At 37.5% G+C, this 56,423-nt stretch carries 65 protein-coding genes and 1 pseudogene; 25 read left to right on the top strand and 41 right to left on the bottom strand.

Annotated elements, in window-relative coordinates; genetic code table 11:
• Positions 1-55 precede the first annotated feature (55 nt).
• The 11 genes from BHECKSOX2_RS01505 to folB form a co-directional block, all read right to left on the bottom strand.
• Complete coding sequence (locus tag BHECKSOX2_RS01505; RefSeq protein ID WP_139682174.1) at positions 56-1,081, bottom strand: aspartate-semialdehyde dehydrogenase; 1,026 nt, start codon at positions 1,079-1,081, stop codon at positions 56-58.
• Positions 1,082-1,086: 5 nt separating this feature from the next.
• Entirely contained in the window at positions 1,087-1,620 is a 534-nt protein-coding gene (locus tag BHECKSOX2_RS01500; protein WP_139682173.1) for a hypothetical protein, read from the bottom strand.
• Positions 1,621-1,633: 13 nt separating this feature from the next.
• On the bottom strand, positions 1,634-2,146 hold the full coding sequence (locus BHECKSOX2_RS01495; RefSeq protein WP_139682172.1) for a hypothetical protein: 513 nt from the start codon (positions 2,144-2,146) through the stop codon (positions 1,634-1,636).
• A 48-nt stretch (positions 2,147-2,194) separates the two neighbouring features.
• Positions 2,195-2,935, bottom strand: a complete 741-nt coding sequence (locus BHECKSOX2_RS01490; protein WP_139682171.1) for a Nif3-like dinuclear metal center hexameric protein — start codon at positions 2,933-2,935, stop codon at positions 2,195-2,197.
• Positions 2,928-3,992, bottom strand: a complete 1,065-nt coding sequence (hisC, locus tag BHECKSOX2_RS01485; protein ID WP_139682170.1) for a histidinol-phosphate transaminase — start codon at positions 3,990-3,992, stop codon at positions 2,928-2,930. Before hisC ends, BHECKSOX2_RS01490 begins: the two co-directional genes overlap by 8 nt.
• Before the next feature lie 19 nt (positions 3,993-4,011).
• Positions 4,012-4,602, bottom strand: a complete 591-nt coding sequence (locus tag BHECKSOX2_RS01480; protein WP_180323610.1) for a hypothetical protein — start codon at positions 4,600-4,602, stop codon at positions 4,012-4,014.
• Entirely contained in the window at positions 4,592-4,759 is a 168-nt protein-coding gene (locus BHECKSOX2_RS01475; protein ID WP_180323609.1) for a hypothetical protein, read from the bottom strand. The genes BHECKSOX2_RS01480 and BHECKSOX2_RS01475 overlap by 11 nt, the downstream gene beginning before the upstream one ends.
• A gap of 105 nt (positions 4,760-4,864) precedes the next feature.
• Positions 4,865-5,638 carry a bifunctional hydroxymethylpyrimidine kinase/phosphomethylpyrimidine kinase gene (gene thiD / locus BHECKSOX2_RS01470; protein ID WP_139682168.1) on the bottom strand — a complete coding sequence of 258 codons (774 nt, stop codon included), beginning with the start codon at positions 5,636-5,638 and terminating at the stop codon, positions 4,865-4,867.
• Positions 5,631-6,266 (bottom strand): thiol:disulfide interchange protein DsbA/DsbL, encoded by a 636-nt coding sequence (locus BHECKSOX2_RS01465; protein WP_139682167.1) that lies wholly within the window; start codon positions 6,264-6,266, stop codon positions 5,631-5,633. The genes thiD and BHECKSOX2_RS01465 overlap by 8 nt, the downstream gene beginning before the upstream one ends.
• The gene (gene folK / locus BHECKSOX2_RS01460; protein ID WP_090715748.1) at positions 6,263-6,757 is read right to left on the bottom strand and encodes a 2-amino-4-hydroxy-6-hydroxymethyldihydropteridine diphosphokinase; all 495 of its coding nucleotides are present in this window, start codon (positions 6,755-6,757) and stop codon (positions 6,263-6,265) included. The genes BHECKSOX2_RS01465 and folK overlap by 4 nt, the downstream gene beginning before the upstream one ends.
• A gap of 8 nt (positions 6,758-6,765) precedes the next feature.
• Positions 6,766-7,128: a dihydroneopterin aldolase gene (gene folB, locus BHECKSOX2_RS01455; protein ID WP_090715743.1), complete on the bottom strand. Its 363-nt coding sequence runs from the start codon at positions 7,126-7,128 to the stop codon at positions 6,766-6,768.
• 41 nt (positions 7,129-7,169) lie between these two features.
• On the opposite strand from folB, the gene plsY reads away from it, so the two are divergent.
• Positions 7,170-7,754, top strand: a complete 585-nt coding sequence (plsY, locus tag BHECKSOX2_RS01450) for a glycerol-3-phosphate 1-O-acyltransferase PlsY (RefSeq protein WP_139682166.1) — start codon at positions 7,170-7,172, stop codon at positions 7,752-7,754.
• Here plsY and BHECKSOX2_RS01445 read toward each other — a convergent pair.
• Both BHECKSOX2_RS01445 and BHECKSOX2_RS01440 read right to left on the bottom strand, forming a co-directional pair.
• Positions 7,744-8,502 carry an ABC transporter permease gene (locus BHECKSOX2_RS01445; protein ID WP_090715737.1) on the bottom strand — a complete coding sequence of 253 codons (759 nt, stop codon included), beginning with the start codon at positions 8,500-8,502 and terminating at the stop codon, positions 7,744-7,746. The genes plsY and BHECKSOX2_RS01445 overlap by 11 nt on opposite strands.
• A 3-nt stretch (positions 8,503-8,505) precedes the next feature.
• Positions 8,506-9,423 carry an ABC transporter ATP-binding protein gene (locus BHECKSOX2_RS01440; RefSeq protein WP_139682165.1) on the bottom strand — a complete coding sequence of 306 codons (918 nt, stop codon included), beginning with the start codon at positions 9,421-9,423 and terminating at the stop codon, positions 8,506-8,508.
• 72 nt (positions 9,424-9,495) lie between these two features.
• Between BHECKSOX2_RS01440 and BHECKSOX2_RS01435 the strand changes: the two genes are divergently transcribed.
• From BHECKSOX2_RS01435 to lepB, 19 genes and pseudogenes are all read left to right on the top strand, one after another.
• Positions 9,496-11,031: a dihydrolipoyllysine-residue acetyltransferase gene (locus BHECKSOX2_RS01435; RefSeq protein WP_139682164.1), complete on the top strand. Its 1,536-nt coding sequence runs from the start codon at positions 9,496-9,498 to the stop codon at positions 11,029-11,031.
• Positions 11,024-12,427, top strand: a complete 1,404-nt coding sequence (gene lpdA / locus BHECKSOX2_RS01430) for a dihydrolipoyl dehydrogenase (protein ID WP_139682163.1) — start codon at positions 11,024-11,026, stop codon at positions 12,425-12,427. Before BHECKSOX2_RS01435 ends, lpdA begins: the two co-directional genes overlap by 8 nt.
• 13 nt (positions 12,428-12,440) lie before the next feature.
• A pseudogene (gene radC / locus BHECKSOX2_RS10540) lies at positions 12,441-13,085 on the top strand (RadC family protein); the annotation flags it as partial.
• Between the two features lie 57 nt (positions 13,086-13,142).
• Complete coding sequence (gene dcm, locus BHECKSOX2_RS10535; protein ID WP_425356602.1) at positions 13,143-14,159, top strand: DNA (cytosine-5-)-methyltransferase; 1,017 nt, start codon at positions 13,143-13,145, stop codon at positions 14,157-14,159.
• Positions 14,160-14,163: 4 nt separating this feature from the next.
• Positions 14,164-15,303 carry a phospholipase D-like domain-containing protein gene (locus tag BHECKSOX2_RS01420; protein WP_139682161.1) on the top strand — a complete coding sequence of 380 codons (1,140 nt, stop codon included), beginning with the start codon at positions 14,164-14,166 and terminating at the stop codon, positions 15,301-15,303.
• 31 nt (positions 15,304-15,334) lie between these two features.
• On the top strand, positions 15,335-15,556 hold the full coding sequence (locus BHECKSOX2_RS01415) for a Fic family protein (protein ID WP_139682160.1): 222 nt from the start codon (positions 15,335-15,337) through the stop codon (positions 15,554-15,556).
• A gap of 5 nt (positions 15,557-15,561) precedes the next feature.
• Positions 15,562-16,389 carry a DNA ligase gene (locus tag BHECKSOX2_RS01410; protein WP_139682159.1) on the top strand — a complete coding sequence of 276 codons (828 nt, stop codon included), beginning with the start codon at positions 15,562-15,564 and terminating at the stop codon, positions 16,387-16,389.
• Positions 16,390-16,599: 210 nt separating this feature from the next.
• Positions 16,600-17,256 (top strand): protein-L-isoaspartate O-methyltransferase family protein, encoded by a 657-nt coding sequence (locus BHECKSOX2_RS01405; RefSeq protein ID WP_139682236.1) that lies wholly within the window; start codon positions 16,600-16,602, stop codon positions 17,254-17,256.
• 12 nt (positions 17,257-17,268) lie between these two features.
• The gene (locus BHECKSOX2_RS01400; RefSeq protein WP_139682158.1) at positions 17,269-19,644 is read left to right on the top strand and encodes an efflux RND transporter permease subunit; all 2,376 of its coding nucleotides are present in this window, start codon (positions 17,269-17,271) and stop codon (positions 19,642-19,644) included.
• Between the two features lie 23 nt (positions 19,645-19,667).
• Positions 19,668-21,224 carry an L-aspartate oxidase gene (gene nadB, locus BHECKSOX2_RS01395; protein ID WP_139682157.1) on the top strand — a complete coding sequence of 519 codons (1,557 nt, stop codon included), beginning with the start codon at positions 19,668-19,670 and terminating at the stop codon, positions 21,222-21,224.
• Entirely contained in the window at positions 21,221-21,772 is a 552-nt protein-coding gene (def, locus tag BHECKSOX2_RS01390) for a peptide deformylase (RefSeq protein WP_139682156.1), read from the top strand. The genes nadB and def overlap by 4 nt, the downstream gene beginning before the upstream one ends.
• Before the next feature lie 91 nt (positions 21,773-21,863).
• A complete protein-coding gene (locus BHECKSOX2_RS01385) occupies positions 21,864-22,436 on the top strand; it encodes a Tll0287-like domain-containing protein (RefSeq protein WP_139682155.1) in 573 nt (190 codons plus the stop codon).
• A 179-nt stretch (positions 22,437-22,615) separates the two neighbouring features.
• Positions 22,616-23,584 (top strand): tRNA dihydrouridine synthase DusB, encoded by a 969-nt coding sequence (gene dusB, locus BHECKSOX2_RS01380; RefSeq protein WP_139682154.1) that lies wholly within the window; start codon positions 22,616-22,618, stop codon positions 23,582-23,584.
• On the top strand, positions 23,571-23,804 hold the full coding sequence (locus BHECKSOX2_RS01375; RefSeq protein WP_139682153.1) for a helix-turn-helix domain-containing protein: 234 nt from the start codon (positions 23,571-23,573) through the stop codon (positions 23,802-23,804). The genes dusB and BHECKSOX2_RS01375 overlap by 14 nt, the downstream gene beginning before the upstream one ends.
• Before the next feature lie 134 nt (positions 23,805-23,938).
• A complete protein-coding gene (locus tag BHECKSOX2_RS01370) occupies positions 23,939-24,103 on the top strand; it encodes a hypothetical protein (protein WP_180323608.1) in 165 nt (54 codons plus the stop codon).
• A 90-nt stretch (positions 24,104-24,193) separates the two neighbouring features.
• The gene (locus BHECKSOX2_RS01365; protein WP_139682152.1) at positions 24,194-24,631 is read left to right on the top strand and encodes a hypothetical protein; all 438 of its coding nucleotides are present in this window, start codon (positions 24,194-24,196) and stop codon (positions 24,629-24,631) included.
• Positions 24,628-26,166 carry a bifunctional phosphoribosylaminoimidazolecarboxamide formyltransferase/IMP cyclohydrolase gene (purH, locus tag BHECKSOX2_RS01360; protein WP_139682151.1) on the top strand — a complete coding sequence of 513 codons (1,539 nt, stop codon included), beginning with the start codon at positions 24,628-24,630 and terminating at the stop codon, positions 26,164-26,166. Before BHECKSOX2_RS01365 ends, purH begins: the two co-directional genes overlap by 4 nt.
• An 81-nt stretch (positions 26,167-26,247) precedes the next feature.
• Positions 26,248-26,655: a hypothetical protein gene (locus BHECKSOX2_RS01355; protein WP_139682150.1), complete on the top strand. Its 408-nt coding sequence runs from the start codon at positions 26,248-26,250 to the stop codon at positions 26,653-26,655.
• 57 nt (positions 26,656-26,712) lie between these two features.
• Positions 26,713-27,591, top strand: a complete 879-nt coding sequence (gene lepB / locus BHECKSOX2_RS01350) for a signal peptidase I (protein ID WP_139682149.1) — start codon at positions 26,713-26,715, stop codon at positions 27,589-27,591.
• Between the two features lie 60 nt (positions 27,592-27,651).
• Here lepB and BHECKSOX2_RS01345 read toward each other — a convergent pair whose 3' ends face one another.
• The 19 genes from BHECKSOX2_RS01345 to BHECKSOX2_RS01260 all read right to left on the bottom strand — a co-directional run bounded on the left by BHECKSOX2_RS01345 (position 27,652) and on the right by BHECKSOX2_RS01260 (position 44,641).
• Entirely contained in the window at positions 27,652-28,839 is a 1,188-nt protein-coding gene (locus BHECKSOX2_RS01345; protein WP_139682148.1) for an IS3 family transposase, read from the bottom strand.
• A gap of 67 nt (positions 28,840-28,906) precedes the next feature.
• A complete protein-coding gene (locus BHECKSOX2_RS01340; RefSeq protein WP_139682147.1) occupies positions 28,907-29,356 on the bottom strand; it encodes an FAD synthase family protein in 450 nt (149 codons plus the stop codon).
• Between the two features lie 42 nt (positions 29,357-29,398).
• Complete coding sequence (locus tag BHECKSOX2_RS01335) at positions 29,399-30,052, bottom strand: CDP-alcohol phosphatidyltransferase family protein (RefSeq protein ID WP_139682146.1); 654 nt, start codon at positions 30,050-30,052, stop codon at positions 29,399-29,401.
• Positions 30,053-30,319: 267 nt separating this feature from the next.
• Positions 30,320-30,661: a HesB/IscA family protein gene (locus tag BHECKSOX2_RS01330; protein ID WP_090714881.1), complete on the bottom strand. Its 342-nt coding sequence runs from the start codon at positions 30,659-30,661 to the stop codon at positions 30,320-30,322.
• A complete protein-coding gene (locus tag BHECKSOX2_RS01325) occupies positions 30,658-32,007 on the bottom strand; it encodes a cobyrinic acid a,c-diamide synthase CobB (RefSeq protein WP_139682145.1) in 1,350 nt (449 codons plus the stop codon). The genes BHECKSOX2_RS01330 and BHECKSOX2_RS01325 overlap by 4 nt, the downstream gene beginning before the upstream one ends.
• A 20-nt stretch (positions 32,008-32,027) precedes the next feature.
• Complete coding sequence (gene nrfD / locus BHECKSOX2_RS01320) at positions 32,028-33,230, bottom strand: NrfD/PsrC family molybdoenzyme membrane anchor subunit (RefSeq protein ID WP_180323607.1); 1,203 nt, start codon at positions 33,228-33,230, stop codon at positions 32,028-32,030.
• An 18-nt stretch (positions 33,231-33,248) separates the two neighbouring features.
• Complete coding sequence (gene dsrO, locus BHECKSOX2_RS01315; RefSeq protein ID WP_139682143.1) at positions 33,249-33,977, bottom strand: sulfate reduction electron transfer complex DsrMKJOP subunit DsrO; 729 nt, start codon at positions 33,975-33,977, stop codon at positions 33,249-33,251.
• A complete protein-coding gene (locus BHECKSOX2_RS01310; protein WP_139682142.1) occupies positions 33,977-34,360 on the bottom strand; it encodes a sulfur reduction protein DsrJ in 384 nt (127 codons plus the stop codon). Before BHECKSOX2_RS01310 ends, dsrO begins: the two co-directional genes overlap by 1 nt.
• A gap of 21 nt (positions 34,361-34,381) precedes the next feature.
• Positions 34,382-36,343, bottom strand: a complete 1,962-nt coding sequence (locus tag BHECKSOX2_RS01305) for an NAD(P)-binding protein (RefSeq protein WP_139682141.1) — start codon at positions 36,341-36,343, stop codon at positions 34,382-34,384.
• A 15-nt stretch (positions 36,344-36,358) separates the two neighbouring features.
• The gene (gene dsrK, locus BHECKSOX2_RS01300) at positions 36,359-37,954 is read right to left on the bottom strand and encodes a sulfate reduction electron transfer complex DsrMKJOP subunit DsrK (protein ID WP_139682140.1); all 1,596 of its coding nucleotides are present in this window, start codon (positions 37,952-37,954) and stop codon (positions 36,359-36,361) included.
• 1 nt (position 37,955) lies between these two features.
• On the bottom strand, positions 37,956-38,729 hold the full coding sequence (locus BHECKSOX2_RS01295; protein ID WP_139682139.1) for a respiratory nitrate reductase subunit gamma: 774 nt from the start codon (positions 38,727-38,729) through the stop codon (positions 37,956-37,958).
• A gap of 167 nt (positions 38,730-38,896) precedes the next feature.
• Positions 38,897-39,220: a TusE/DsrC/DsvC family sulfur relay protein gene (locus BHECKSOX2_RS01290; protein WP_090714860.1), complete on the bottom strand. Its 324-nt coding sequence runs from the start codon at positions 39,218-39,220 to the stop codon at positions 38,897-38,899.
• Positions 39,221-39,374: 154 nt separating this feature from the next.
• Complete coding sequence (gene tusB / locus BHECKSOX2_RS01285) at positions 39,375-39,671, bottom strand: sulfurtransferase complex subunit TusB (RefSeq protein ID WP_139682138.1); 297 nt, start codon at positions 39,669-39,671, stop codon at positions 39,375-39,377.
• Between the two features lie 11 nt (positions 39,672-39,682).
• On the bottom strand, positions 39,683-40,087 hold the full coding sequence (tusC, locus tag BHECKSOX2_RS01280) for a sulfurtransferase complex subunit TusC (RefSeq protein WP_139682137.1): 405 nt from the start codon (positions 40,085-40,087) through the stop codon (positions 39,683-39,685).
• 1 nt (position 40,088) lies between these two features.
• The gene (gene tusD, locus BHECKSOX2_RS01275; RefSeq protein WP_139682136.1) at positions 40,089-40,490 is read right to left on the bottom strand and encodes a sulfurtransferase complex subunit TusD; all 402 of its coding nucleotides are present in this window, start codon (positions 40,488-40,490) and stop codon (positions 40,089-40,091) included.
• 11 nt (positions 40,491-40,501) lie between these two features.
• Positions 40,502-41,575 carry a dissimilatory-type sulfite reductase subunit beta gene (gene dsrB, locus BHECKSOX2_RS01270; protein WP_090714849.1) on the bottom strand — a complete coding sequence of 358 codons (1,074 nt, stop codon included), beginning with the start codon at positions 41,573-41,575 and terminating at the stop codon, positions 40,502-40,504.
• Positions 41,576-41,610: 35 nt separating this feature from the next.
• Positions 41,611-42,915 carry a dissimilatory-type sulfite reductase subunit alpha gene (gene dsrA / locus BHECKSOX2_RS01265; RefSeq protein ID WP_090714847.1) on the bottom strand — a complete coding sequence of 435 codons (1,305 nt, stop codon included), beginning with the start codon at positions 42,913-42,915 and terminating at the stop codon, positions 41,611-41,613.
• Between the two features lie 164 nt (positions 42,916-43,079).
• Positions 43,080-43,211 (bottom strand): hypothetical protein, encoded by a 132-nt coding sequence (locus BHECKSOX2_RS10405; RefSeq protein WP_280953222.1) that lies wholly within the window; start codon positions 43,209-43,211, stop codon positions 43,080-43,082.
• Entirely contained in the window at positions 43,208-44,641 is a 1,434-nt protein-coding gene (locus BHECKSOX2_RS01260; protein WP_139682135.1) for a glutamate synthase subunit beta, read from the bottom strand. The genes BHECKSOX2_RS10405 and BHECKSOX2_RS01260 overlap by 4 nt, the downstream gene beginning before the upstream one ends.
• Before the next feature lie 117 nt (positions 44,642-44,758).
• Here BHECKSOX2_RS01260 and rplS point away from each other — a divergent pair, with 117 nt between their 5' ends.
• A complete protein-coding gene (gene rplS / locus BHECKSOX2_RS01255; protein WP_139682134.1) occupies positions 44,759-45,112 on the top strand; it encodes a 50S ribosomal protein L19 in 354 nt (117 codons plus the stop codon).
• A gap of 136 nt (positions 45,113-45,248) precedes the next feature.
• A complete protein-coding gene (gene xerD / locus BHECKSOX2_RS01250; protein WP_139682133.1) occupies positions 45,249-46,124 on the top strand; it encodes a site-specific tyrosine recombinase XerD in 876 nt (291 codons plus the stop codon).
• Between the two features lie 61 nt (positions 46,125-46,185).
• On the opposite strand, the gene greA is transcribed toward xerD, so the two are convergent.
• The 4 genes from greA to carA are packed head-to-tail and all read right to left on the bottom strand — an operon-like array spanning position 46,186 to position 51,697.
• Positions 46,186-46,662 carry a transcription elongation factor GreA gene (greA, locus tag BHECKSOX2_RS01245; RefSeq protein ID WP_139682132.1) on the bottom strand — a complete coding sequence of 159 codons (477 nt, stop codon included), beginning with the start codon at positions 46,660-46,662 and terminating at the stop codon, positions 46,186-46,188.
• Positions 46,663-46,672: 10 nt separating this feature from the next.
• Positions 46,673-49,882: a carbamoyl-phosphate synthase large subunit gene (gene carB / locus BHECKSOX2_RS01240; protein ID WP_139682131.1), complete on the bottom strand. Its 3,210-nt coding sequence runs from the start codon at positions 49,880-49,882 to the stop codon at positions 46,673-46,675.
• A 10-nt stretch (positions 49,883-49,892) separates the two neighbouring features.
• On the bottom strand, positions 49,893-50,579 hold the full coding sequence (locus BHECKSOX2_RS01235) for an MlaA family lipoprotein (RefSeq protein WP_139682130.1): 687 nt from the start codon (positions 50,577-50,579) through the stop codon (positions 49,893-49,895).
• Positions 50,576-51,697 carry a glutamine-hydrolyzing carbamoyl-phosphate synthase small subunit gene (gene carA, locus BHECKSOX2_RS01230; RefSeq protein ID WP_139682129.1) on the bottom strand — a complete coding sequence of 374 codons (1,122 nt, stop codon included), beginning with the start codon at positions 51,695-51,697 and terminating at the stop codon, positions 50,576-50,578. The genes BHECKSOX2_RS01235 and carA overlap by 4 nt, the downstream gene beginning before the upstream one ends.
• A gap of 103 nt (positions 51,698-51,800) precedes the next feature.
• Here carA and BHECKSOX2_RS01225 point away from each other — a divergent pair, with 103 nt between their 5' ends.
• A complete protein-coding gene (locus BHECKSOX2_RS01225) occupies positions 51,801-52,070 on the top strand; it encodes a heavy-metal-associated domain-containing protein (protein WP_090714829.1) in 270 nt (89 codons plus the stop codon).
• Positions 52,067-52,267 carry a sulfur carrier protein ThiS gene (gene thiS, locus BHECKSOX2_RS01220; RefSeq protein ID WP_090714826.1) on the top strand — a complete coding sequence of 67 codons (201 nt, stop codon included), beginning with the start codon at positions 52,067-52,069 and terminating at the stop codon, positions 52,265-52,267. Before BHECKSOX2_RS01225 ends, thiS begins: the two co-directional genes overlap by 4 nt.
• On the opposite strand, the gene BHECKSOX2_RS01215 is transcribed toward thiS, so the two are convergent.
• A complete protein-coding gene (locus BHECKSOX2_RS01215; protein ID WP_139682235.1) occupies positions 52,264-53,307 on the bottom strand; it encodes a tRNA (5-methylaminomethyl-2-thiouridylate)-methyltransferase in 1,044 nt (347 codons plus the stop codon). The genes thiS and BHECKSOX2_RS01215 overlap by 4 nt on opposite strands.
• Positions 53,308-53,311: 4 nt before the next feature.
• Positions 53,312-54,190, bottom strand: a complete 879-nt coding sequence (gene prmA / locus BHECKSOX2_RS01210; RefSeq protein WP_139682128.1) for a 50S ribosomal protein L11 methyltransferase — start codon at positions 54,188-54,190, stop codon at positions 53,312-53,314.
• Positions 54,191-54,297: 107 nt separating this feature from the next.
• Between prmA and BHECKSOX2_RS01205 the strand changes: the two genes are divergently transcribed.
• Complete coding sequence (locus BHECKSOX2_RS01205; RefSeq protein ID WP_090714819.1) at positions 54,298-54,588, top strand: TusE/DsrC/DsvC family sulfur relay protein; 291 nt, start codon at positions 54,298-54,300, stop codon at positions 54,586-54,588.
• 322 nt (positions 54,589-54,910) lie between these two features.
• Here the strand turns inward: BHECKSOX2_RS01205 and BHECKSOX2_RS01200 are convergent, their stop codons facing one another.
• From BHECKSOX2_RS01200 to BHECKSOX2_RS01190, 3 genes are all read right to left on the bottom strand, one after another.
• Entirely contained in the window at positions 54,911-55,495 is a 585-nt protein-coding gene (locus tag BHECKSOX2_RS01200) for a hypothetical protein (RefSeq protein WP_090714816.1), read from the bottom strand.
• Positions 55,492-55,914 carry a hypothetical protein gene (locus tag BHECKSOX2_RS01195; protein WP_139682127.1) on the bottom strand — a complete coding sequence of 141 codons (423 nt, stop codon included), beginning with the start codon at positions 55,912-55,914 and terminating at the stop codon, positions 55,492-55,494. Before BHECKSOX2_RS01195 ends, BHECKSOX2_RS01200 begins: the two co-directional genes overlap by 4 nt.
• Before the next feature lie 178 nt (positions 55,915-56,092).
• On the bottom strand, positions 56,093-56,423 hold a 331-nt coding region (locus BHECKSOX2_RS01190), incomplete at its 5' end, for a transposase (protein ID WP_139682126.1).

Genomic DNA, 56,423 nt, shown 5'->3' with positions numbered 1-56,423 from the left:
TATTATAACTATTAATGGCAATAAAGCCCTTAGTCGGCAGTCCTTATGACATGGTTTACAAATATTCCTGAATCAAAATCTCAGCGATCTGAATACTGTTCAATGCTGCTCCCTTGCGAATATTATCAGAAACTACCCATAAGTTTAAACCTTTCTCATGAGAAATATCTTCACGAATGCGGCTCACAAATGTGTCATTGTGGTTAGTTGCTTCTACAAATGGTGTGGCATAACCACCATCTTCACGCTTATCCATCACCGTCACACCACTCGCTTTGGATAAAATCTTAGTTGCTTCAACAGCAGTAATCTTTTTCTTAGTTTCAATGTTAATCGCTTCAGAATGTCCATAAATTACTGGCACACGAACTGCAGTAGGATTAACCAAAATATCATCATCTTCAAAAATCTTTTGCGTCTCCCACACCATTTTCATCTCTTCTTTAGTGTAGCCATTCTCTTGAAACACATCAATATGCGGAACCACATTAAACGCAATCTGTTTTGGGTAAACCTTAACATCAACCTCAGTATTGCCACTTAATAATTTAGTGGTTTGGTCAATTAATTCACTAATCGCCTCCTTACCAGAGCCTGATACCGCCTGATAAGTCGCTACATTGATTCGTTCAATACCCACCGCATCATAAATCGGCTTGAGTGCCACCAACATTTGAATGGTGGAACAATTTGGATTGGCAATAATATTTCGTTGTGTATAACCTGCAATCGCATGTGGGTTAACCTCAGGTACTACCAGAGGGACATCTTTATCACGACGAAAATGTGCCGTATTATCAATCACTATACAGCCCGCCTCAGCTGCAATCGGTGCATATTTTTCAGAAATGCTACCACCTGCTGAAAATAAACCCACTTGCGCCTGAGAGAAATCAAAGGTGTCTAAGTCCTGCACTGTCCAGCTTTTTCCCTGACAAAATACCCTCTTACCCGCTGAATTTTTACTGGCTAATGGATATAAATTATTAATCGGGAAATCTCGCTCATCTAAAATAGAAAGAATGGTCTCGCCCACCGCACCAGTTGCGCCCACAACACAAACATCATATTTCTCACTCATTTTCATTATCTTTTCCTTTTTTCTTTTTCACTTAGTATTTGATATAAAACATTAGTATCATCAATACTTTTTATACGCATTTCACTTTCTGAGGTAATGATTTTTAAACATTTCTTTTTATTTCGCACGACCCATAATAAACTTAAAAATGCAACGATATAAATACTAATCGAAACTAAATTTATAAATAGAATACATTTTACAGGGATAGAAAGATCAAATACTCCACTAAGCAGTGTTAAAAATATAGAAACAGCAGAGAAGAATATAACTAAATATAGTGCTAGATATGCCTTACCAGTGTTTGTTGAAATGCCTTGATATTTAGATAATAATACCTCAGTATTATGTCCCAAAGTAATTAAAATTTCCTTATCACACGCCTCTTCTTTACTATTTAATTCATTAATTGAATCTTTACATAACTTGGCACTAGATTGAATAGAACTTACTAACTGTTGGGAAACAACCAAAGTTACAGAAGTTAGTACAACTAGTGTCGTTGTGGTAATCCCATAAAAAATATCAACATTAGGCACAGTATTGACTTACTTATGCAAGGTTTCCTATATTTTTTTTAATCGCATCAAAAAAAACCGACAAAAAACTGCCTCTCATATACCCATTAAATGAGGCGGAAGCCGTTTTCAAAGCATCGCTTTTCTCATCACGATAGGCAGATTCGCCTGCCAAAATAAAATGAGAAACGCCAAGGCTTTCCTGTGCGTTGATATCTGAAATATTGCCATTTTCACTTCTCTTAATCAGCTTTTGAAAATCACTTGCTTCACATTTTTTTTCACAGATAATTGAGATTTTTTGTGTACTTAATAAAGTCTTGGCTTGTTGCAGAAATTTGTTATAAAAACTTGCCTTAAGTGTGCCTGCAAAAATTTTCATATCTTCTTTATTTTCAATAGCATACCTAAACAAATACTCAACAACAACTTCAGCATGTGCAGTTGAAGAATTACCAAATTCAATAATTTCTTTTTTTTTATAGTGTTTTTCTATCTTTTCTCTGTATGCTTTTATTTCAGTTAATTGCTTGTCTTTATTTGTCATGATGAAATTGTAACATAAATTAAAGGCTGGGGATTATACCCTGTAGTTTTATACCTGATTATTAATATCAATAAATTGGCACTTAAGGTTAAATTTCTGACTCAAATGTTGGCAAAGGGCTTGCACACCATAACGCTCAGTAGCATGGTGTCCAGCGGAAACAAAGGCAATATTATTTTCAAGGGCAATGGCGGGTATCTGCTCAGAGACTTCACCAGTAATAAAACAATCGGCGTTAATATTAATAGCGTGTTCAATATAGCTTTGTGCACCACCTGTACACCAAGCAATGCGCTTTAATGATTTATCATCATCACCAAAGACTAAAGGTACTCGGTTAAGCGCTTGTTCAATGGTATTGGAGAGTTTAGATAATGTCGTTTCAACTTCTCCTTGCCAAACTAAGGTATCGCCAATTGGCTCGGGATTTTTTATATTGAGGCGTTGTGCAAGTTGGATATTGTTGCCCACTGTTGTATGTGCATCAAGTGGCAAATGGTAGGCATATAAATTAATGTCATTGTCTAAAAGTGCTTTAATACGATTTTTTTTGATACCGATAATCTCAGATGCTTCATTCTTCCAAAAAAACCCATGATGCACAAATAATGCATCGGCTTTTTCATCAATCGCTGCATCAATCAAGTCTTGGTTGGCACTTACACCTGAGATGATTTTCTTAATATCGGGTTTGCCTTGTATTTGTAAGCCATTTGGGCAATAATCATCAAATTTATCAACCCTTAAATACTGCTGGCAATAGCCTGCCAATATTTCTTGATTAACCATAAAATGCCTCCACAATATTGATAAATTGTTGATTTTGCTCACCACTACCTACTGTTACACGCAAGCAATCAGTAAGTTTGGGTGCGCTACTAAGGTTTTTAATCAACACGCCTTTTTGCTTGAGTACTTTAAACAGTTCGTTGGCATTGGGGGCTTTAAATAAAATAAAATTGGCTTGTGATGGATAGACTTTCAGCACATTAATGGCACTCAGTGTGGCGGATAATTGAGTGCGCTCACTAAGGATGATTTGGGCATTTTTGTTAATTTCATCTTTTTCTCGTAATAGAAAATTAGCACTCACTTGCGTTAGCGTATTGATATTGTAAGGCAGTCTTAATTTATCTAACTGCGCTACTGTATCCTGTGCGCCAATTAACAAGCCTAGACGCAGACCAGCAAAGCCAATTTTTGAGACTGTTCTGAGTAATACTAAATTGGGATATTTTTTAATATCATCTAAGAAACTGTCATTAGCATAAGCGTAATAAGCCTCATCTAACACAACTAAAGCTTGGGTTGAGGTAATGATTTTTTCGATGACAATTCTATCAAATGTATTGCCCGTTGGGTTGTTTGGATAGGCGATAAAAATTAATTTTGGTTGATGCGTTTCAATTGAGCGCAACATTACATTCAAGTCAATTTCAAAATCATCATTCAAATCAACCCCTTGATAATTCAAGCGGGTGAATTTTGCAATCATCCCATACATCACAAAACTTGGTTCAACACTTAAAATAGTATCATTCGTGTCGCACGCTAAGGCCAATAATTGAATAAGTTCATCAGAACCGTTGCCTAGCAGCACACCAAGATCGTCAGGTATATCCATCAACTTGCGCAAAGTTTGCTGCAATTCTATGGCACTAGGGTTGGGATAACGATTTAGCTCGCTATCTGCCAAATAGGCTAAATATTGCCCGATTAACTCATCAGGCAAAGGAAATGGGGATTCCATCGCATCCAGTTTGATCATATCATCAGACGCAGGCACATGATAAGCATTGATTGCTTGAATATCAGGGCGAAGCCAACTGTTGATAAAATTATTCATAATTTATGAAAGGTCTCACTTAAGTACAACAATAATACTGATAATAATCGTACCAATTAAAACGATTTTTGTTTTTTAGATCTTGATCGTCCTTGTCTTGTTGTTTTTTGGCAATAAGTGGCGCTGATTGTTCAAAAATAACAACAATCTGAGATAATTTAATCAAACAAGGGCTTAATTTTTGATAAAACTGCTCTCTATCTTGATAATTATTATTGTTTTCGCGCAATTGTTGTATGCTTTTATTAGCCTCATCTAGCGTTGCCAATTTTTCAGGATAATCTGTTACTACTTCAGTAACAAAGCCACTGTCATTATATTTTTCTTTAAAATCTACTGCGCTCTCTATATAGTAAATCAATAGCGATTCATCTATATCGTAAATGGCTCTTTTAACATGATTAATTGCCTTAACTCTTTCTGCTTGAGGCTCTTTCGCATCATCGCTCAGTAAAGAGCGAACAATATGATGACCTGCATACCTAAGTTGGTTGATAGAGGGAATAAGCACCCCTTCCGAGGTAATTTGTTCAACATTTTTTATCTTGGTTTCTGCTTGTTCAAATAAATTCAATAGTATATCGAATTCATTTATGCCCTTAGTCGGCATATTTTTTGCCGAAATTATAGTGCTTCAAGCGTTTGACTTTTTCGGTGATGTCTTGAGCGGTTTGATAGCGACCGCGTTGTAGGCTTATACTGCCTTTTGACAATTTGTCAACCAATTTTCTTTCAGATTTTTTGTTAAAAAGTGAGGTTATTTTCATTACTGATAAATAAGTGATTATTGTATTTTAAATATACACAATAGCTAAATTTAAAACTGTATTTTAACATAAATTTTAATAGGGCCTCTAAATGATGTGTTACACCTAACTCACCCTATCGTTAATATTTTTCACAGGCATGCGATTAGGATGAAACTGCATTTTACCGATATTCTTAGCATTTAACAAAGTTTGATAAGTGTAATCTAATGCCTTTTTACAAGCAATTTCAATATCGACACCTGAGGCGATTAAAGCACTGATTGCACTTGAAAGAGTGCAGCCGGAGCCATGATAATTACCCGATAATTTATCGTAAGTATAGCTTTTCACTAACTTAGCTTGTTGATACAAGCGATGCTCAATACTAGCATCCGACACATCAGTGGTGGTGAGCAGCACCCACTCACACGCTAGTTTTTCTATGGCTTTTTGCTCGTCTTTTTCGCCAGATAAGGCGTGTAATTCTGCCATATTTGGGGTGATGATTTTTACCCAAGGCAATAAGTCTTGTCTTAGTGTGTCTATTGCCTGCGTTTGCAATAAAATTTCTTCACTGCTCGCTTTGATAATCGGGTCAAGCACAATGATTTTATCTCGTACTAAATCGGCAATTACCCTAATTTGTTCGCTAGAGCAAAGCAGCCCAATCTTAACAACCTTAAAATCAATATCTGCTTGCAGATGATGGAATTGTTTGGTAATTAACCCAATATCCACTACTTGAACTTCAGCAATTGATTGGGTGTTTTGCACTGTCATCGTCGTTACAATCGGCAATGGCGTTAGTCCAAGTTGATTAATGGTTTCAATATCAGCACTGATACCAGCGCCACCACAAGGGTCAAGCCCAGATAAAACTAAAACTGACTCATTCAACCTTGCTTTCTTTTTTGATTAAGAAATCTACTACTTTTAACATTTCATGATGTGAGCCAGCACGAGTAGCATCTGTCCAATATTTACCATTTACTACAATAACAGGCACACCTTTCATTTTATATTTAAACGTATTTAACTTGGATTTATTAACTTTAATCTTGACACCAAATGAATTAAACGCTTTAGCAACCTTATCTTTGTCAATGCCAAAATTCGCAACCCAATTGACAAATTCATCTTCGGAATTAAAATTTTTATTTTTATTGTGAATGGCATTAAACAGTGGCCCGTGAAGCTTATCCAATAAATCAAGACTCTCTAATACATAATAGAAAATCGCACCTTCTACCCATCTATCTGGAAGCACAGCTGGCTGGCGTAGAAACACAGCTGGCTGGCGTATAAATTCAGCATTATTTGGTAATTTTTTTAACCAAGCGTTAAGTGTTGGCTCTAAATTATAACAATGCGGGCAGTAATACCAAAATAACTCACGCACTTCAACTTTATCACCCGTAACAGTCTGAACGGGTTTTTCTAATACTATGTAATCCATTCCCGCCTCATAATCAGCATATGCAGCAGCATTAAATACAAACAATAAGATAATTAATATTTTTTTCATGATTTATCCCTTCCATATTCTAAGATTTGAATATTATACGATTTTAATGGTGTTGTAGTTGCAAATAATTGCTGATAAGTTCTCTTTTCAAGCGGATGCACACTCTCTGGATTAAGTTGCGCCAATGGTGCTAGTACAAAATTGTATTGCAAGATATCATCTCTAGGTAAATTATTTGTCTTATCAATCACTTCATCATATAACACCAAATCCAGGTCAATTTCCCTAGAAGAAAATTTTGGTTGAGACCTGTCCCTGCCTTGGTTATTCTCAATTGTATGCAGTACGCTAAGCACATCAACAACACTTAAATCTGTTGTCGCATTTACCCCCATATTGTAAAAATCAGCGCCTTCAAACCCTATCGCATTACTTTCAAAAATATCGGAACATACTACATCAAAAAAATTAAGCCGTAAGGCATCTAGCGCTTGAAAAATATTTTTCCTGCGGTTTTGGTTTGAGCCAATATTAATGTGGATATGGGCCATTTGTATGATTATGAATAATTAGCGTGACTACGCTCAATAATCACACCCACGCCATTAGCACCAGTCACTGCTTCGCCTTTGTTGAGTGTGAGTTTTACTTTTTCCACGCCAAATTCTTTGATGATAATTTGCGTGATTTTCTCTGCCAAAGTTTCTACTAATTGAAATTCACTACCCTGAACAAATTCAATGAGTCGTTTAGACACTGCCTTGTAATCAAGTGTCTGATCAATATGATCAGTCTCACTAGCAACTTTAATATCGGTAGACATCTCAATATCCAAGGTGATATCTTGACGGATTTTTCGCTCCCAATCGTAAATTCCAATTACGCAATCAATTTTTAATCCTTGAATAAAAACAATATCCATAGTATCATCAGAGTCCTAATATTTTTTACAATAAGTTTGCTATGTTACCTATTTTGATTATCGCTGGCTATCTAATCGGCTCACTCTCTAGTGCTATTTTAGTTTGTAAGTCCTTTGGTTTACCCGACCCACGCACCGAAGGCTCTAACAATCCAGGTGCAACTAATGTTCTGCGTATTGGCGGTAAAAAAGCTGCTGCTATCACACTTATTGGTGATGGGCTTAAGGGTGTTATTCCAATATTGATTGCACGATATTTAGGGGCTGATTTATTAACAATGACGCTAATTGCATTGGCGACTTTCTTGGGTCATGTTTACCCAGTTTTCTTTGGTTTTAAAGGTGGCAAAGGTGTGGCAACCTTCTTAGGTGGCTTATTTGCCTTAAACTATTTAATTGGTTTAAGTTTTGCGCTGATTTGGCTTTTTGTTGCCAAAGTGCTAAAAATTTCTTCATTATCTGCATTAATCGCTACTCTACTAACGCCTGTAATTTTTTACTTTTCAAGCGCCAAAGACCTAGAGTCCACTTATGTTGTTACTTTAATATGTGTTTGGATATTTTATACTCACAGAAGTAACATTACCCGTATGCTATCAGGTGATGAAGGTAAGATTAAGCCCTGATATTAACGCCCTTCTTAAGCAAGTAAAGCGACATCGTAACCAATATAACGATCATTGCCAGTAACATTGAAAGTGATATTGTAAAATCAACAGTGCTCACACCTAAAAGCCCCAATCTAAAGCTATCAACCATATAATAAATGGGATTAAACTGACTGACAATTTGCCAAGATTCTGGCAGAATTTCAACGCTATAAAACATCCCACCAAGATAAATCATCGGCATCAAAATAAAGGTTGGAACAATGGATATATCATCAAATGATTGCGCAAATACCGCATTAATAAAACCCGCCAAAGAAAACAAAATAGCCGTTAATAAAAAAATCATTAAAGTAATTGAAATTGAGTAAATCTCAAAATCAACAAAGAGCAAAACTGTAAAAAACACCCCCATACCAACCACAGAACCACGCGCAACACCGCCAGAAACATAGCCCAGCAAAATTACCCAATAGGGCACTGGCGAGACCAATATTTCTTCAATACTGCGGTTAAACTTCGCCAAAAAAAACGAAGCTACCGTATTTGCATATGAGTTCTGAATAACCGTCATCAAAATAACGCCCGGAATAATAAAATGCAAATAATCCACGCCTTGCATCAGTCCAATGCGTTGCCCCATCAAGCCACCAAAAATCAACAAATAAAGTAATGTCGTAATAATCGGTGGGAAAATCGTTTGCACCCAGATGCGTGAAAATCGTAAAATTTCTTTAATAACAATGGTTTTATAAGCAATCCACATATCTTATACCGCCTTGTTTGTTAGATTCAAAAACAGTGTTTCCAAACGATTCTGTGTGCTACGAATATGCTCAACACTAATGCCTTGCTTAGATAGGCTTTGCAAAACATCAGTAATATTTATGCTAACTTCTAATGTCACTTGTAAAGAATAATCATCCAATCTTTCACAGCTAAATTGCGCTTGCTCAATATTGTCTGGCAACACACTTAAACTTTCTAAAATCAAAACTTGATGCGATACCTTGGCTAACAATTTTTTCATACTGGTTTGCTCAACCACCTTACCTTCATTAAGAATTGCGATATTGCGACACAAGGACTCTGCCTCTTCTAAATAATGTGTCGTTAGAATAATGGTCACACCCGAGCGATTAAGCTCTTTTAAATATGACCACATAGAGCGACGAATCTCAACATCAACACCTGCAGTCGGTTCATCCAAAATCAATATTTTTGGCTGGTGAACGAGCGCCCTTGCTAACATTAAACGACGCTTCATGCCACCTGATAAAGATTTAGCCATATCTGTGCGTTTATCCCAAAGTTGCATTTTTTTGAGCAAAATCTCTGTTTGGACTTTAGCATCTGTACGCGAGATACCGTAGTAACCTGCTTGATTAATCAGTATTTCTTCAATAGGTTCAAACAGATTAAAATTAAATTCTTGCGGCATCAAACCAATCAAACGTTTAATATCATTTACATGGGTATTTTGATTGAGTCCTAATATTTGAATATCGCCCTGAGTTTTATTTAACAAGCCACAAATAATGCCAATAGCTGTCGTTTTACCCGCACCATTACTACCCAAAAGTGCAAAAAAATCGCCTTGCTCTACCGACAAATCAATACCTTTTAAGGCATAAAAATTATTGGCATAAATTTTGCTAAGTGATTTAATGGTAAGTGCAGCTGACATAGGCAAACATTATCCGTTAGTTTTGATGATTTATGCGATAATTACACACTTTAAAAAAGTGCACATTTGCTTATGTCTGAAATTAAAAATATACAATTACCCGATATTGGTGACTTTGACGAAGTTGAAATTATTGAGATTTTAGTATCTGTTGGCGATACAATTGAAGCAGAAGATAGCATAATCACTTTGGAAAGTGACAAGGCATCAATGGAAATCCCAACCCCTTGGGCGGGTGTAGTCACTGAAATAAACATTGCCCTAGGCGATAAAATCAAACAAGGCGATGTGCTTTTAGCACTTCAAACTGAGCAAGACAATGCTGATACAAGTGAAGAATCAGTCGCAGAAGTAATAGATATTGAACCAAAAATCATCCCTGTAGTTGTACCCGATATTGGTGACTTTGATAAAGTTGAAGTGATTGAAATTCTTGTCAATGCAGGCGATGAACTATCAGCAGAAGATAGCATAATCACTTTGGAAAGTGACAAGGCATCAATGGAAATCCCAACCCCTGTCACAGGTAAAGTGATTGATATTAATGTCACATTAGGCGACAAAATTAAACTAGGTGATTTAATCCTTAACATTGAAAGTACAGGCGTTGAAATAGTAGCAACAAAAGACACCGCGCCAGAGCCAGTCTCTGCACCTGCGTCCGCTCCTGCGCCAAAACCTGCAAGCGCAACACCACCACAAACCTTAGATCAATCAGTATCAACAATACCTAAGGGAGCCTCTCATGCCTCCCCCTCTATTCGCAAATTGGCACGAGAATTAGGTGTGGATTTGTCCAATGTCACTGGCACAGGGCAAAAAGGCAGAGTACTAGACGCTGACCTTAAGGGTTATGTAAAACAAATTATGGCATCAGGTGGTATGGGTAGTGCGCTACCTAAAACGCCACACATTGACTTCTCTAAATTTGGTGAAACACAGACATTAGCATTATCCAGAATTAACAAACTCTCAGGTAAACATCTAACTGCCTGCTGGCTCAATATTCCACATGTGACACAGTTTGATGAAGTCAATATTGACAAAATGGAGGCCTACCGACAAGCGCAAAAAGCACAAGATATTAAACTAACGCCATTGGTATTTATTATGAAGGCGGTGATTCAAGCACTTCAATCTCATCCACGCTTTAACGCCTCATTGGATGAATCTGGTGAAAACTTAATCATCAAAAAATATTTTAATTTAGGCATCGCTATGGATACGCCAAATGGCTTAGTAGTACCCGTGATTAAAAATGTTGAACAAAAATCTTTGCTTGAACTTGCCACAGAGTTGGGAGAGACTTCTGCCAAAGCGCGTGAGGGGAAACTCAGTCCTAAAGATATGCAGGGCGCAGGTTTTACCATCTCCAGTCTTGGTGGTATTGGCGGTACGCAATTTACACCGATTGTCAACGCACCAGAAGTTGCTATTTTGGGCGTGTCTCGCTCAGTCAATAAACCCATTTGGAATGGCAAAGAATTCACGCCAGAATTAACACTACCACTAGCCTTGTCTTATGACCATCGAGTTATTGACGGCGCACAAGGTGGTCGCTTTATGGCAGAACTTAACAACATCTTAAGCGAGGCAAATTATGATTAAAACCCAAGTTGTTGTTATCGGCTCTGGCCCTGGTGGTTATACAGCTGCCTTTCGTGCTGCTGATTTAGGCAAAAAAGTAGTGCTTGTCGAACGCTATGAAAACTTAGGTGGTGTATGCCTAAATGTAGGTTGCATTCCTTCAAAGGCACTATTACATACTGCAGAAATTATCAACGAAGCTAAAGAGGCTAAGCACCTTGGCGTTACCTTTAACAAGCCAAAGATTGATATTGACGCTGTACGCAAAAATAAAGACGATATAGTTAGTAAGTTAACGGGCGGTATCAAAGCCCTAGCAAAAGCAAGAGGTGTGCAAGTCGTTACTGGCTATGGTAGGTTTATCTCCAATACTCAAATCAAAATTGACGCTACTAACGAGGTTATTGAATTTGAACAGGCTATCATCGCTGCTGGCTCGCGTGTTACTAAAATACCCGCCTTCCCGTTTGATGACCCGCGCGTCATGGACTCAACCGATGCGCTGGATTTAGAGAATGCGCCAAAACGCTTGCTCATTGTTGGTGGTGGTATTATCGGTTTAGAAATGGCAACTGTTTATGAAGCACTTGGTAGTGAAATCACTGTGGTTGAGCTCTCAGACCAACTCATCGCAGCAGCAGATAAAGACATTGTTAACCCACTATTCAAACGCATTAAAAAACAATATGCCAATATTTTCTTAAGCACCGAAGTTACCAGTATGAAAGCACAAAAAGATGGTATTCAAGTCGGCTTTAAAGGCAAAAATGTCCCAGAGTTTGATAGCTTTGATAAAGTCTTGGTCTCTATCGGGCGCACGCCTAATGGCAAACTCATTGACTGCGAAAAAGCAGGTGTGCATGTTGATGATTGGGGTTTTATCAATGTTGACAAGCAAATGAAAACCAACATCTCAAATATCTATGCCATCGGTGATATTGTTGGCCAACCAATGCTCGCCCACAAAGCCGTTCATGAAGCCAAAGTTGCTGCTGAAGTTATCTGTGGACACAAGTCAGGTTTTGATGCACTCGCCATTCCATCTGTCGCCTACACCGACCCAGAAGTCGCCTGGACAGGGAAAACTGAAAAAGAACTAAAGAACGAAGGTGTGGAATATGAAGTCGGTAAATTCCCTTGGGCAGCCTCAGGTAGAAGCCTCAGCATCGGTAGGAGTGAAGGCGTATCAAAAGCCATATTCGACAAACACACCCACCGCATCCTAGGCATGGGCATCTGTGGCACCAATGCAGGTGAGCTCATCGCCGAACCCACCCTTGCCATTGAAATGGGCTGTGATATGAGTGACATTGCACTCACCATCCACGCCCACCCAACACTGAGCGAAACCACTGCTTTCGCTGTTGAGATGGTAGAAGGTACGATTACGGATTTATTACCACCAAAGAAAAAGTGATTTATTTTTGAATATGCCAAAAATAAAAGACATTCCTAAAGTTGACCGCCCTAGAGAAAAATTACTCAAAAAAGGCTCTAATGCCTTATCTAAGACAGACCTTCTAGCCATCTTACTTGGTAGTGGCATCAAAGGTATCAATGTCCAAACCTTAGCCAAAACTATTATTACCAAATTTAATAAGGATTTTCTCAATATCACCATTGATGATTTGTTAACAGTTAAAGGCATTGGACAAGCCAAAGCCTTACAAGTTTATAGCGCAGTTGCCCTAATAAAGCGTTTTTACCAAGAGCAAAATAGCACTGATTTAATAATCAAGAATGTACAAAATGTATTGACACTTGCTTTTAATATTAGAGACAAGAAAAAAGAGCATTTAATTTGCCTACACCTTGACAGCCGTAATGCACTAATTAAAAAAGAAACTTTAAGCATTGGATTGTTGGATAAAAGTCTTATTCATCCACGAGAGATTTTTTCCAGCGCTTTGGAAAATAAAGCCGCCAATATAATTCTTATTCATAACCATCCAAGTGGCGACCCAACTCCTAGTAGACAAGATAAACAAGTTGCCAAAAATATCGGCAAAGCAGGGCAAATAATGGGTATTGCATTATTAGATTTTGTCATCATAGCCAAAAACGGGCATAATAGTTTTTACCAAGAATTAAAACATAATAAAACCATTGATTATGTGGGGGATGGCTTTCAAATGGGAATATTTGATCAGTTTGAGACAAAGAAGTCTATTTATAAAAATGAACCAAAATTTACCTTTATTGATTTATTCGCAGGTATTGGCGGCTTTCATTTAGCCGCTTCAAATTTAGGAGGAAAATGCGTTTTTGCCTCAGAATTTGATGAAAATGCTCGTAAAACTTATCAAGCAAATTTTTTAAAACATAATAAAGATTTATTTTATTCAGGGAATTTTGCAGGCGATATTACCAAAGTAGATGAAAAAGATATCCCTAATTTTGACTTTTTATTTGCAGGTTTTCCTTGTCAACCTTTTTCTGTTGCTGGATATAGGCAAGGCTTTAAAGACAAAGGCGGTAGGGGTAATTTATTTTTTGATATTGTTAGAATTTTAAAAGAAAAAAAACCAAAAGCATTTATTTTGGAAAATGTAAAAAATTTAAAAACTCATGACAAGGGCAAGACAATTAAAGTTATTTATGATGAATTACAAAAACTAGGTTACAAAATTACTGACAATGTCTTAAACGCCATGGAATATGGCAATACGCCTCAGAATAGAGAACGAATTTTTATTGTTGGTTTTCTAGAGCAAAAAGCATTTAATAAGTTTTCTTTTCCAAACAAAACAAAACTTAAAAAAACTATCCATAGTTGCCTAGATAAAATAGTTGATGAAAAATATTACTACAATAACAAACCCTTATATAAAAAGTTAAAAAATGATGTGGTAAAAAAAGATACCATTTATCAATGGCGTAGAAAATATGTGCGAGAAAATAAAAGCAATGTTTGTCCAACATTGACAGCAAATATGGGGATGGGTGGACACAATGTTCCAATTATTTTAGATGATCAGGGAATTCGGAAATTAACACCTAAAGAATGTGCAAATTTTCAAGGTTATCCAAAAAAATACATTTTGCCAAATATAACAGATTCTAATTTATATAAACAATTTGGTAATTCTATCTGCATTCCTTTGGTTGAAAGAGTTACAAATAATATAATTTTAGCCTTAGAGATCTAATCAAATGTTTTTAAAAAATCAACCACAAGATCAACAGCATCAATATCAACATTTTTTAAAAATAGTTGGCTCTTTATCAAATTTATACTCAGATTCAAAAACACCGTATCTTTATTATAGGATTGCTGAAAAATTATTTTGTAGAGCATTTAAAGCAGATGACTTATCTAGGGGAGATGTATCAGCAGATGCTAAAAAAGACAATATTGGCATAGGTTTAAAAACATTCTTAGCAAAGAATAATAAAACCTTTCAAAAGGTTGCAGAGTTTAATGGCGATAGAAATTCGTATGTAGATTTAGGCAACACAAAACTTATTAGAAAAATTGCAGAATTAAGAAATACTAGAATTAGTTTCACCGAACACATCCACCAGATACAGAGCTCTATTTATCATTGTATCCTACGGGAAGAAGGAAAATTTAAAATATTTGAAAGCAATATGGATAAAATAGATATTGACAATATTCAAGATATTAAGAAAAACCCAAATACAATCACATTTAATGATGATATCAATGATTACTCTTTTTCACTCTCAAAAAGTACATTATTAAAAAGGTTTGATAGTACTAATTTTGATTTAGTTCTTGATGAATTTGATATTAATGTCTTGAAAGACCCTTTATTAACTTTGCAAGAATGCTTCACTCAAAATGAACGAGAGTCAATATTTTTAACTGACGCTCAGATTGAGCAAACTATTTATTTGCCTTTGTATGGTAGGGGCATGAAAGTATTTGAGAAGAGTGGCCTTAATCAGTGGAATGCAGGAGGTAGAACGAGAAATAAAAGTGAAGTTTATATACCAATCCCTAATGCAATTCATAATAATTTTCCTAATTTTTTCCCAAGCAGGAATCAGTCTTTTTTATTAAAGCTTCCGAATGGAGGGAAAATGAAGAGCAAAATTTGCCAAGATGGCGGAAAAGCTTTAATGTCTCATTCCAATAAAGAGTTAGGAAAATGGATATTAAGAGATATTCTTGATTTACAAGAGGGAGAACTTTTGACTTATGAGAAACTAGCGTTATTAGGTATTGATTCTGTCAGAATTGATAAAATTTCTAATTCAGAATTTGAAATAAATTTTTCCAGAATTGGTAGTTATGAAAACTTTAAAGAGTCATATTTAGATAATTAAAATAAAAAATCAACAGAACTATTACCTAAAAATGAGTTACAAACCTCCTTATAAAATCACCCCTGCCATTGTTTCACTGATTTCAATTATCAATAGTGGGATAAGTACAAAAGAATCAATGATTGTCTTATCGTTAAAAAATGCGAAAAATTTCTGTCAACACCATTTATTACCTGCAATAACTAATAACTTAATTAAAATGATGCAACTAGATAAACCCAATAGCCCAACACAAAAATATCAATTGGTTTAATAGCTATGAAAACAATAATTAAAATATTATGTTTGTTGTGTCTACCAAGTTTGCTGTTAGCAGTAAATAAGCCAGATTTATTTCTACTCAAAACCTATGACGATAAAAAGTCTGTTGTGGGTTGGATGATGAGTGAGAAGTTTGATGGTATTCGAGGTTTTTGGAATGGCAAGCAGTTGTTAACTCGAGGTGGTCAACAAATTATAGCGCCTGATTGGTTTGTTGAAAATTATCCGCCATTTGCTATTGATGGTGAATTATGGACAAAGCGTGCGGATTTTGAAGAAATTAGTAGTATTGTTAGACGCAAAAATCCTGATGAACGCTGGCACAAAATCACTCATCAAATTTTTGAAGTGCCAAATCAAGATGGGGGATTGTTGGATAGATTGAAAGTTTTACACAATTATTTAAAAAATCAAGCGAATACGCCGATTAAAATTATCAAACAATATCCGATTGCCCATCAAAATCAAGTGAAGAAATTCTTGCGTGATATTGTACATAAAGATGGTGAAGGCGTGGTGGTGAGAAACCCTACTACGGCATATCAAACAGGTAGATTGAGCTCAGCACTTAAAGTGAAAAAATATCTAGATACAGAGTGTGTGATTGAAAAAATCTTGCCTGGAAAAGGAAAGTATGCGGGGAAGATGGGTTCGTTATTATGTAAAACTAAAGGCGGTGCAATGGTTAAGATTGGGTCGGGCTTTACAGATGTTCAGCGTAAAAACCCACCTGCTATTGGCACTAGCGTTACTTTTAAATATTATGGTTTGACGAAAAAAGGAAAATTTAAATATCCTGTGTTTTTACGCATTAGGACTCAATGAGACCTTTGCATAAATAGGTATGATTGGCAAAATCCAATTTTTGCCCAATTGGTGATTTCTTTAAACCTTGTCCTAGCAGGACTAAGACTGGGTTTAAAAAATCTCCAAGTGGGTGAAAAGTGGGTTTCTGATGATTATTCTTATTTATACAAAGGTCTCTCAATAAATATATTAAAATTACAAGCATTGTTTTTAACAAAAAAAATTAATATGGACAATACACAACAAGCAAGACAAAATTCTATTGACTCACAAATTCGCCCTTGGGGTGGACTCAACTATATTGCCAATAATGCGCTGAGAGATATTCCTAGAGAGGTTTTTGTACCTGAGGCATATAGGAACCTTGCATTTGCCGATATTGAAATCCCACTAAACAAGCAAGCAAAAATGTTCAGCCCTAAGATTGAAGGTAGATTGCTTAATGCACTTAATATTAAATCACATGAGACAGTACTAGAAATTGGCACAGGTAGTGGTTATTTAACAGCAGTGGTTGCAAAGCTTTGTAAATCTATCACCAGTGTTGAAATCGATGAGGCGCTTAGCAATGGTGCAAAGGAAAAACTTAATGAGCTTAATATCAATAATGCACAACTTACAGCAGGTGATGCCTCTCAAGGTTGGCAATCAAATGATTTTTTTGATGTGGTGATTGTTGGTAGCGCAGTACCAGAGATCACGGGGCGTTATTTTCATTTGCTCAATGTGGGTGGCCGTATTTTTGTGGTTGAAGGCAAGGGTAATGCGATGACTGCAAAACTCATTACCCGCATTAGCGAGCACGAATGGGAAACTGAAGCATTGTTTGAAACACATCTAAGTACAATGCAAGGTTTGGAAGCAATAAAAAGCTTTGAATTTTAGCGGTCTAAGTCTATGAAACATTTTTATAATGCTGTTATCAAAAAACCTGGCAATAGTATTGTATTGCTGTTGTTGTTTGTTGTTTTTTTTATCGCGCAAATTCCTAATTTTCAATTAGACGCTTCAAGTGATTCATTGGTTTTAGAAGGTGATAATAATCTTCGTTATTACCAAAGTGTTAGAAAAAATTATGGCTCTGATGATTACCTAGTCATTAGTTACCAAGTTAAAGACAATTTACTCGCCCCAAAACAACTCAAGCATTTAGCAAGTCTTAAAAAAGACCTGCAAACTATCGAACAAATTAAATCGGTCACTACGATTTTAGATGTACCTTTGTTCCAATCACCGCCACTATCACTCACCGATTTAGCCTCTAAAAATATCTCTATTGAGAATGGTAACGCTAATCTTGCGCTTGCGAGTAAAGAATTTAGAACATCCTCTCTATACGGGGATAATTTAGTCAGTAAAGATGGCAAAACCAGTGCAGTTTTGGTGGCATTAAAGGGTAACGAGCAATTCGAAAAACGACGCCAAACACGCAATGAAATGCGTATAAAAAAGCAAAACAACAAACTCTCTAAAGAAGAATTAACGAAATTAAAAAACATTGAAAAGCAAGTCATACAAGATGCAATAGTACAAAACAATTTGCAAGATAAAACTATTACTCAAATCCGTACAACAATTGACAAATATCGCGATCAAGCAAATCTATTCCTAGGTGGGCTACCGATGATTACTACCGATATTATTGGCTATATCAGTAGTGATTTAATTGTTTTTAGTTTGGCGGTTATTACCTTGATGTCACTCATTTTGGCACTTATCTTTAAAGGTATTCGCTGGGTGCTAATGCCAATTGGTATTAGCATTACCGGTGCACTGACAATGACGGGTATCTTGGCATTTTTAGGATGGAAAGTTACCGTTATTTCTTCTAATTTCTTCTCACTACTATTAGTGATGACGCTCTCAGTGACTATTCATTTGGTGGTACGCTATCGAGAATTGGCACAGAATAATCCTGATTTAGATTATTACACACTGATTCAAAATACCTTGGAGCAAATGCTTAAACCTTGTTTGTTCACCACACTAACGACTATTGTTGCTTTTGGCTCATTGCTAATTAGTGGCATTAGACCTGTGATTGACTTTGGTTGGATGATGTCCATTGGTGTCACAATTGCCTTAGTGCTATCGTTTATTGCCTTTCCGATTATTATGCGTTTTTTGCCAAAAGCACAAGTGCCAAAATTCAACACTGAATTAGGATTTACCCATAGTTTGGCTAAATTTAGCGAAAAATTTGGTACTTACTTACTGGTTGTTTTGGTGTTATGTATTGGGCTTTCAGTCGTAGGTATTAACAAGCTCAGTGTTGAAAATCGCTTTATTGATTACTTTAAAGAAAGTACTGAAATTAATCAAGGTCTAACACTGATTGACGAAAAACTCGGTGGCACAATCCCGCTAGAAATTATCTTTGATGACTTAGCACAAGATTATTGGTATGACGAAGACTTGCGTGCTGATATACACAAAATTCATCAGTATTTAGACAGTCTAGATGAAACAGGGAAGGTGCTTTCAATTGACACGCTCATGCAAATACTAACGCGTGCCAATGATGATAAAGCACCTAATGGTTTCTTTTTAAATATCATTAAAAGTCAAATTCCAGAAAATGCCAAAACGCAAGTATTAGACCCTTACATATCCGAAGATAGTGGGCAATTGCGTATGGTTATTCGTATTCGTGAGACTAATAAAAACCTCAAACGCGCTGTATTAATTGAAAAAATTGAGAACTATATTGCAAAAGATATTGGCTTTAAAAAGGACAGTTTCCACACAACGGGCATGTTGGTATTATATAACAATATGCTACAAAGCCTGTTTGACTCGCAGATTAAAACCATTATTGCGGTATTTATAATGATTTTTATTATGTTTTTGTTTATTTTTAGGTCGTTCAGTTTGTCGATTCTAGCGATTATTCCTAACACATTGCCCTCAATTTTTATTTTGGGCATTATGGGTTTAATGAATATTCCACTAGATTTAATGACCATCACTATCTCAGCCATTGCGATCGGCATCGGTGTTGATAATGCCATTCACTATATTCATCGTTTTAAAGCTGAATTTACAAAAGACCATGACTACTTGGCCACGATGTATCGTTCACACAATTCAATTGGCTTGGCAATGTTTTACACCTCAATCACCGTCACATTGGGCTTCTTAATCTTAGCTTTGTCTAATTTCATTCCAAGTATTTATTTTGGTGTCTTTACTGCTATTGCTATGCTGAGCGCGTTACTGGCAAATCTAACTTTACTACCCAAATTGATTTTAATCTTTAAACCAAAAATCTAAACATACAAGTATTTGCTCTAACAATGTCAACACAATACCACTTTGATGTTTTAATTATTGGTACAGGCAGTGCGGGATTGATGAATGCTTTGCAACTGTCTGAGGATTTATCTGTTGCGCTGATTGCTAAAGACAAACTCTTAGAGGGCAGCTCTTACTACGCCCAAGGCGGTATTTCAGCAGTGCTTGATAGTGCGGATAATTTTAAGTCGCATATCAAAGATACCTTATCAACAGGCAGTAATTTAGGCGATGAAAAAGCCGTTCGTTTTATGGTTGAGAACGCACCTGAGGCTATTGCATCTTTAGAGGCAGCAGGTGTGTTATTTACCCAAGAAAACGAACAATACCATCTTACCACTGAAGGTGGACATAGTAATAGGCGTGTGGCACATGTGGCTGATAAAACAGGGCAATCTATCCAGTCCAATTTATTAGATAGCGTTAAATCAAAGAAAAATATTTGTCTCTTTGAAAACTTTATTGCCATTGATTTACTAATAAAAGATAAACAATGTTATGGTGCTTATATTCTAAACAAATCCAGTAATAAGGTTGAAAGTTTTATTGCTCACCAAACCATTATTGCCACAGGTGGCGCTTCCAAGACCTATCTTTATACTTCTAATCCAGACACTTCAACAGGTGATGGTATTGCGATGACATATCGCGCATATTGCGATATTGTTAATATGGAATTTACTCAGTTTCATCCAACTTGTCTATATCACCCGCACGCAAAATCGTTCCTAATTTCTGAGGCTTTGCGTGGTGAGGGTGCAAAACTCATCTTGCCAAATGGTGAGGCATTTATGCATAAATACGACAAACAAGCTGAACTTGCCCCGCGCGATATTGTCGCCAGAGCGATTGACTCAGAAATGAAAATCAATGGTTTTGACTGTGTGTATTTAGACATTTCTTTTAAGGATAAAGATTGGATACAAGCACACTTCCCAACCATTGATAAAAAATGCACCTCTTTTGGTATTGATATCTCTCAACAGCCTGTCCCTGTTGTACCTGCTGCTCACTATACTTGTGGTGGTGTACAAACCAATCTTGATGCCCAAACCAATGTGAGCAATCTATATGCTGTTGGTGAAGTCGCACACACAGGAGTACACGGCGCCAATCGTATGGCAAGCAACTCACTATTAGAATGTGTGGTATTCGCCAAAGCTTGTGCCAATCATATCAATACACAAATATTTGAACAAGATTATCCAAACTTTAATGATTGGGATGCATCCAGAGCCAGTCCATCTAAAGAAAAAGTGATGGTCTCGCATTTATGGGATGAAGTTAGGCGCATTATGTGGAATTTTGTCGGCATTGTGCGTAGCAATAAACGCTTGCGCGCTGCACAAATGCGCTTAACGCAAATACAAAATGAAGTGGATGAATACTATCGTCTTTACTTAGTTTCAAGCGATTTAATCGAATTAAGAAATCTCATCACCACTGCAAAAATTACGGTTAAATCCGCAATTTCAAGAACAGAAAGTCGTGGTTTGCATTACAATGAAGACTATCCGAATACCTCTGATACCATTAAAAACACCTTAGTAAAGTTATGAATCTTCCTATTTTAAAATTCCCAGACGATAAACTTCGCACCAAAGCCAGCAAAGTTGAGACAGTAGATGACACGATTAAAGCCTTAGTCAAAGACATGTTTGAGACTATGTACAACTCAGATGGTATTGGCTTAGCAGCTACTCAGGTTAATCAGCATTTGCAAGTAGTAGTGATGGATGTGCCAGATTCAGGTGAAGACTACCAATTAATATTAGAAAATCGCAACACCGAAAACAAAAAACTCCTCATCGAAAAACACCCTTTATGCTTTATCAATCCAACAATTACTAAAAAGGAAGAAAAAGAAATACATGCCGAAGGGTGCTTATCTGTGCCTGGTTATTATGCAGAAGTTGAACGCTTTAACCATATTGTAGTTGAAGCACTGGATGAAAATGGCAAGCCATTTACCTTAGAAGCACGCAATTTGCTGGCAGTTTGCATTCAGCACGAACTTGATCATTTGAAAGGCATCTTATTTATAGATTACCTTTCCAAACTCAAACAAAAACGCTTATTAGAACGCATTAAAAAACAATCACACTAACTAAAAAAAACTTAAAATGCATATTAAAAATTAGTATAATAATTTGCTGTTTTTACTTATCATTATCTTTAGAAAAAAAATGACATTTAACATGAAAAAAATCACAATCACACTCATTGGAATTACTTTATTAAGTGCAGCTTCTTACGCTGATCATCACGAAACAGTGGATATCCCCTTATTAAAAAGCGAAGCAATAAGTATTATCAAAAAATTTGGTGGCACATTAAAGCCACAGTTAAAAAGTGCTTTAAAATCAGGTGGCGCCGTTAATGCTGTCAGTGTTTGTGCTGTCGTGGCACCGAAAATAGCCAAGCAAATTAACAATGAAAATAAAGACTGGAGTGTAAGACGCATTAGTTTGAAAAATCGTAACCCCAACATGGTTTTAGACGCTTGGGAGAGCGCAAAATTAAAAGAATTTGACCAGCGTGTTGCCGATGGTGAAAAAACAAATAAGATGTTTGCTGCCGAGGTGGTTGATGGCAAATTTAGATTTTTAAAAGCACAAGGCACCGCTAAAGTTTGCTTGGCGTGTCATGGTAAAAACATTAGTGCTGAAGTTAAGAAAAAAATACAAATGCATTATCCACATGACAAAGCAACTGGCTATAGTTTGGGACAAGTTCGTGGTGCATTTAGTTTAAGCAAAACTTTAAAATAAAATCTATGTTGCCAAAACCCCTTATACAAGTCTATTAAATGCAAGGGGTGTGATTTATAGAATCGTTTTTCCCCTATAAAATAGGGATAATGATACTATTTTGACGAGTTTTTAAAGACACCCTGAACAACACAGAAGTGTTGCATTTATAGGTTAAATTTACTAAGGTTTTAGTGTTCATGAAAATTGGTCAATATCAATTAAAATCTCAAGTGTTGTTGGCGCCAATGGCAGGTACTAGCGATAAGCCTTTTAGAATGCTATGCAAAGCACAAGGTGCAGCGCTCACTACTTCTGAAATGGTAGTGATACAACAACATTTACTGAATACCAATAAATCTAAATATCGCCTAGACTTTAAAGGGGAATCAGCACCGATTAGCATTCAAATTGCCGGATCAGAGGCAGATGAATTGGCGTTTTCTGCACAAAAAGCAGTAGAATTTGGCGCCGATATTATTGATATTAATATGGGATGCCCTGCCAAAAAAGTTTGTAGCAAAGCCGCAGGTTCAGCACTCATGCAAGATGAGATTTTAGTTAGGGATATTCTTAATGCTGTGACAAGCAGTGTTGATGTGCCTGTCACTTTAAAAATGCGCACAGGCTGGAACCACACCAATAAAAATGCACCTACTATTGCAAAAATCGCTCAAGATGCTGGTATCCAAATGCTTAGCGTACATGGCAGAACCAAAGAAGACAAATACAATGGTAAAGCAGAATACGACACCATTGCTAGCGTGGTGTCACAAGTTGAAATACCTGTGATTGCTAACGGTGATATCACTTCTGCTAAAAAAGCCAAACAGGTGTTGGACGATACAGGCGCAAGTGGTGTGATGGTTGGTAGAGCCACTCAGGGCAACCCTTGGATTATTGGTGAGATTGCTCACTATTTAAAAACTGGCATACACACCAAAACACCCTCATCTGAGTTAAAAAAACAAACCGCACTCAACCATATTCAACAAATTCACGAATTTTATGGTGAAGGACTTGGTGTGCGTATCGCTAGAAAACATATTCTTTGGTATTTGCAACATTTTAAGAATAAACCTCAAACTTGCTTTGCAAAAATTAGTAAAATTGACGCTTCTAAAAAACAATATCAATACTTCAAAAATTGCATCAATGAGCTTAACTAACCTACCAGACTGTATCAATACAAAACTAAATCGCTATTTTAAGCAATTAGATGGTGAAAAAACTTCTGGTGTACTTAAAATGGTTGTGCAAGAAAGTGAAGCCATTACGATTAAATTTATCTTGGATAGGGTTGAGCAAAATCAAAGTGAGGCAGCCAAAATTCTAGGTATGAATCGTGGTACTTTAAAGAAAAAAATTGAACTTTACAAACTTAAATAAAAAAATACAAAAAAACCATGCAATGTGTATAATTTCGCATAACTAGCGCCGGCGGGTATAATGTGTATTAAGAAACCATGCAATGTGTATAATTTCGCATAGTAGATATTTTTTAACAAATAAGAGAATTTAGGATGAATTATCGAACAGAATATGGGTTATCAAATGATGATATAGCATTCATTGATAAAAAAATACAAGAAGCTAATGTTATTTTTGAAAGAATATCGAAAAAAGAGAGTTATATCAAAGAAAATTGCGAAAGTGAGGCTATCAGAGAATATTTAGATAATCTTTGAATGTTTTAAAAAAATATTTAAACACGCAATAACGCCTAGTGATTTATCCTAGGCGTTTTTTATTCAGGTTCAATATCAAATTACAACAACATGAAAATAGAAAGAGATGAATTATTAAAACACACTAAAAAAATAGTTAAACATTTGCGCTCTTCTGGCGGAATTTTTGGTGACAGTAGCATTCCTAATGAAGAAAATATTCATCTCGCTATGGCTGATGCTCTGATCGATATTGGTGAGTATTGTGAAAAATATGAAATAAATGTTTCTACTTTTGATAGCATCAAACTACTAGCATTTTCCCTGCCTCATATAAAAATAAGAGATCCTTCTATAAATTCTGAGCGCTATATTTTTAGCATTTTTCAAATGCTTGAGGAGTCTTACAAAAAGAAAATAAATTTTGATAAAAAAATAAACGATTCTATCAAGGTATCTGATAAGCTTTTTCATGATAATAATTGTTTAGTTATGTATGGTTATATTAAAGGTTTTCAAGAAGCCTTAGAGTACACAAAAGATAAATGATAAAACGCGCACTCATCAGTGTTTCTGACAAAACTGGCATTCTTGAATTGGCACAATCTTTAGCCAGCAAAGATATTGAAATTCTTTCCACAGGTGGTACAGCCAAACTTCTGGCTGATAACAATATCCCCGTGATTGAGGTGTCGAATTACACAGGATTTCCTGAGATGATGGCAGGTCGTGTTAAAACACTTAATCCAAAAATTCATGGTGGTATTCTTGCACGCCGAGGACTTGATGAAGATGTAATGGCACAAAATGATATTAACCCAATTGATTTAGTTGTGGTTAACCTCTACCCTTTTCAAGCAACGATTGCCAATCCTGATTGCACCTTAGAAGATGCGATTGAAAACATTGACATTGGCGGTCCTGCAATGTTGCGTTCAAGTGCTAAAAACCACGCCTCAGTAACGGTGGTGGTAGATAGTACAGACTACCAAAGCGTGATTGATGAAATCAATACAAATGGCAATACCATGCTAAATACTCGCATTAAATTGGCACTGAAAGCTTTTGAACACACCGCGCAATACGATGGTGCGATTGCCAATTATTTAGGCAAAGAAGAGGATGGTTTTTCGCATACCATGAACTTACAATTTCACAAAACTCAGTCAATGCGTTATGGGGAAAACCCACATCAATCAGCTGCTTTCTATGTTGAAAAAAACATTACTGAGGCTTGCGTGGCGTCATCCACTCAATGTCAAGGCAAAGAAATGTCGTATAACAATATGGCAGATGCTGACGCCGCACTTGAATGTGTACGCAGTTTTAACGAGCCTGCTTGTGTGATTGTCAAACACGCCAACCCATGCGGTGTTGCTGTGCGCTCTAAAATTTTTGATGCTTATAATGATGCCTTTAAAACCGACCCAACTTCAGCATTTGGTGGCATTATTGCCTTTAATCGCGACTTAGATGCAAAAACAGCACAAGCCATTATTGAGCGTCAATTTGTTGAAGTTATCATTGCACCAAATATTGATGACAAGGCTAAAAAAATCCTATCAAATAAACAAAATGTTCGTGTTTTAGAATGTGGAGACTTGAACGCAGCACAGCCATCACTGGACTACAAGCGTGTCACTGGTGGCTTATTGGTGCAAGACAAAGACTTAGGTGTTATCAATGAAAACAATATTAAATGCGTTAGCAACACGCAACCAACCAACGAGCAAATCAAAGACTTACTATTCGCTTGGAAAGTGGCCAAAGCCGTTAAATCAAATGCCATTGTTTATGTTAAAAATCAGATGACAATTGGTGTAGGTGCGGGGCAAATGTCTCGTGTTTATTCAGCAAAAATCGCTGGCATTAAAGCCACTGATGAGGGGCTAAAAGTTAAAGGTTCGGTAATGGCATCAGATGCTTTCTTCCCATTCAGAGACGGTATTGATGCCGCAGCGAAAGATGGTATCAAAGCTATTATCCAACCGGGTGGATCAATGCGTGATAAAGAAGTGATCGAGGCGGCAAACGAACATGGTATCGCCATGGTGTTCACGGATATGCGCCATTTCAAACACTAGTTTGTAGCGATGCTCTTTACGCCTGTTTTTGTTATCAACCAAAAGCACCCACTATAAATTAATTAAAATTAGAATAAAAACATGAGTATCGAAAAAATCACAGCCTTTCCAGAGATTACAGATGTTGTTATTGAAGACAACAATATTGTCTCTCTAACTCAAGGATATTACGATATTGACAAAGTCACCGTGCACATACAAAAATGTATTGAGATGGTTAGAAAATATGAAAAAATGGGGTATTACAACTTAGCCAAGCCTGAATTTATCAGCGAGGTAATCACCACTTTCACCAATTTAGAGTTGAGCAAAAAAGAGGTTATTCGTGCCAATAATTTTATGAATATTACAGGCTTTCAAGAATGCAATCGTGTTTGGCAACTGCCCGATGAACTAAAAGTACAAGCATCTCAGATGTTGCACGGTTTTTATATCACTTTTGATACTGTAAACTGGGAAGATTTTAGCGTTATTCCAATTAAGAATTAATGTCTTAAAATTACTTCTATTTTTTATGCTTATTAAGCAAAACAAAAATAATATTCGATGCGTTTAATTAAAAAAAGAAAAGCATGGGTTGTAGGACTTGTATCGCTAATCATACCTGGGCTTGGGCACCTTTATGTGGGTAACTTAAAAAAAGCCCTGCTAATATTACCTACCTTTATAAGTATTTGTTTTTTGTTAGGGTTATTTAATTGGTTGTCTACATTCTACGGAATCATTATCTATTCAATAACCTTCATAGGGTTGCTTATTTTTACAGTGATTGACCCTATAAAAATAGCAAGACATCAAGGTGAATATCAATTGAAATCTTACAATCGTTGGTATGTATATGTTCTCTACTACATTACAATTATCATCATGCTTATGCTTGCTTCTGAAAATGGAATTTTTGGTTATAAATATAAGATAGCATCTAAATCAATGCTACCAACGCTAGAAAATGGAGATCTTATTTTGTCTGATAACGACTCTTCAGATTTAAAGTTTGGAGATGTGGTTATATTTAAATATCCAAATTTTGAAAAAAACCCAGCATATGTCAATGTTGCATATGTTAAGCGTATTATTGCTGTACCTGGAGACACAATTAACTACAATAATGACCAATTAACAATAAATGGCGTTAAAGCAAAATATAAGAAACTCAATTTATATCAAAACAATTCAAATAATTTAGAATACAAAACAGAAAAGATTAACAACAAAAGTTATGGAATATTGTTACATAAAAATCTATCTTCAACAGTTAACACCACCGTCCCAGATGATCAATATTTTGTAATGGGCGACAATCGTGCTAAAAGTTTTGATAGTAGGTCATGGGGTTTTCTTCCAAAGGAAAATATTCTCGGAAAAGCAACTTATATTTGGTTCTCTAATGATACCAAACGCATTGGAGAGAAAATAAACCAATAGAGCTTATTTTATCACCCCAAAACCTCTGACAACTTTTTAAAATTTCTTATATAGAACATCCTAAGAAGCCTTCTTCTTATTCTGGTTCAATTTTATACTTTCTTGGTACACATCCATTGGTTTTTTGTAATCTAATGTCTGATGGAATCTTCTGTTGTTGTAAAACTCAATATAGTCATCCACATCAGTGGTTAGTTCGTTTATGGTCTGGTATGCGTTCAAATAGATTCTTTCGACTTTGGCGCTTCGCCAGAAGCGCTCAATGCAGATATTATCGGTTGCTCTGCCTTTGCCATCCATTGATATAGTAATACCCAATTTTTTGAGTCTTTGAGTGTGCACTTCACTGGTGTACTGGCTACCCTGATCGGTATTAAATATCTCTGGATGTGGATACTTCTCTAAAGCTTCGTTAAGCACACTCATTACCAGCTGAGAATCCATGGTGTTGGATATCTTGTACGATAGCACAGCTTTGCTGTGCCAATCAATAATAGCAGCCATATAAACCATACCGCCTGCAATCTTGATGTAGGTGATGTCGGTGCTCCATACGTGATTAGCATGGCTGATATTCAATCCTCGCAACTTGTAACTATACTTCTTATGCGCTTTGATTGGTGTTGTCGTGTTAATAGGTTTAACCGCTAGTACGGCTTGCAAGCCTAGTTCTTGACGGTAGCGTACTACCGTATTTAAGCTTACCTTGTAACCATCTTCCAGAAGCTGCTTATGCACCTTCTTCTCACCGTAGATGGGTATTTCTTCAAATACTTTGGTGATGTGATTTTTAATGGTTTGCTTGGTGTGATTAACGCGTGGCTTATAATATAAGCCACTGCGGTTAATGCCAAGTAGTTGACATTGTTGATTAATGGATAAAGAAGAGGATGAAGAATGGACTGTAGTAGGCTTGAGATCAATCAACTGCTTTAGTTTAGATGAGCCCAAGCTTTTTAGCTTTTTTGCTAACCACTCCTTCTCAACAGTTACCTTGCCCACTAGCGTGGTTAAATGTTCGTTTTGCTCTTGTGATTTAATAAGCTCTTCCTTGTATTCTTTAACTGCTTTAGATGGCTCCATAGCAATCTCAGCGTTAGCAAGGAAGATCTTCTTCCAGTTCACTAGGTTTTGTGGCAAGATGTTATGCTTGCTGGCAATCTGCGCCAAAGTGCTTTCATTTTGCAGCAGCTCAAGAACTAATTTAGTCTTGAATGCTGATGAATAGTTTGTTCGTTTTTTACTCATAATTTTTTACTCCGAATTGTTGGGTTAAGTTTAACTCGTTCGAAATAAGAAATCTTAATTTGTTGTCTTAAATTGTTGGGGTTTTATACTCCGTGACATTTACTACTTGAAATTGATCAATGATATCTTGCTTTATTTTAGTAGACGAATTTCTTGGATTATATTTAATTTGAACTACTTTTTTTCCTTGTGCATTAAAATAGTTTTCCACATCTTGATTATGAGGTTTTCTACCCCAATCTTCTCCGATAACAAACAAATCTGCTTTAACATCTTTGCAAATACTAAGATAGTCTAACTCATGATACGGGATTACAATATTCACACAGCGTAACGCTTGAAGCATTTCAATGCGCTGCTCAAGTGGAATAATAGGAATATTGGGTTTATACAACCTAACCACTTCATCAGAAGCAATGCCAACAACAACCGTATCACCCAGTGAGGCACAATATTCCAATAATGCCAGATGACCAACATGCAACAAATCGAATGTACCTACTGTATATACAACCATTGTTCTGTTTAACTCCTAAATTAAAGTAATTTTCATTATTTTCTATAGAAGTTTCCAACTATAGATGCTTGTTGTTCCAATTGTATAAATAGCAAGAATGTACACATTGACTGAATTGCCAGAGAGTTTTGGCGTTTTAATTTGCGATACATTTAAAGCAGCAAGTCCTAAACCACTAACATAAAGAATGGTAGAAAAGACTCCATGACTAAAAACACCTTCAAATAAAAAGATAAAAACAAGTATTATATTGTTGTTATCAAGCGCCAGTCCTGTGTATTTCGCCCCACCAGCAAGACCGAAAACGCTAAAATAACTCAATCTTATTGCACTGGCAGCGAGCATTATAAAAGCCCCAAATAAAAACACAGGCTCAAATTCCCCATAACTCAGTAAAAGAATAGCTGGAGCAACGCCATAACTTACAATATCAATTAATACATCAAGCTGACCACCAAATGCTCGGTCGTTACCTGTTCGCCCTTTCATTGTTCTTGCGATGAGACCATCTGCCCAATCAAATGCAACAGCCCAAATCATGCCAATCATTGCAGCGTAATAGACGCCTAATATACTGAAATAAATGGAAAATATTGTACAAGCTAACCCTGAAAGGGAACACAGGTTGGGAATGTCTTTCACATAAGAAAGAATGGTAGGTTGTAATTCTTGAGACTCTATTTTATCTGTCGTCATATCAGCCCTAAAACTCTTGATTATACGCCTATTAAAAATAACAGCAAGAAATCCTTGTATCAGTAGGATTGATTAACAAAATTCAATTTTTACCCAATGGGGATTTCTTCAAATCTTGTTCTATCAAGACTAAGGTTGGGTTTATCCTCCTAAAGGGCTATTGGGTATCATTGGAAAAATCGCCAAGTAAGCGAAAAGTAAATTTATGATGATTCCTATTTACCCACAAGGGGAGGCTAAACATTGAAAAGGTTTCAACTAATATGATTATTTTTTAACACTAATATTAGGCGCGATACTTTCTTCAGGTGGTTCATAATTTGGGTCATTTGGATTCATAAAAATAAACCCGTAACCACCTTCGGTATCAATCTCATCAAAGTCAACCACCATACCCTCTAACAATTCTTTCTGTGCGTAGGTGAGTACATATTCAACACCGTTTGATTCTAAATGAATATCACCATCTGAGCGCTCATCAAAACCCATTAAATACTGGAAGCCATCATCGGTTTTATCAACCGCAAAACGCATCGATAAACCTTGTGCATCAGGGTTTTGTGTAGAGAGTCCGATTTCTTCAGCGGCACGCTTAGTAATTATAATCATAGTTTATTTTTCCTAACAAAGTTCACAAATTGCTCAACCCAACGATTGCCACCCACACTACGCAAGTGTGTATAAGTGGCTAATAGGTTGTGCGTTAAAATACCATCACGCTTATTATCCACACCCACGCCACGTAAAACCTTGTACGCATAACGGGTTTTAGGGTTTATATTTTTAAGTTTCGAATAATGAAATTCGTGTGCATAAATCTTGCCAGCAACATTTTCCCAAGGATGTTCGTTGCACGGCTCTAATTGCACATACCCTCTGCCAATTGGTTTGGACGTCATCACCGTGTTGGCCTGAATCACACCAACCATCTTGTGAGATTTTCCTTGATGGGTGATTTCTCGACTGAGATACATTAATCCACCGCATTCCGCATAAGTAGGCACCCCTTGTTCTATTTTTAATTTAATATCATCAAGCAAGGATTGATTGCCACTTAGTGATTCAAGTTGCATTTCTGGAAAACCCCCACCAATAAACAAACCATCACATTTTGGCAATTCACTGGCTTTCAATGTATCAAAATATTTGATTCTAACACCTAAAGATTTAAATATATCTAAGTCATCTTGATAGTAAAAACCAAAAGCTTGATCCTTAGCCACACTAATTGTTAGATTGCTAGAGGCAATAACTGACACTGACGTATTGAGCGATTTCTTCCCACCACCTAAAGACAAAATCTTGTCTAGGTCCACTTGGTCAGCGATTATCTTGCCAGCACTGTTAATAAATTGTTGAGATTGAGTCAACTCATTGGCTGGCATAAGCCCTAAGTGGCGCTCATCAATAATCAACTCCTTAGAACGACGAACAGCGCCTAAAACACGAATATCTGTGTAATGCTCAATGGCTTGGACAAGCTTTGATTCGTGACGCTCACCAGCAACCTTATTAAGGATAACGCCAACAATATTAACATCAGCATCAAAAGTTTGATAACCCATTAATAGCGGGGCAACACCACGGGTAATGCCGTTACTATCAATCACTAAAACAACATTTGCATCCAATAGTTTCGCCATATCCGCATTGGCATCACCCCCTGTAGTACTCATGCCATCATACAAACCTTTGTTACCTTCAATAATTGCGATATCACTTTGCTGTTGATGAAATAACTCGCTAATTTCATTTTCAGACATTGTATAAAAATCTAAATTGTAGCAAGGGTTGCCACTGGCTTGCGCCAACCAAATCGGGTCAATATAATCAGGTCCTTTTTTAAATGTTTGAACTTTGAGCGTGCGGGCTTTGAATGCGGCACACAAACCTAGACTGACAACGGTTTTACCTGAGGATTTATGTGCAGCGGATAGATAGATAGATGAGGGCATACCTCGTTATAGAGTATTTTTTACTTGGTTTTATAGTGAGGGTCTGAGATTTCATCTGCAAGACTTTCAGGCAAAAATGGCAGGAATTTCACTAAAAAAGTCACCGCAATGAGTGCCACAGCAACACCACCAATACCTAAAACGATTTCAGCAAGCGATGGTGAATAAGCAGCAATATCGCCATAACCTTCTAAGATTTCTTTACCTGGGAACATCTCCATTGGGTAAGCTTGACCACCAATGATAATCACATACAACTGAACAACACCACCAATCAATACTAAAAGTGAAGCCAAACCCAAAGTAGAACGATTGCCCCTAAGTGCTGGATGGTAAATTAATGCCATTGGAATTAATCCACCCAAAATAATCTGAGCGTACCAAAATAAAGGTGTATAAATATGCTCGCCAAATAAAATAAAGTTTTCAATACCAGCATTCTCAGCTAAATACATACTACCTAAGTGTTTAACTGCAACAAAATACATAACTGCCGCTACAAACACACCTAATAAATTACCCAGACGATTAACAATCGCATCACCCAATGGACGCTCACTCCATTTATAACTTGCCATTAAAATCAAGATAAAGAAAGCCAAACCAAAGGCAAATGACATAATAATAAACATTGGCGCCATAATCACCGCATCATACGCTTGACGCGCTACTAAAAAACCAAAGATAGAGCCTGTACCAGTGGTTAAAATCAAGCGCCAAGTAAATGCTATTAAACCTGCTTTGAAGGTAAATTTATTTAATCGGCGCTCAAACATCATCCACAAATACACCGCAACAACAACAAAGAAACCGTTGTATAAAATAATATTCCAAGCAAAAATTGACTTAAAGTTATATTCTGTCATAGCCACAATTAGGCGATCAGGACGACCCAAATCAAGCACCAAAACCATTAAACCACCCATTAATAACGCCAACGATACCAAGCCTGACAAACGAGACAAAGGTTTATAAAGTTTCTTCTGAAATACCGATGCAATTGAAGCAACATTAAGCGCCCCTGAGGCAGAAATAATTAAAAATAGAGCAAATACATGTGGCATACCCCATACAACACGGTTACTCATGCCAGTCACATAGTGTCCATGATGCTCTATAAAATATACACTACCCAATGCGGCTAAAATAAAAATGCCTAAGCCTGCAATAAGTGCATAAAAACCTAAACTCCTACCTTTTATTTGTTGATAACGAATATTCATAATTGCTCTTTAAACCTTTTAAATTCCGCTATAGCGAACACCAGTATTCAGATTTAAATCTGCTCTGATTTGTGTAGATTGAATTTTCTTGAGTGTTTGATTAATCTTACTATTAGCATCATATAAATCGCCAAAAATAACACCATCACTGCTTACCGCTTCAGCACAGGCTGGTATGCCACCTTTATCAACACGATGTACACAAAGTGTGCACGACTCAACTGTGCCTTTGCCGCGGGGCATATGTTCTTTTTGATTGCTTAAATCTTCATGCACAAATGAACGCGAACCATAAGGGCAAGCCATCATACAATAGCGACAACCAATACATAAGTGCTTATCCACCAACACAACGCCATCTTCGCGTTTCATTGAAGCATTAGTTGGGCAAACATCCACACAAGGTGGTTGTTCACAGTGCTGACACATCATTGGCAACATATCAATCTTACCAGTGGTTTTATCTCTCACTTTAACTTTTTTAATCCAATCTGGCTTTTGAGCGCCCATAGAATGCGTTTCACTGCCCCAGCCATTCTCTTCTTGACAAGCATTGACCATATCATCAATATTGGACTCAGTCAATTTGTTGGTATCAATTAACATCCCCCAACGCTTTTCGTTAGTCACCGGACTATCCTCAGCGGCAAAAGTTGTTAGCGTGATACCGCTGGAAATCATTGCTACACCTGCTGTAACAGCCGTTGTACTCTTAATAAAATCGCGACGATTTAGCTTTTTACTCATTATAAATCCTCTTTTGGTGTAGTGCGATGACAAGAAAAACAATCTAGACTCGTGCCTACTTTTTGATGGCAAGTTGAGCAAAATTGCTCAGGTGCATTAATTGGCACATACTCGTCATTCTTAGTGGTACTATGACAATCAACACATTCCTTTAACGAATCACGCCGAGTGCGGATACCTTGATGCACTGTCTTATCGCGTTTATGCAATAAAAATTCAGGGTGCATTTTTCTAATCTCAGAAAGACTGGGGTGAATATCTCTACTCTTACCTTCATTTTTTAACTCAGTAGCTCTATCACCAAGATTAATGTGTTTATCAACACCATATGCAAATACACTGGTAACTGTTAGGGCTAAAAAAACAATCAGTAAACGCTTCATAATCTCTCTCTATCTGGTTAATTATTCACCAAGTCCCATTTGAATGTAGCCTGTTGGGCATACATCGGCACAGATATGACAACCAATACATTTGTTGTAATCAGTGTCAACATAACGACCTAGTGTTGCCTGGTCTTTCTTAACCTTAAATACTGCATCTTGTGGGCAATACATCACACAGTTATCACATTCAAAACACAGGCCACAAGACATACAACGACCTGACTCAGCCTTTGCCTCTTCTTCACTATAACCAATTAAGCGTTCTTCGAAGTTACCAAGCACATTGTCAACATCAACCGTTTTATGGTTTCTTGCATTACGCTCTTCATTATCAAAGTGCCCTAAGAATAATTCTGTATGTGGAATGATTGACGCAAATGAACGGTCCTCATAGTTATGTACTGCATATTCTGCAGAGTCTGTTGCTTCACCAAATGCACCCTTCTCATACTCTGTAGGCGATAAATCCCACTCATTGAGTTTGTCCATTAAATCAAAGTAGTGCACATCAACTTTACTACGAGCTTTTTGGCTATTACCAGCAAGATAGTCATCAATACTATCAGCCGCAATACCCGCTTGACCAATCGCAGTGGTTAACAAGTGTGGACGAACCACATCACCACAAACAAAGAAGCCTGGCTTGTTTGGCACTTGAAAGTTCTTATCTGCATCAATAAAACCACGCTCATTAAAGAACGAATCATCCATGCCTTCAGCGTCAACGCCTTGACCAATCGCAGATACAATTAATTCGCACTCAATATCAAACTCAGAGCCTTCAATTGGTGTAGAGCCATCTTCTTCCAAGCGAACCATGCGTAATGCAACAGCACGACCATCGTTATCTGTTACTACCTCCACAGGTTGTAATTGCCCTTGAATTTCAACACCTTCACGGTTTGCATCATCAATTTCTTCTTGTGCTGCTGGCATATTTTCAATGGTTGAGCGTGTTGTTAGTAGTACATCTGCACCTAAGCGCTTAGAAGTATCAACTACATCGTGCGCTGTATCATCAAAAATAACACGCTCAGGACGGTCCTTTTCGGCAATATTTTCAATGTTACCCAAACGACGCGCAACAGAGACAACATCGATTGAAGTATCGCCACCACCAATACAAATCACTTTGCCTGTGATGTGCTTTAAGCGTCCTTGATTATAGGCTTCAAGAAATGCAACACCTGATACACAGTTACCTGCTTCACCACCTGGAATTGGCAGTGAACGACCACTCATTGCACCGATGGCAAATAATACTGCATCGTAATCTTTTTCTAATTTTTCCATAGAAACATCAACGCCAACTTTAGTGTTCATTTTGGTCTCAACGCCTGTTTCTATAATACGGTCAATTTCGTGCTTTAACACATCGCGTGGTACACGATAATCAGGAATACCATACATCATCATACCGCCCAACTGGTCATATTTTTCAAATACAGTCACACTGTGACCTTGTTTGCGTAATTGTAATGCTGCTGTTAAACCGCCACAACCGCCACCAATAATAGCAACTTTTTTGCCTGTATCTTTAGCATCAAATTCAAATTTATAACCTTTTTCTTTTGCAGTATCGCCAATAAATTGTTCTACCGCATTGATACCAACTGTGTCTTCAACTTCATTACGGTTACAGCCGTCTTCACAAGGCGCTGGACAAACACGCCCCATTACTGATGGAAATGGGTTTGCATCCGTTGAACGACGAAACGCATATTCCTGCCATGATAGATCGCCAGAAGGCTTTTCTATACCACGAACAATATCCAACCAACCACGAACATTGTGACCAGAAGGGCAAGAGCCTTGACAAGGCGGCGTTTGGCTCACATAAGTTGGACATTTATGCGATTCATCATTTTGAAAAATCTTTTGATTCCATGGCACGCTACCTTGGTCGTCACCCTCATCCTTAAACATTCTAAATGTGTGATTGTCGCCTTTATAAATTTGTCCGTATGGGTTTTTTTGCATATCAAATCTCCTTATTTATTCTGCAGTTTCTGTTTCTACTGATGCTTCTTCTACCTCTTCGGATGGAGAATCATCTGTTTGTGGTTTATCCATAATAATTGCCTCACTCACTAACTGATGAGCACTGACAATCATATAGGGATCAAAATCAAATTTTGGTAACACTTTGCTAAACTGTGATTTACAGATTGCACAAATGGCAACCAGTGTATTAACAGCGTCAGTTTTTTCTACTTCCTTCAATGCTTGCATTCTCGGCATAGCGCCTTTAATACGAATCTCCATTAAATCATCTGTTAATAAGCCACCACCGCCGCCACAACAAAATGTTGATTCCATAATCGTGCTTCGTTCCATATCCACATAGTTATTACAAACAGCTTTAATCACTTCACGAGGAAGGATAAATTGACCATTTGGAATACCGCCCATATTAGTCGCCCGAGCAACATTACAAGAGTCGTGGAAAGTAACTGTTCTATCGTCATTAGCGGATTTATCAAATTCTAACCTACCGCGTTGAATTAAGTCGTGTGTGTATTCAATAATGTGTTGTGGTTGTGGGTAGCGAGAATCCAATTGCTTTTGTAATTTTGCACCAAATTCATCACTTGCACTTGCACCAGCACCTACACCTGTTAAGGTATTCCAAAAACTATATGCCACACGCCAAGCGTGCCCACACTCACCCACCATAACACGAGAAACTTCTAAATCAAGCGCCGCTTTACGAATTCTCAAAGCCGCCTTACGCATAATATCGTAAGAACCAATAAACATACCAAAGTTCGCACCTTCAGATGCATAAGAACTCATGGTCCAACTAACACCATCTTGATGAAAAACTTTGCCATAACCGATCAAGCCATCAATATGCGGTTCAGCAAAGAAATCTGCTGATGGCGTGATGAGTAAAATCTCTGCACCTTTTTGGTCTAACGGGTATTTAACTGCAATGCCTGTTTCTTCTTCAATCTCTTCTTCAAGGTCAAGTAAAGTATCTCGCAAGGCTGGCTCAGGCAAACCTAGGTTGTTACCTACTGTGATTGCCTTACCTAAAATTTGGTTGCAATATTTTTGACCAACACCAACTGCATCTAATACTTCACGAGCCGCCATTGAAATCTCAGCAGTATCAATACCATATGGGCAAAATACACTGCAACGGCGACATTGTGAACACTGATGAAAGTAGTTATACCAATCATCCAACATAGCATCATCTAGCTCTTTAGCACCCACTAATTTAGGGAAATATTTACCCGCAAAAGTAAAGTGACGACGATATACACTTCTGAATAAATCTTGGCGCGCTACTGGCATATTTTTAGGATCAGAAGAACCCAAGAAATAATGACACTTATCAGTACAAGCACCACACTTTACGCAAGCATCTAAGAAAACTTGAACAGAGCGATATTTAGACTTAAGATCGCCCATTTTGTTAATTGCCACCTCTTGCCAATTCTCAACTTTCTCACCTGGGAAGCCTAAAGGTTTTTGAAATTCTTCAACGGATTTAAACGGGCCATCACCAGCCATAACACCTTCGTTAATCTCAGGAATTTCTAAATAAGTGGGTAATTTTGGTACTTCGAAATCTTTTGCCATGTTATTCGTCCTTACCTAATGTTTCATTTAACCTAACTTCCTGCTCTTGTTCTTGCTTTAGTGCCCATGGTGAAATGTGTCGTTTTTTGCGTGCATTATCAACTTGATTGCGTGTTGGGCTAAAGAAAATACCTGGCACATGTAATAATTTTGAAATTGGAAAAATTGCTAACAATGAAAATGCCAAGAAAATATGCACCAAAAAATGCACTTCTGTTGGCAAATTAGCCCAATCAAAACTCAACAACCCAGAAGCAAAGCCCTTTACCATAATAACATCCGTATGATTACTGGTAAATGTCATCACCACGCCACTCACACCAATCACTAACAATAAAAGCAACATTAAATAATCAGACGGTGCTGAGATATAACGAATACGCTCAACAGCAATACGACGACCCATCAAACCAATTAGCCCGATTACCATTGCAAATGCTGCATATTTAAATGGCTGAACCAATAAAAATATCTCAGGCAAATCACCTGGCCAGAAATAACGAGCATGACGGATTAAAACCAATAACAAACCTACATGGAACAACCAGCCAAACAACCAAGTCCATTTATTAGATTTAAATAAACTTTCAAATAACACGACTTCGCGTGCTAAACGCATAACCACACCTGTTTGTGTCAACGGCGTTGGTGCAGTTGGAATTTTAAGAGGGGCAGGCGTAATCCAATACTGATAAATTTTCCTTATCATTCCAACAAGAAATATCACCAAGGATATATAAAATAAAGCCGTAAAAAAAATACTTACTACAGACATATTGTTCTCAAAAAATTCAAATAATTAGGGAGGCGTCTATCTAAAAACAGACGCTTCTTTTAATATTCTTCCAAGAAGTCTAAAATGCGAAGCTTTGACTGAGAAACAGTATAACTAATACGGCAAAAGTCAATAACGAAGCAATTTAGATTTCTTAGAATGAATATTTAGATACAGCCAGTAGGCTTTGGTAACCCTGCAAAACGACAACCTTGCTTACCAGGACCGTATGGGAATAAAGAATAAAGATACTTAGAGTTGCCTTTTTCTTTACCAAATTGTTTACCAATTGCTTTTGTTAATACACGAACCGCTGGTGCAATCTGGTACTCTTCAAAATAATCACGCAAGAAATTAATAACATCCCAATGCTCTTCAGATAAATCAATATCGTCACCTTTTGCCATTTCTACAGCAATTTCTTTTGTCCAGTCTTTAAGGTCTACCAAGAAACCTTCTTCATCTACTTCTGCGCCTAAAATATCAGCCATTTTTTACTCCTTTGTAATCAGTTGAAAATTCAACTCTTTTTAAAAAATAATTCACCTTAAAGAATCAAACTAAGCAAAACTTCGACTTTGTATGAATACAAAAAACAAATCCAGAGCCTCAGCAATACTACTTATTTGCTTCTTTTAAACGAATTTAAACCCACGAAACCGTAGTCCCGTGCTCCTCAACTAAATCAACAAAACCTGCGTAATCAACTAATTTGATATTATCTGCAACTTTTGATGAAATTCCTCTTGCATCAACATCTTCTTGCAATGCAAAAACTCTACCCTCAGTAGCAAGACCAGCAAGCATAGATGAATTTTCGTTATTTGCAGCAGAAATCACACCGTCTTCAATCAACAAAATAACACTTGTGTCATCAATTGCATTCAAACAAGACTTTAGTGAGTTGCGCTCAAAAGATGATTTGTTTACTGTATGTAACATATTAAAACTCCTTAAAAACTTAGACATACGTCTTGTTCAGACAGTATTTTAGTAAGTTCAACATTAGAAACCACTTTAATACTTGGTTTTTCTACCCAATCATCATCTTCATCTTCCCAGACTAAAGGCATAAGGTCGTCTAAACTTAAACCCCTTTCCTCCAAAGATTCTGCCGATACATAAAACTGGTTAATGTCATAATCGCCAAGCGCATGAAAAGTCTTAGAAAAGTTTTTCATGCCAATACCTTCAGGGTTTTGACCTTCAACAAGTTGATACACACCATCATCAATAAATGATAAAGAGACATCTTGGTCAAAAGCAGCGGCAATCAATACCACTTCTAACGACTCTAATGCATACACACTACCATAAGGTGCCCTACGGTTTAAATACATAAATTTCTTTGTGCTCATACTAGTCTCCAAATACCACCAAACGATCAGACTGAATACCCGCTTCAATTAACTGACCTAAGCCTGAAATACGAAAAGCTGGATGGATATTATTACCATCAATACCATTCTTACCCGCTTCACCTTCATCTAACATGCCACGACGAAGCGCAGCAGCCACACAAACCACCAACTCAGGTTCGCCGTCAGCATTCTTAATGTCTAGGCTAGCCCAATTATTAACCACATTGCGATCGTCTTGTGGTGGGATGGTGAAGCGTGATGCGTTATCTACGCCATCGTGATAGAAAAACACACGGAAAATCTCGTGTCCTTTTGCAATCGCTGCTTTGGCAAATTGATATGCGGTATCAGACGCTTGGTGCTGATAAGGGCCTTCGTTAATTTGAATAGAAATCTTCATTTAAACGCTCCCTAGAAACGGATATAAGCAGATGAATTTAGCTGGTGACGCGTACCTTTCCAGTCAGAAACATGGAATTTAGTAAACGGTAGTCCAGTCTTTTCAAAAAATGCCGGCCAGCCGATACGATCAACCCATTCGCCAACTCTTTCCCAGTCACGAGCATCGCCTTTATAGACTGCTAAAATTTTCTTAACCACTGCACCAACTTCCGGCCATCTTGGCGGGTTGTTTGGCAGTCCTGCTGCTACTAACTTTTGGAATGAAGGTTTAGAGCGAGCATTTGAGTGCTTACCACCGATCCAGATAGCAATCTTAGAATGCTCAGGGTCATTAATTTGCATTGGCGGACATGGTGGGAAACATGCACCACAACAGATGCACTTCTTCTCATCAACTTCCAATGTTGGTTTGCCGTTAACCATCGCTGGACGAATCGCAGCAACTGGACAACGCGCAACAACCGTTGGGCGTTCACAAACATTAGCCACTAAATCGTGATTAATCTTAGGTGGCTTAGTATGCTGGATATTAATCGCAATGTCACCATGACCACCACAGTTAATCTGACAACATGAAGTAGTCATGTGTACACGGTTAGGCATTTCTTCTTTAATAAATTCACTATGCAAATCATCCATCAATGCTTTCACAACACCAGATGCATCAGTACCTGGAATATCGCAGTGTAACCAACCCTGTGTGTGTGAAATCATTGATACCGTCGGACCTGTGCCACCTACTGGGAAACCAGCAGATTCTAGCGCTTCAATCAAAGGATTGACCTTTGCTTCAGTGTCCACCATAAATTCAACATTTGAACGAATGGTAAAACGAATAAAACCATCGCCAAACTCATCAGCAATATCTGCTAATTTTTTGATCGTGTAAACATCCATTTGTCTTTGTGTACCACAACGAACAGTCCAAACTTCTTCATTGTGCTTTGAAGTATGGTGTAATACACCTGGACGAGGACGGTCATGAAAAGCCCACTGACCGTAGTTACGACGCATGGTTGGGTGCATGTATTGAATAGGATCAGGACAGCCTGATTCGATAGGCATTCTTACTGGTTCAGCCATAATAGTTTCTCCTTAATAGTTTGTGTAATTAAAAATTATGCGTTTGCTTCGGCTTTATTCTCAAACCACTTAACCGCTTCTTCGTCCCACTTGTCCATACGAACATAAGACATATAGCGTGGTGAATCAACCATATTTGGATTAACATCTAAGCCAATACCTTCCATAAAGTTAACAATACCAATACGCTCAATCATTTCACCAGTACGCTCGTGTTCTAGCGCATTCTCAGCAAAGAAGTCAATAACTTCACCTGCTAATTCTTCAATTGCTTCGTAGTCTTCTTCAGTTTCAAGTTTCATAAATGGAACAACAACTGTACCGAATAAATCACCGATTTTCAGTGTGCGCTTACCACCCATACAAATTGTTACACCTTTGTCATCACCTGTTGCTAAGATTGCACCTTCTGATGCGTCTTTAATATAGTGATGCGTTAACGGTGAAGTTACATTTAAACAATGCATACACTTAACACAATTTTTATTATCAATTGTCAATGAAGTGTCGGCTTCAACTTTCATACATTGTGTCGGACAACGAGAAGTAATGTTGTCAACAACATAATCCATACCTTTATCAGCAACCATGGCTTTCCATGCGTCTTGGTTAATTTTAATATCATCTCTCCAAGTACCAATAGTTGCAAAGTCTGAACGCTCAATAGAGTTCATACAGTCATTAGCACAACCTGAAACTTTAAATTTCATTTTATATGGTAATGCTGGACGGTGCATATCATCAAGGAATGCATTGACTAATGTTCTAAGTGCTGCCTGCTCATTAGTGTTTGACATTTCACAACGCGCTGCGCCCACACATGACATACCCGTACGAACCGCAGGACCCGCACCACCCATATCAAAGCCAATGTCGTTAAGCCCGTTAAAAATAGTTTGTGTGGTTTTTTCAGTTGCGCCTTGGAACATAATATCGCCTGACTGACCGTGAAAAGCAATCAAACCAGAACCGCCATTATCAACAAAAGTATCACACATATCTCTTAATAACTTAGATGTGTAGTGCATACCTGCTGGTGGTTGAATTCTTAAAGTGTGAAATTCACCTGCATCTTTAAATTTAAATTCACCATTCTCGTCTTTAAGCTCGTTAAAACGTGGGATTACACCACCACCGTACCCGATAACACCAACAGTACCACCTTTCCAGTAACCTTTTTTAGTTACATACGATGTTTCTAATGTTGCCAGTACATCACGAACCATGCTTGCACCATCATGATCATCTTGTGCTAAACGCTTAAGACCTGTTACAAACGAAGGCCAAGGACCATTTTCCAACTCATCAAGGTTGGGTGTGTTATATAACTCTTTTGCCATTTTATTTCTCCAATAGTTTTAATAAATTTCCTTGTCCTCAAGAAAAGGAAATGTGAACGGAATAAATTATACGCAAGATGTAAGAAAATCCGCTATTTATTGGTGATTTATTAGTGGTATTGGTGACTATCCCTTAGGGGGTATAAAGTAACAAGAAGTTGCACTTATTTTTTCAAAATCAGTGCAATAATAATAAAGCCAACGCCAGTTAGTATAGGGGCAATAATGGCATTAGTCATACCAACAACGATCATGCTAATTGCAATTATTAGGAGCGATATTAACAAGTATTTCATGCTAAATATTCATTAACTTTAGTGGCAACACCGCGTCCTTCATTGATTGCCCACACGACTAATGATTGACCACGACGGCAATCACCTGCGGTAAAGATACCTGTTTGAGAAGTAGCATACTCACCATAGTTGGCCTGGTAATTACCACGCTCATCAAGTGCGATATTAGCATCATTACTCAAATAGTGTTCAGGAGAAACAAAACCCATTGATAGCAACACTAGTTGTGTATCCCACCTTTTTTCACTGCCTATCTGTTCAATTAACTGTCCATCTTTGAAATTAACATTCACTGTATTAAGACCTATAACTTTGCCACTCTCATCTTTGACGAATGATTTAGTCATTAGATGATATTGCCTTGGGTCTTCACCAAATACTTTTTGGGCTTCAGCATGTCCATAGTCCACACGATAAATCAATGGCCATAGTGGCCAAGGGTTATTGTCTGCACGAGTTTCAGGTGGCTGACCCATAAGTTCAAAATTTACAATTGATTTGGCGCCCTGGCGTAATGCTGTACCAATGCAATCAGTGCCAGTATCGCCACCACCAATCACAATCACATCTTTGTCTTTGGCTGACAAATCAGAATTATCAGCGCTGCCAGTATTTAATAGGCTTTGTGTGCTCTTGGTTAAATACTCCATCGCCAAGTGCACACCATCTGCATCACGATTATCTACTGGTAAGTCACGAGCCTGCGTTGCACCTGTAGTAAAAACCAAGGCATCAAAATCATTTTGTAATTGTGTAACACTGACATCTTTACCTACATCCACATTAGTAATAAATTCAATACCCGATTGTTTAAGTAAATTCACACGACGATCAATTACATCTTTGCCAAGTTTCATATTAGGAATACCATACATAAGTAAACCACCAACGCGCTCAGCACGCTCAAACACGGTAACATTATAACCCAATTTATTAAGTTCTTCTGCTGCTGCCAAACCTGCAGGACCAGAACCAATCACTGCTACTTTCTTACCTGTGCGGTATTCAACCTTCGTTGGCTGAATCCAGCCCTCTTCAAAACCTTTGTCAACAATCGCCTGTTCAATATTCTTAATAGTAACAGCTGGGTTGTTCAACCCTAATACACAGGATCCTTCGCAAGGTGCAGGGCAAACTCTGCCTGTAAACTCTGGAAAATTATTGGTCTTGTGTAAGCGCGTTAATGCGGCCTGCCATTTATCATGATAAACCAAGTCATTCCATTCAGGAATTAAGTTATCAACAGGACAGCCGTTATCTGATTGACAAAACGGCACACCGCAATCCATACATCTTGCACCTTGTTCTTGCAAGTGTAGCGTATTATGCGCACCTGTGAAGATTTCACCATAATCTTTAAGTCGCAATTCAACAGGACGATAATCCTCTGTTTTTCTGTCAAATTCCTTAAAGCCAGTTACTTTTCCCATCGCTCTTAAACGCTTAAATACAAAGTGTGTAATTATGCCATAAATTCGCCTTGTCTAGTAAACATAATCACTGTATAATTGTTGCTTTTTACGACAGAGAAAGAAGGGGGAAATCCGATGAATTTAATCGACCAAATTGAAAAAGAACAACTAAGGGCAGATATTCCTGAATTTTCATCAGGTGATACTGTTGTTGTTCAAGTTAAAGTACGCGAAGGTGAACGCGAAAGATTACAGGCATTTGAGGGTGTTGTTATTGCGAAGAAAAATCGTGGTATTGGTTCAGCATTCACAGTAAGAAAAATTTCTCACGGTGAAGGTGTTGAGCGTATTTTCCAAACACATTCTAAAATGATTGACTCAGTTGAAGTCAAGCGTCGTGGTAAAGTTCGCCAAGCGAAACTTTATTATCTTCGTGGTCTTACGGGTAAAGCTGCAAGAATTAAAGAAAAGTTGGCAATTAAGAAATAAAAAATCACCATTCTTACAAAATACCGACAATCAGTCGGTATTTTTTTGTTTGTAATATTTTCAAAGTGAGGAAAGCCTTGCCTTCCTCACTTTGAAAATATTACTTTTACTTGGTATTTTTATCTAAAATTCAAGCATGAAAAACAATCCGATACTTGTTGATAAATTTCTTGACCATTACTGGCTCTCATCAGGCGTTAGTCAAAATACGCTATCGGCATATCGTTCTGACCTTAAATTATTCTCAAAATGGTTGGACGGTTCGTTAACAAAAATTAGCGATAAAGATATTAACGCCTACTTTAAGCATCGCAATCTCAACCCTGCAACACAAGCGCGTATCTTAACTTGCTTGCGAGTGTTTTATCAATATCTTGTTACTCAAAAAATAATGAGTAACAATCCATGTGAAAAATTACACCACCCGAAACAAATACAAAAATTACCTATTTTTTTAAACATTCAAGAAGTTGAACAACTGTTAGACACGCCTGATAAAAAAACCATTTTTGGACTGCGTGACCGAGCTATGTTAGAGTTACTGTATTCTTGTGGATTGCGTGTTTCTGAACTGATTAATCTAAGTTACCACAATATCAATCTGAATGAAGAATACATTCGACTTCACGGCAAAGGCAATAAAGAGCGTATGTTGCCGATGGGCGAAGTGGCAATAGATTATTTAGGTATTTATGAAAATAAATCCAGACCTTTTTTACTTAAAAATGGACAAACTGATGCTTATTTTTTAAGCAATCGTGGTGCGGGGATGAGTCGACAAAATTTCTTTTATATTATTAAGGCATATGCCATTAGAGCAGGTATCGACAAACCACTATCGCCCCACACTTTGCGTCATGCTTTTGCCACACATCTGATACAAAGCGGTGCAGACTTGCGTAGTGTGCAATTAATGTTGGGACACAGTGATATTTCCACGACACAAATATACACCCATATTCAAAATACTCAGCTTAAATCACAACATAGCAAGCACCATCCTCGCGGTTAGTTGATCATTTTGGCAATCCTAGCCAAGATATATGGGGTTATAAGTATATTTTTTCAATAGATTAAATATATTGAACTTCCAGTATTTCATAAACAATATCCCCTTTAGGGGCTTTCACTGTTACCTCATCGCCCTCTTCATTGCCCATTATGCTACTGGCAATTGGACTGTGACAAGAGATTTTGTTTTGGCTTATGTCAGCTTCATCTTCACCAACAATCTGATAGATTATTTCACACTCATCTGTAAGATTCATTAAAGTAACCGTGGTGCCAAATACACATCTTCCATCTTGATTGAGTTTACTCACATCAATGACTTGCATACATGAGAGTTTTGACTGAATCTCTTTAATACGCCCTTCAATAAAACCCTGCTCTTCTTTGGCGGCGTGATATTCAGCATTTTCTTTAAGATCACCATGTGCACGGGCTGTGGCAATTTCTTCAACAATGCGTGGACGCTCAATATCTTTCAGATTTAGCAATTCTGCCTCTAAAGCTTTGCTACCGGCAACAGTCATTGGGATAGTTTGCATAAAAATACCTCTAATTGTTTAATGATTGTATTGTTCTAACAGAAATTTCATTATGCGTTCTTAAGCCATCAAGTATAGCAAAAGCAGCGGCTACTGTCGTGGTACAAACAACTTTATGCACCAAAGCTTGTTGACGAATTTCTGCAGCATCTTCCACACCTTGCGTGTCTTCTGTAGAATTAATAATCAAATCAATCTCATCATTCTTAATCATATCAACAATATGTGGCGAACCTTCAGATACTTTATTAATCGTTTCGCATTCTAAGCCTGCATCAGTTAAGGCTTCTTTATTGCTACGCGTTGCAACCAAATTAAAACTTTGCGCTATCAAGCGCTTGCCCAGCTCAACCAAGTCATCACGGTCTAATTTACGCAAACTAATAAATACCTTGCCTTGTGTGGGTGCACGAGAACCTGCGGCAAGTTGCGCCTTATCAAAAGCAGAAGCAAAATCATCACCCACACCCATTACTTCGCCTGTTGAACGCATTTCAGGGCCTAAAATTGGGTCAACACCCAAAAACTTATTGAATGGAAATACGGCTTCTTTCACGCTAAAATGTTGTGGAATAATTTCTGTTGTAAAGTTTAATTCTTTTAATGTTTTACCTGCCATTACGCGTGCTGCAATATTAGCCAGTGGTGCGCCGATCGCCTTAGAGACAAATGGCACGGTGCGTGATGCACGAGGATTAACTTCAATAATATAAATTTCATCGTCTTGATAAGCAAGCTGTGTGTTCATCAAACCAATTACATTGAGTTTTTTTGCCATGGCAATTACTTGCTCACGCATCTCATCCAGCACATCATTTGGCAAAGAATAAGGTGGCAATGAACAAGCCGAATCACCTGAGTGAATACCTGCTTGCTCAATGTGTTGCATAATGCCACCAATCACCACATCCTCGCCATCAGAAATAACATCAATATCTACTTCAATCGCATGATCAAGGAATGAATCTAACAACACTGGTGAGTCGTTCGAAACTTTTACTGCGGTGTGCATATAATGCTCAAGATTGTCTTTGTCATAAACAATTTCCATTGCACGACCACCCAATACATAGGATGGACGAACCACCAACGGGAAACCAATACCATCAGCAATGTCTTGTGCTTGTTCTAATGAACGCGCCGTACCATTTAGGGGTTGTTTTAGCTCTAATTCTTGTAGCATCTTCGAAAAACGCTCACGGTCTTCTGCCAAATCAATAGCATCAGGGCTGGTACCGATAATTTTTGCACCGCTCTTTTCTAAGGCGCCAGCTAATTTAAGTGGCGTTTGTCCACCATAATGCACGATGATACCATCTGGGTTTTCAATATCAATCACTGCCAACACATCTTCAAGCGTTAATGGCTCAAAATATAAGCGGTCAGAAATATCATAATCGGTAGAAACCGTTTCAGGGTTGCAATTCACCATAATAGTTTCATAACCATCGCCACGCAATGCTAAAGATGCGTGTACACAACAGTAGTCGAATTCAATACCCTGTCCAATACGGTTCGGTCCACCACCCAATATCATAATCTTTTTCTTATCGGTCGGGTTGGCCTCACATTGTTGTTGGTAAGTAGAATATAAATATGCCGTTTGCGTATCGAACTCAGCGCCACAACTATCAACGCGCTTAAAAACAGGCTTTACATTGAGTGCTTTGCGACGCTCACGCACAGATGACTCACTGCAATTGCACAACTGCGCTAAGCGTGCATCAGAGAAACCTTTGCGTTTTAACAAAAATAATTCTCTAGCATCAATATCAATAATATTGCTACCATTAACTTGCATTTCACTGGAGACGATGTCTTGGATTTGTGCCAAAAACCATGGGTCAACTTTAGATAAGTCAAATACTTCGTCCAAGCTCATGCCTAATCTAAATGCATCGGCTAAATAGAAAATACGCTCGCCGCGTGCAGTGATACATTCTGACCTAATTTTATTTTTAGCGTCATCAGCACCCAAATCAACCATTGGGTCTAAGCCAACTTTGTCGGTCTCTAAACCGCGTAAAGCCTTTTGCAAAGACTCTTGGAAAGTTGATCCTATTGCCATTACCTCACCCACCGACTTCATTTGTGTGGTCAAGCGGTCATCGGCTTTAGGGAATTTTTCAAAGGCAAATCTTGGAATTTTGGTGACCACATAATCAATGCTTGGTTCAAATGAAGCGGGGGTTTTACCGCCAGTAATATCATTGTCAAGCTCATCTAAAGTATAGCCCACTGCAAGCTTTGCAGCCACTTTAGCAATAGGAAAACCTGTTGCTTTTGAGGCTAAGGCGGACGAACGAGACACGCGTGGATTCATCTCAATAATAGTCAGGCGACCGTCTTCGGGATTAAGTGCAAATTGCACATTCGAGCCACCTGTATCCACGCCAATTTCTCTAAGTACTGCCAGTGAGGCATTACGCATCACTTGGTATTCTTTATCTGTTAAAGTTTGTGCAGGTGCAACCGTAATTGAATCACCTGTATGAATACCCATTGGGTCAAAATTCTCAATTGAACAAATGATAATACAGTTGTCTTTGGTGTCACGCACCACCTCCATTTCGAATTCTTTCCAGCCCAAAATCGACTCTTCAACCAACAACTCATTCGTTGGTGATAAATCCAAACCACGCTCACAAATCTCAACAAATTCTTGTTTGTTATAGGCAATACCGCCACCTGAACCACCCATCGTAAAGGAGGGACGAATAACGGTTGGAAAGCCCACGGTTTCTTGGACAGCAAATGCTTCTTCCATATTATGTGCAACTGCTGCTTTAGGCATATCAAGACCAATTTTAAGCATTGCTTCACGGAACAAATCACGATCTTCTGCTTTATCAATGGCTTCTTTCTTAGCACCAATCATCTCAACGCCGTGCTTTTCTAATACACCATGACGCTCTAAATCTAGTGCACAATTTAGTGCAGTTTGTCCGCCCATAGTAGGTAACAAAGCATCGGGTTTTTCAATTTCAATGATTTTTTCTACCGTACGCCACTCAATCGGCTCAATATAAGTCGCATCTGCCATTTGCGGGTCGGTCATAATAGTAGCAGGATTAGAATTGACCAAAATAACACGATAGCCTTCTTCTCGTAATGCCGTACAAGCTTGCGCACCTGAATAATCAAATTCACACGCCTGCCCAATAACAATAGGACCTGCACCAATAATTAAAATACTTTTTATATCTTGTCTTTTAGGCATTATCTATTATTTAAAATTCATCATCTTCAGGAAGATTACCGTTATATATATCATGCTTACGCTTTTGCAAATAAGAAGAACGAACGGCAACATATGGGTCATCTGATTGTCTAATCAAATCAATTACTGGTAATAATTTAACACGCGTATCAACAGCCTGCAGCGCAATTACACCAGCCTCTTGTGCAGTCTTTAATTTTTCAGTTCGTTCCACCCTTTGAGCAACATCTACCACCTTGCCTGTTGCATCACGCAATGTTGAAGGACCTAATACCGGTAACACCACATAAGAGCCCTCCGGTGTACCCCAGACTGCCAGCGTTTGTCCAAAATCTTCCTCTGTTTTTTCTAGGCCCCAGTCACTTGCCACATCAAATAAACCAAACAATCCCACAGTGGAGTTAATCAAAACCCTACCCAATGTACTAGCACTATTAATTAGTTCAAACTGCGCAATCTCATTACCCAATGTGCCAATATCACCGATATTAGAAGAAAAATCACTCACTCGATTTTGCACTGGTTTAGCTACATTCTCTTGATAGGATTTAGCAACTGGTTCAAACAATGTCTCATCTAAATCTTGGTTGAATTCAAAGATTACTCTGTTGGTTTCTTCAAATGGGTCAAACTCTTCTTCAGCTATGACTATCATGCTAAATATTAAACACAAAGAACTTATTAATAAATTTTTCATTGACTAATCTCCTGTATAAATGTATCAAATAAATGGCTCATATCATGTGGTCCTGGCGATGCTTCGGGGTGTCCTTGAAAGCCAAATGCTTTCTTGCCGGTCACTCTGATACCTTGAATGGTATTGTCAAATAACGATTTGTGTGTTACCTCAAGATGGCTTGGCATATCATTGTACGATACAGAAAAACCGTGATTTTGTGAGGTAATCATCACCTGTTTAGAGCTTAAATCTTGTACAGGGTGGTTAGCGCCATGATGGCCAATCCCCATTTTCTCAGTAGTTGCACCATTTGCTAGCGACAACAATTGATGACCTAAACAAATGCCAAACATTGGCATATTTTTTTCCAATAAGGTCTGAATGTTTTTAATTGCGTAATCGCACGGCTCAGGGTCACCTGGACCATTAGATAAAAACACACCATCAGGATCCATTGCCAAAACATCCTTAACTGGCGTTTGAGCATTAACCACCGTTAAATCACAGCCACGGTCAACCAACATTCTTAAAATATTTTTCTTTACACCGTAATCATATACAACCACTTTAAATTTTGCATCAAGTGGGTTAAATTCACCCTTTTCAAGAGAGTAAGAACCCTCATTAAATCTATACTGCTTAGTGGTTGAGACTACCTTTGCCAAATCCATATTTTTAAGACCTGCGAATGCTTGCGCCTTAGAAACTGCTGTGGCTTCATCGATATCCTCACCTGCAATAATACAACCTTTAAGCGCGCCTTTCTCACGCAGATGCCGTGTTAGCGCACGAGTATCAATATCACTAATGGCAACAATATTGTTAGCAGATAGATATTCATCCAGTGGCATTTCGCTACGCCAGTTGCTATGTAGGAGTGGCAAATCACGAATGATTAAACCTGAGGCATAAATTTCTCCAGACTCTTCATCAACTAAGTTAGTGCCAGTATTGCCAATATGCGGATAAGTCAGTGCTACAATTTGCTTGGCATAAGAAGGGTCAGTTAGGATTTCTTGGTAGCCTGTCATTGAAGTATTAAACACCACCTCGCCAACTGTATTGCCATTAGCACCAATTGATTTTCCTTTGAAAATCTGACCATCTTCTAATGCTAATAAGGCAACTTGTGACACCAAAATACTCCTGAATAAAAACTTGAGAAATTTTACCACAACTGATGTGTAATCTGATGTCAAAATTGATATAATAACCTTAATTATTTTAAAGGAAAATGTTATGAATATCACGGTTGAAAACATTAAATGTGGCGGTTGTGCAGGCACAATTACCAAAAAACTTAACGCAGAATTTAACACCGATAGTGTTAAGGTTGAGGTGGAACAAGGCGTTGTCAATATCAATATTGAAGACAACAAACGCGATGAGGTAACTAAAGTTTTACTTGGCTTGGGCTATCCTGAAACCGATTCTGTACACGGCCTTAGCTCCGCAAAAGCAAAAGCAAAATCATTCGTTTCTTGTGCTATTGGCAAGATGGATAAATGATTTTGCAAGTCAATGGCTCACCATTAGAAATTGACGACAAATCAAGCGCTGCTGATTTAATTACAAAGCTTACACTCCAAAACCAACGCATTGCATTAGAAGTCAATAGAGCAATTATTCCTAAATCTAGGCATGCTAAATTCACCCTAAATGAGGGGGATATTTGTGAGATTATTAAAGCAGTTGGTGGCGGTTAAACCATCCACTCTTCTTTGATTTCATCATTAGAAAACGGCTTAACACTCAGTGTTTGCATAATACCAGAATCTAATCTTACTTCCACATCCACACTGTGCTCATCTCTACCTTGAGAATAGCGTGCTAATATTTTAGCGGCAATTTGCAAGTCTTCTTGATTTGGTTCACCATCAATCAATGCCAACGGACCATTACAACTAGTTGGATATAGATTTGCATATTGGTTGCGATAGCCTTCTAGGAATTTAACTTCACCTTCTTCTCTAGCAACAATCATTTTAAAACGAGGATTTGGACGAATGTGCCTACCCACTTTAAGCATCATTAAGTCATCAAGTTGATACTCGCGATTACCGCGTGATTGCCACATATCCACCAGTTTATCCGAATATTGTTTATCCGTTAAAAAACAACAACCTCCTGCTGGCGTGGCATAATCTTCAAAGCCGTACTGCTTAGCTAAAGCCATTTGTGGTTTGCGCGTCCTACCTGAGAAATCTAATAATTTCTCTCTATCCACCCAACCTTCAATTTCTGCTTTGGTTTCTGGCAGGTGCTTGGCACATAAAGGTCGCAATAACAAGTCATTAGCGCCTGACTCTGCTTGCACAATCGGCATGGTCTCTTTGCGTTGAGACATAGGGCGTTGTCCCATCACCTCACCAGTAATAATAAAATCAAAATCATGCTCAAGCATCCACTGCTTGGCTTTTTTCACCATAAACCCCTTACAATCAAGACAGGGATTCATATTCTTACCATAACCATGTTTAGGGTTTAGAAGAACATCACGATACTCTTCAATCACATCAATAATATGTAATTTAATACCTAATTGCTCTGCCACCCATAGCGCATTATTGCGTTTTGGTTTGTCTTTTTTTTGTTTGCGAATGGCGTGGGTATGTCCTTCCACACAAAAGCCTGTAAAAAAGTTAATACCTTCCACATGTATGCCTTGGTCAAGCAATAATTTAGTGCTTAAAAGTGAATCTAATCCTCCTGAGATTAACGATACTGCTTTTATTTGCTTACTCATTTTTTTATTTTCTAATTCCATTTACTCGACACCAATCCTCTTTTTGCACTACTTTTAACTTTGAAAAATACTCGCCATAGGCATCCAATATTGTCTCCAATTGCTCGTGCAAGATACCCGACAAAACAAGTTGCCCGCCCAGTTTAACCAACTTAGAAAAGTGTTCACACAAGCCCACTAAAGGTTTTGCCAAAATATTAGCAATCAATAAGTCCGCTTTTTCCAACTGCCCTTCATCATTAGTGTGTAGGGCAATAATTTTAGCCTCTTCTTGATTATTTTCAATATTACTGCGTGTAGCAAGAACCGCCTGCGGGTCATTATCCACACAAAAAGCTTGATTAGCGCCCAACTTAACAGCAGCAATTGCCAAAATTCCTGTGCCCGAACCATAGTCAATGACGCTTTGCCCTATAGGCGGGTTCTCATCCAAATACTGCAAACACAGATCCGTAGTTTGGTGTGTTCCAGTGCCAAATGCTAACCCTGGATCCATATTAATCACTACCGCGCCATCAGGCAATTGAGCGCTATCTTCCCACGATGGACAAATCCAAACACGCTTGCCAAATTGCATTGCATGGAAATCTTTTTTACACTCATTTTCCCAAACTCTGTCTTTCAATAAAGAAAAAGTTACTTTATCAATACCGCAAATTTGTTGCAAAGACTCTTTGATAGCGCCCTCATCAGTGCCAATAGTAAACAATGCAGTAACTGTTACATTCTGCCATAAGGGCGTTTCACCCACTGGTGGCTCAAAAATCTCATCGTCAAATGTATCACTAAAAGTAACCGAAACACACTCTAAACCCATTAAAACTTCACTGACGAAATCAGCCTGCTCCTTTGAAGTATTAAGTGTCAATTGCATCCAATCCATAGGCGTTAAATTATACCTATTTAAAAGCACTTATAAAAACCAAGTAAATGACCAAGGCAATGCCTATATAATATCGTTTGATTTAGAACATTTAAAAGGAATGAAAAATGGCATTAGAAAGAACTGGAAATGGATATTTAGTTGACCCAAGCATCTGGAGTGAAGAAGTAATGTTTGAAATGGCAAAAGAAGACGATATAGAGTTAACTGAAAGTATGGTGAATCAAATTATGGTAGCCAGAGAATATTTTGCTGAGAATTCATCAGTCCCGCCCATTAGAACCTTTGCTAAAGTTGTTGGCATTGACAAGAAAATCTTATTTAAAGAATGGTTGACTGGTCCAATGAAACCCATCACTAAATACGGTGGCATGCCACAACCAACTGGCTGCGTCTAACATATCAACAAAAACCCATAAAAATGGTTTTTATGCTTGCAATTTATAAATTTCTTGCATAAGAAAGAGAAGGCATTTTCAATGAGTGATTTACAAAAATATATTGATAAAAGAAAAAGCAAAGGTATAAAATTTTCTAAAAACTGACGCTTACTCAAGAGAATACATTGCCAAAAAATTAAGCACTAAAAAATCCTCAATCTCAAGAATTGAAAACCATGCTGTTGATATTAAAATTTCCGCTTTGTAAAACTTTGTTCATGCGATGAACAAGAAGCGGAGGCAGGGGTATTTATTTTGACATGATTTTAAAAAACTATTTTTAAATTTTATAAGGCTTAAAAACTATAGAATCCAATAAATCTTGACCCAGTTGCTTAAATAATTGATTTTTTTGATCAAGTGGTGCTTTTCTTGACAACTGAATAAAAAGACCAATATTATTATTGTTTGGGTGCATGCAATACATACCATAAACTTCAAATATTGTATATTGCCCATCTCTTTTTGCCCCATAATCTTTACTTGATGCAATATGTTTAACACATGTTGCGCCTTTATGATTATAAGAGTTTATAAACTCAGTAATGCGTTCAAATCTACCGGTCTTCAAGGCTTTTTTTTCTATATCTTTAGCAAAAGACAGAAATTTTTCCTTGTTTATTTCTTCAGGTAGGTTAAAAGTTTCAACAGTTGTGATTAATGTTTCATCTTTATTTCTATTGAATAACACTGCTTGATAAGTGTGCTGTCTTACTATATCCCATACTATATCCCCAGAAGGTATAAAAGTCATTCCCGCAATCGCAACATTTTGACCACTATTACCCCGAACTTTATCAAAGTTTGGGATTGATACACAAGATATAGTAAAAATACATAATACATAAATGATTATTTTCTTCATAGATACCCCCTCACAGTTTCTTTCATTAGTAATTTTTCCTTTTCGCCTGTTACATCAAATAGATAAAAAATTACAGTACTTGTAGTAATTGAAGATGTAGAAGTAATTTTGTACTTTTTCCCGGCTTCTAAGGTTATAAACATTTCATGTTTTGCGCTTAATGGGGAAAATATAGATAGCGATTTCGAATGCACTTTAACAAAATGCTCTCCTGGCGTTAAGTAGAATTTATTTGCGAATCCACCATTCACCACTACGGTTGTAAGAGAATTATTTGCGAGTGCTGAAAAAATATTAGGAGTGACTGTGCCTTGTAACACTGCATTATTAGTAGATTTTGTACCAATGTATTCAGGTATAGACGAACAACCAATTAAAAAGAATAAAATTGGTAATGTTCTAAATATCAATTTAATCATAAATTACATATTATACTTGAAACTTTTGCATAACTCATAATTCTCCACCCTAATTTTAATTTTTAGATTTTTTCAAAAATATTTTCAAAACTACCTTTATTTTTTCATAAAGTCCAAAAAAAACCTTATTTTCCCAGCTGTTTATTGCTTTATTTCCCTATTTTTAGTCCTCTCCCACTCATTGGGCGTAACAATCCCCTAGACTTCGCATTTGTTTAAAAATATTCATCCCAGTTTTAAGATTGTGACTCATAGCAATAAGTTGCGCTCTAGTTTTGTTTCTTTCTAATCCAAGGTATCTTGCCTTGGCTAATCGATGATGTTGTTTGAGTAAGCCAAAAGTGCGTTCAACAATATAGCGAATGGATGATCGCTGTTTATTCTCTTGTTTTTGCCTGTCTGTAAGTGGTGTATTTCTGTAAGCCCTGTGTAGAACTTTGTTATTTTGTTTACCAAGTTTTTCATCGTTTTTCTTGTTAGCATAAGCACTATCGGCATAAACTTCACCA

Origin of the sequence: thiotrophic endosymbiont of Bathymodiolus puteoserpentis (Logatchev), assembly GCF_900127505.1 — a bacterium.
Taxonomy (GTDB): Bacteria; Pseudomonadota; Gammaproteobacteria; order PS1; family Pseudothioglobaceae; genus Thiodubiliella.
The sequence above is the reverse complement of the archived record's forward strand: the minus strand, read 5'-3'. Positions and strand labels throughout refer to the sequence as shown.

What these genes read in the sequence shown, in the direction of transcription:
- BHECKSOX2_RS01505 (WP_139682174.1), bottom strand. Translation starts at nt 1,081, where the DNA reads ATGAGTGAGAAATATGATGTTTGTGTTGTGGGCGCAACTGGTGCGGTG.
- BHECKSOX2_RS01495 (WP_139682172.1), bottom strand. Translation starts at nt 2,146, where the DNA reads ATGACAAATAAAGACAAGCAATTAACTGAAATAAAAGCATACAGAGAA.
- BHECKSOX2_RS01490 (WP_139682171.1), bottom strand. Translation starts at nt 2,935, where the DNA reads ATGGTTAATCAAGAAATATTGGCAGGCTATTGCCAGCAGTATTTAAGG.
- hisC (WP_139682170.1), bottom strand. Translation starts at nt 3,992, where the DNA reads ATGAATAATTTTATCAACAGTTGGCTTCGCCCTGATATTCAAGCAATC.
- BHECKSOX2_RS01480 (WP_180323610.1), bottom strand. Translation starts at nt 4,602, where the DNA reads ATGCCGACTAAGGGCATAAATGAATTCGATATACTATTGAATTTATTT.
- BHECKSOX2_RS01475 (WP_180323609.1), bottom strand. Translation starts at nt 4,759, where the DNA reads ATGAAAATAACCTCACTTTTTAACAAAAAATCTGAAAGAAAATTGGTT.
- BHECKSOX2_RS01465 (WP_139682167.1), bottom strand. Translation starts at nt 6,266, where the DNA reads ATGAAAAAAATATTAATTATCTTATTGTTTGTATTTAATGCTGCTGCA.
- folK (WP_090715748.1), bottom strand. Translation starts at nt 6,757, where the DNA reads ATGGCCCATATCCACATTAATATTGGCTCAAACCAAAACCGCAGGAAA.
- folB (WP_090715743.1), bottom strand. Translation starts at nt 7,128, where the DNA reads ATGGATATTGTTTTTATTCAAGGATTAAAAATTGATTGCGTAATTGGA.
- plsY (WP_139682166.1), top strand. Translation starts at nt 7,170, where the DNA reads ATGTTACCTATTTTGATTATCGCTGGCTATCTAATCGGCTCACTCTCT.
- BHECKSOX2_RS01445 (WP_090715737.1), bottom strand. Translation starts at nt 8,502, where the DNA reads ATGTGGATTGCTTATAAAACCATTGTTATTAAAGAAATTTTACGATTT.
- BHECKSOX2_RS01440 (WP_139682165.1), bottom strand. Translation starts at nt 9,423, where the DNA reads ATGTCAGCTGCACTTACCATTAAATCACTTAGCAAAATTTATGCCAAT.
- BHECKSOX2_RS01435 (WP_139682164.1), top strand. Translation starts at nt 9,496, where the DNA reads ATGTCTGAAATTAAAAATATACAATTACCCGATATTGGTGACTTTGAC.
- lpdA (WP_139682163.1), top strand. Translation starts at nt 11,024, where the DNA reads ATGATTAAAACCCAAGTTGTTGTTATCGGCTCTGGCCCTGGTGGTTAT.
- dcm (WP_425356602.1), top strand. Translation starts at nt 13,143, where the DNA reads ATGGGAATATTTGATCAGTTTGAGACAAAGAAGTCTATTTATAAAAAT.
- BHECKSOX2_RS01420 (WP_139682161.1), top strand. Translation starts at nt 14,164, where the DNA reads ATGTTTTTAAAAAATCAACCACAAGATCAACAGCATCAATATCAACAT.
- BHECKSOX2_RS01415 (WP_139682160.1), top strand. Translation starts at nt 15,335, where the DNA reads ATGAGTTACAAACCTCCTTATAAAATCACCCCTGCCATTGTTTCACTG.
- BHECKSOX2_RS01410 (WP_139682159.1), top strand. Translation starts at nt 15,562, where the DNA reads ATGAAAACAATAATTAAAATATTATGTTTGTTGTGTCTACCAAGTTTG.
- BHECKSOX2_RS01405 (WP_139682236.1), top strand. Translation starts at nt 16,600, where the DNA reads ATGGACAATACACAACAAGCAAGACAAAATTCTATTGACTCACAAATT.
- BHECKSOX2_RS01400 (WP_139682158.1), top strand. Translation starts at nt 17,269, where the DNA reads ATGAAACATTTTTATAATGCTGTTATCAAAAAACCTGGCAATAGTATT.
- nadB (WP_139682157.1), top strand. Translation starts at nt 19,668, where the DNA reads ATGTCAACACAATACCACTTTGATGTTTTAATTATTGGTACAGGCAGT.
- def (WP_139682156.1), top strand. Translation starts at nt 21,221, where the DNA reads ATGAATCTTCCTATTTTAAAATTCCCAGACGATAAACTTCGCACCAAA.
- BHECKSOX2_RS01385 (WP_139682155.1), top strand. Translation starts at nt 21,864, where the DNA reads ATGAAAAAAATCACAATCACACTCATTGGAATTACTTTATTAAGTGCA.
- dusB (WP_139682154.1), top strand. Translation starts at nt 22,616, where the DNA reads ATGAAAATTGGTCAATATCAATTAAAATCTCAAGTGTTGTTGGCGCCA.
- BHECKSOX2_RS01375 (WP_139682153.1), top strand. Translation starts at nt 23,571, where the DNA reads ATGAGCTTAACTAACCTACCAGACTGTATCAATACAAAACTAAATCGC.
- BHECKSOX2_RS01370 (WP_180323608.1), top strand. Translation starts at nt 23,939, where the DNA reads ATGAATTATCGAACAGAATATGGGTTATCAAATGATGATATAGCATTC.
- BHECKSOX2_RS01365 (WP_139682152.1), top strand. Translation starts at nt 24,194, where the DNA reads ATGAAAATAGAAAGAGATGAATTATTAAAACACACTAAAAAAATAGTT.
- purH (WP_139682151.1), top strand. Translation starts at nt 24,628, where the DNA reads ATGATAAAACGCGCACTCATCAGTGTTTCTGACAAAACTGGCATTCTT.
- BHECKSOX2_RS01355 (WP_139682150.1), top strand. Translation starts at nt 26,248, where the DNA reads ATGAGTATCGAAAAAATCACAGCCTTTCCAGAGATTACAGATGTTGTT.
- lepB (WP_139682149.1), top strand. Translation starts at nt 26,713, where the DNA reads ATGCGTTTAATTAAAAAAAGAAAAGCATGGGTTGTAGGACTTGTATCG.
- BHECKSOX2_RS01345 (WP_139682148.1), bottom strand. Translation starts at nt 28,839, where the DNA reads ATGAGTAAAAAACGAACAAACTATTCATCAGCATTCAAGACTAAATTA.
- BHECKSOX2_RS01340 (WP_139682147.1), bottom strand. Translation starts at nt 29,356, where the DNA reads ATGGTTGTATATACAGTAGGTACATTCGATTTGTTGCATGTTGGTCAT.
- BHECKSOX2_RS01335 (WP_139682146.1), bottom strand. Translation starts at nt 30,052, where the DNA reads ATGACGACAGATAAAATAGAGTCTCAAGAATTACAACCTACCATTCTT.
- BHECKSOX2_RS01330 (WP_090714881.1), bottom strand. Translation starts at nt 30,661, where the DNA reads ATGATTATAATTACTAAGCGTGCCGCTGAAGAAATCGGACTCTCTACA.
- BHECKSOX2_RS01325 (WP_139682145.1), bottom strand. Translation starts at nt 32,007, where the DNA reads ATGCCCTCATCTATCTATCTATCCGCTGCACATAAATCCTCAGGTAAA.
- nrfD (WP_180323607.1), bottom strand. Translation starts at nt 33,230, where the DNA reads ATGAATATTCGTTATCAACAAATAAAAGGTAGGAGTTTAGGTTTTTAT.
- dsrO (WP_139682143.1), bottom strand. Translation starts at nt 33,977, where the DNA reads ATGAGTAAAAAGCTAAATCGTCGCGATTTTATTAAGAGTACAACGGCT.
- BHECKSOX2_RS01310 (WP_139682142.1), bottom strand. Translation starts at nt 34,360, where the DNA reads ATGAAGCGTTTACTGATTGTTTTTTTAGCCCTAACAGTTACCAGTGTA.
- BHECKSOX2_RS01305 (WP_139682141.1), bottom strand. Translation starts at nt 36,343, where the DNA reads ATGCAAAAAAACCCATACGGACAAATTTATAAAGGCGACAATCACACA.
- dsrK (WP_139682140.1), bottom strand. Translation starts at nt 37,954, where the DNA reads ATGGCAAAAGATTTCGAAGTACCAAAATTACCCACTTATTTAGAAATT.
- BHECKSOX2_RS01295 (WP_139682139.1), bottom strand. Translation starts at nt 38,729, where the DNA reads ATGTCTGTAGTAAGTATTTTTTTTACGGCTTTATTTTATATATCCTTG.
- BHECKSOX2_RS01290 (WP_090714860.1), bottom strand. Translation starts at nt 39,220, where the DNA reads ATGGCTGATATTTTAGGCGCAGAAGTAGATGAAGAAGGTTTCTTGGTA.
- tusB (WP_139682138.1), bottom strand. Translation starts at nt 39,671, where the DNA reads ATGTTACATACAGTAAACAAATCATCTTTTGAGCGCAACTCACTAAAG.
- tusC (WP_139682137.1), bottom strand. Translation starts at nt 40,087, where the DNA reads ATGAGCACAAAGAAATTTATGTATTTAAACCGTAGGGCACCTTATGGT.
- tusD (WP_139682136.1), bottom strand. Translation starts at nt 40,490, where the DNA reads ATGAAGATTTCTATTCAAATTAACGAAGGCCCTTATCAGCACCAAGCG.
- dsrB (WP_090714849.1), bottom strand. Translation starts at nt 41,575, where the DNA reads ATGGCTGAACCAGTAAGAATGCCTATCGAATCAGGCTGTCCTGATCCT.
- dsrA (WP_090714847.1), bottom strand. Translation starts at nt 42,915, where the DNA reads ATGGCAAAAGAGTTATATAACACACCCAACCTTGATGAGTTGGAAAAT.
- BHECKSOX2_RS10405 (WP_280953222.1), bottom strand. Translation starts at nt 43,211, where the DNA reads ATGAAATACTTGTTAATATCGCTCCTAATAATTGCAATTAGCATGATC.
- BHECKSOX2_RS01260 (WP_139682135.1), bottom strand. Translation starts at nt 44,641, where the DNA reads ATGGGAAAAGTAACTGGCTTTAAGGAATTTGACAGAAAAACAGAGGAT.
- rplS (WP_139682134.1), top strand. Translation starts at nt 44,759, where the DNA reads ATGAATTTAATCGACCAAATTGAAAAAGAACAACTAAGGGCAGATATT.
- xerD (WP_139682133.1), top strand. Translation starts at nt 45,249, where the DNA reads ATGAAAAACAATCCGATACTTGTTGATAAATTTCTTGACCATTACTGG.
- greA (WP_139682132.1), bottom strand. Translation starts at nt 46,662, where the DNA reads ATGCAAACTATCCCAATGACTGTTGCCGGTAGCAAAGCTTTAGAGGCA.
- carB (WP_139682131.1), bottom strand. Translation starts at nt 49,882, where the DNA reads ATGCCTAAAAGACAAGATATAAAAAGTATTTTAATTATTGGTGCAGGT.
- BHECKSOX2_RS01235 (WP_139682130.1), bottom strand. Translation starts at nt 50,579, where the DNA reads ATGAAAAATTTATTAATAAGTTCTTTGTGTTTAATATTTAGCATGATA.
- BHECKSOX2_RS01225 (WP_090714829.1), top strand. Translation starts at nt 51,801, where the DNA reads ATGAATATCACGGTTGAAAACATTAAATGTGGCGGTTGTGCAGGCACA.
- thiS (WP_090714826.1), top strand. Translation starts at nt 52,067, where the DNA reads ATGATTTTGCAAGTCAATGGCTCACCATTAGAAATTGACGACAAATCA.
- BHECKSOX2_RS01215 (WP_139682235.1), bottom strand. Translation starts at nt 53,307, where the DNA reads ATGAGTAAGCAAATAAAAGCAGTATCGTTAATCTCAGGAGGATTAGAT.
- prmA (WP_139682128.1), bottom strand. Translation starts at nt 54,190, where the DNA reads ATGGATTGGATGCAATTGACACTTAATACTTCAAAGGAGCAGGCTGAT.
- BHECKSOX2_RS01205 (WP_090714819.1), top strand. Translation starts at nt 54,298, where the DNA reads ATGGCATTAGAAAGAACTGGAAATGGATATTTAGTTGACCCAAGCATC.
- BHECKSOX2_RS01200 (WP_090714816.1), bottom strand. Translation starts at nt 55,495, where the DNA reads ATGAAGAAAATAATCATTTATGTATTATGTATTTTTACTATATCTTGT.
- BHECKSOX2_RS01195 (WP_139682127.1), bottom strand. Translation starts at nt 55,914, where the DNA reads ATGATTAAATTGATATTTAGAACATTACCAATTTTATTCTTTTTAATT.